The following is a 57671-nucleotide window of genomic DNA, read 5'->3' as shown; positions in this document are numbered from 1 at the left end:
ATAAACCTAAATTACCTCCGGTATAATTTGATACCAGAATAAATCCATCCTTAGTTGTTGAAATATGACATGGATGCGCTCCTCCCGAAGATCTACGATCTATAAATAATAATGTATCTTTTTTTATGGTGTAAGATTCAACCGAACCAACACCATCTATATCATTCTCATTAACTGCTACCAAGAATGAATTAGAAGTATCTTTAGTCAAATATGAAGGGTTACTTGTTTGGGCAACTAAACCATCTTTTTTTAAGGTACCATTTGATAAAAGTGAATATTGATAGATGCCTTTACTATCTTTATTAGTATAGGTGCCTACATAAAAAGAAGTGCTTTCTTCAGAGCCTTGATTTGTTGGTTTATGTGCTTCCTTTTTGTGGCAACTCACTACAAGTAAGATGCTTAAAATGATTAGAAATTGCTTCATAAATTGAGAATTCTAATTGGAGATTATATTTTCAATAGTCTCTAAAAGCTTAAAATCCTTATCAGTTACTCCATCGGCATCGTGCGTAGATAATCTAATCGATAACTTGTTATAAACATTACACCATTCGGGATGATGATTTTGACTTTCTGCTTCAAAGGCAATGCGATTCATAATTGAAAAGCAATCCTTAAAACTTTCAAATTCTAATGTGGTCTCTAGTCCATTATTTAAATATTCCCAATCTGGAAACTGCTGGAGTTTATCTTGTATTTGGCCTTCTGTAAGCTTATTCATAAATTTAGTTTTTATAAAAATACAAAAAGCGAAGCATTAATATTTAATACTTCGCTTGTAATATATAATTTAGAAAGTTAAGCTTTATAAAAAGGTAATTTTACAACAGAGGCAGGTACTGCATTTTTTCGAATTTGAATATTAATAGTACTACCAATATCGGCAAATACTCTAGGAACATAACCTAGGCCAATTCCTTTCCTTAAAGAAGGACTCATAGTACCCGAAGTAACTTCTCCTATTTTTTTACCATTTCCATCTACAATATCATATCCCTGACGAGGAATACCACGATCATTTAACTCAAAAGCAATAAGTTTTCTATCGGTTCCATGTTCTTTTTGTTTTTTGAATTCTTCATGATTGGTAAATTCTTTGGTGAATTTAGTGATCCACCCTAAACCAGCTTCTATCGGAGAAGTAGTGTCATTAATATCATTACCATACAAACAAAAGCCCATTTCAAGACGTAATGTGTCGCGAGCTGCTAAACCAATAGGTTTAATACCATAATCGACTCCTGCTTCAAAAACTTTATGCCATACTTTCTCAACGTCTTCATTTCGTACATAAATTTCAAATCCGCCAGATCCTGTATAACCAGTTGCCGATATCATAACATTTTCAACACCTGCAAAGTCGGCTACTTGTACAGTATAATACTTCATGTTTTCTAAGTCAACAGAAGTTAATGATTGCATGGCTTTTGCAGCTTTTGGACCCTGTATAGCGAGCAAAGAAAAGTTTTCTGAGACATCTTTCATTTCAGCTCCAACATCGTTTTTAGAAGATAACCAATCCCAATCTTTTTGAATATTAGAAGCATTAACTACAAGTACATATTTGTCTTCCTGAAGGCGATAAATTATCAAATCATCAACTATACCGCCGTCATCATTCGGCATGCAACTGTATTGTGCTTTACCATCAAATAATTTTGATGCATCATTTGAACATGTTTTTTGAATTAATGCCAACGAATTCGGCCCGGAGATAACAAATTCACCCATATGCGAAACATCAAAGACACCTACGCCATTTCTAACTGTTTCATGTTCAATATTTACACCTTCGTATTGTACAGGCATATTGTATCCTGCAAAAGGAACCATTTTAGCCCCTAATGATTCATGTACATGTGTTAATGCAGTATTTTTCATTTTAATTAAATCTAATTTAGGTTTGCTAAAGTATTGAAAATTCGGCTAAATGCTGAATGGAAATTAGTTTATTTAAGAGGGGTATTCTTGCAAAATCTGATAAACCAATTCTTTAGTTAATGGCTTACTATTTGCTTTTTCTTTAATTAGGCTAAAGGTATAAATAAAGTTGCATCCATTCTTATAGTTAGAACAGCCATAAGCAGTTTTGCCTTTAAGAATTGTTCCTTTTTTACATTTGGGGCAACTTGGTGTATCGGGTATTTCTTTAATTTTTTTCTTTTTCGGTTCAAGTTTTAAATTAAAATGGCTATCAAATTTAATAAGACCTTCCACTTTTTCACCTTCTACGTTAAAACCCTTCAAGTTGGTTGTGCATCCTTTTGCAATCAAACGCACCATTTGATTTTCTGAAATCTTTTTTTCTAAATAGATAAATGGAATTTTAAAATCACATCCATTTTTATAGTTACCACATCCAAAAGCAGTTAATCCCTTTAATAATTTCCCTTCTTTACATTTTGGACAATTTTGACCAACTACTGTTTTCTTTTTAGAACCCTTTTTTTTGGAAATCGTGCTTGTTTTTAGATTATTTGCAGGTGATATTCGTGCTTTTTTAGTGTTTGATCTTACCTCATATACCAATTGATCTACCATGCGTTTCATACTTTTTATAAAAGCACCGGCATTAAAATCGCCATGTTCAATTTCTTTTAATTTTTTCTCCCATCTGCCAGTCAATTCAGCAGATTTTAAAAGTTCATTATCTATTAGCTCAATAAGTTGAATTCCTGTTTCTGTTGGAACCACTAATTTTTTCTTGCGCTCAATGTACTTTCTTTTGAATAGTGTCTCTATAATACTTGCGCGTGTAGATGGCCTACCAATACCATTTTCCTTCATTAATTCGCGCATCTCATCATCATCAACTTGCTTACCTGCCGTTTCCATTGCGCGTAAAAGACTTGCCTCTGTATAATTACGAGGTGGTTTGGTTTCTTTCTCTAAAAAGGAAGGCTCATGTGGGCCCTTTTCACCTTTCTCAAAAGTTGGAAGTATACGATCTTCCGTCGTCTTTTTGCCATCATTATTATATTCAAATACAAGGCGCCAACCTTTTTCAAGTACTTCTTTACCCGTAGTTTTAAAAGTCACATCGGCTGCTTTACCAATAACTGAAGTATTAGAGACCGTACTATCTTTATAAAAAACCGCAATGAAACGTCTTACAATAATATCATAGACCTTTTGCTGATTGTATTGAAGTTTTGTTTGAATTCCGGTAGGAATTATAGCATGGTGATCGGTTACTTTTTTATCATTAAAAATTTTAGATGATTTCTTTATCTTTTCATCTAAGAGAGGTAGTACAAGTTCATTATAATCATTCAGCTTCTTAAGTATTCCTGGTATTTTAGGATATAAATCAGTCGGTAAAAATGTGGTATCTACTCTAGGATAAGTTACCACTTTCATTTCATAGAGTCTTTGAGCGATTTTTAATGTTTCTTCGGCTGAAAATCCGAATTTGGTATTGCAATAAACCTGAAGCCCTGTAAGATCAAATAGTTTTGGCGCGTACTCTTTACCTTTCTTTTTGGAAATAGATATAATCTCAAAGTCATCTTCTCTTACTTTATTGGCAAAAGCTAGCCCTTCTTCTTTTTTTAAAAAGCGTCCTTCTTCGCAATTAAACTGTGTATTTTTATAAGTAGTTTGTAATTCCCAATAGGGTTGGGGTTTGAAATTTTCAATTTCCTTATAACGTTCAACTAGCATCGCAAGAGTAGGAGTTTGCACTCTTCCCACAGATAGAACTTGCTTTGGCCCGCCAAATTTTAACGTATATAAACGTGTAGCATTTAAGCCTAATAGCCAATCACCTATAGCACGCGAGAAACCTGCATAGTATAAGTTATCATAAGATTCGGATGGTTTTAGGTTATTAAAACCTTCTTTAATAGCCTCTTCGGTTAATGAAGATATCCATAAGCGCTCAACTTTCCCTTTATAATTACTTTGATTAATAACCCATCTTTGAATGAGTTCACCTTCTTGTCCGGCATCACCACAATTTATGATCACATCAGCTTTATCAAATAAGTTTTTTACAATTTTAAATTGCTTTTGTATGCCTTTATCATCAGTAACCTTGGTTGAGAATTTATCGGGTAACATAGGTAAATTGTTCAAGTCCCAACTCTTCCAATGTGGTTTATAATCTTTAGGTTCTAAAAGGGTGCATAAATGCCCAAAAGTATAGGTTACCGCGTATCCATTGCCTTCAAAATACCCATCACGCTTAGTGGTTGCTCCTAATATAGAAGCAATCTCTCGAGCAACACTGGGTTTTTCGGCAATGCAGACCTTCATATAATAAAAATAAGTGCCCGAAATTAACCAAAACAACTAGAACAAATTCTTATTGTTAAGTTATTTTTTTTACAAAGTTTATTGAAGTGTGTCAAATGGTTGTTTAGCTATTTAAATATGCTTTTAAATCTTGATACGTTGAAATTTGAATAGCTATTTTTTCTTTATGCATTATAGCCGCAATCTGCTTTGGAATCTGCACATCAACCTTTAGTGTTTCTTCAACTATATCTAAGAATTTTACCGGATGCGCCGTTTCTAAAAACACACATAGTGAGTCTTCATTTTCTTTTTGATATTCTTTTGCTCCTAGGTATCCCACAGCTCCATGTGGGTCGGCAATATATTCTGATGTATTATAAATTTCCTTCATGGCGTTGCGTGTAGCGCTATCTGTAAAGGAAAATGAAGAAAAATGACCTTTTAATTTGTTAAAGTCATGATCAAATAATTGCTGAATTCTTATAAAATTACTAGGATTTCCTACATCCATTGCATTCGAAATAGTAGCCTTTGAAGGTTTCGGAATATAATTTCCTTCTTCAAGATATTTAGGTACGGTATCATTAACATTGGTCGATGCAATAAAATGCTTTATAGGTAAACCGAGCTTTTGTGCCATTATACCGGCGCAGATATTGCCAAAATTACCACTAGGTACAGAGAATACTACCTCTTTGTTTAAATGTTTAACCTGTTTATAAGCAAAGAAAAAATAGAACATTTGAGGCAACCATCTGGCAACATTAATGGAATTAGCTGATGTAAGCGTTCTCGTAATTTCATCGTCTAAAAAGGCAGTTTTCACCATGTCTTGACAGTCATCGAAAACGCCTTTTACTTCTAATGCTGTAATATTTTGACCTAATGTTGTTAGTTGCTTTTCTTGTATATCGCTCACCTTCCCACTAGGGTAAAGTATAACCACATCAACACCTTTAACGCCTAAAAAGCCATTGGCAACTGCACCTCCCGTGTCTCCAGAGGTTGCAACAAGAACCGTTACTTTCTGATCGCTATTTTTATTAAAATAACCCAAGCAACGTGCCATAAAACGAGCGCCTACATCTTTGAAAGCCATAGTGGGCCCATGAAACAATTCTAAAGTTGCAATCGTATCTTCAACTTTTACAACGGGAAAGTCAAAAGCTATGGTTTCGGCAATAATATTTTTTAATTCACTTTCGGGAATTTCATTACCAACAAACTGCTTGATCGCTTGGAAGGCAATTTCTTCATTTGAGTATTTATCTATATTAAGAATAAAATCCTCTGGTAATGGTGTAATTGATTCTGGGAAATATAGCCCTTTATCTGGAGCCAAGCCTTTAATAACAGCCTCTTTAAATGAAACTTTAGGCGATTGATTATGTAAACTATAGTATTGCATTATTGATGCGCTAAAATTTTTATTCCTTGTGTATTAACTTTTGATATGTGGATCTCAAAATCAACTTGTGTATTATGATATACGTTTTTCATAGCTTCTTTAACATTCAAAGCAGTTTCCATTCCTTTACTTAATGCAAAAATTGTTGGACCCGACCCTGAAATTCCAGCTCCTAATGCACTAGCTTTTAATGCACTTTCTTTGACATTATCGAAGTGAGGAATTAATTTCTTACGAACAGGTTCAATAATCACATCTTTTAGGGAATTGGCAATCAATTGATAATTGCTTGAATACAATCCACTAATTAAACCACCTACATTTGCCCATTGTGTAATGGCACTATTTAAAGGGATTTCTTTAGGGAGTACATTACGGGCATCTTCTGTTTTTATTTCTATTTGCGGATGTAAAGCGGTAATAAATAAATCATCGGGTACCGGTATTTTTATAATATCTAAAGGCTGATAGCTTCTTACAAGAACGAATCCTCCATATAACGCAGCCGAAACATTATCGGCAATTTGAGAACCGCAAGCAGCCTCTTCGCCTAGCATAGCAAATTTTGTTAACTCCAGTAATGTAAATGGTGTTCCTAATAATTTATTCAGTGCATATGCTGTACCAGAAGCACTAGCAGCACTACTGCCTAAACCACTTCCGGGTTTGAATTTTTTATAGATTTCAATTTCAACGCCGAAATTCACAGGATATTTCTCTAACATTGCCTGGGCTACGACACCTGCTACATTTTTATCAATATCAAAGGTGAGATTAGCCCCTTCAATTTTAGTGATTTTTATTTGCTGATCTTTTGTTTTTCGAAGAACCATCTCATCACCAATAGTATCTAATGCTAATCCCAAGGCATCAAAACCACAAGAAACATTAGCAACCGTAGCCGGTGAGAATATTTTAATTTCTTCCATAAGGTTAGTTATTAGCAACTTTAATTATATCAGCAAATAAACCAGAGGCAGTTACATCCGCCCCGGCTCCGGCTCCTTTAATAATCATAGGTTGTTCTGGATAACGTTCTGTATAAAACATTACAATATTATCCTTTCCTTCTAGATTATAAAATGGATGCCCGACATGAATTTCTTGTAGCCCTACATTTGCTTTTCCATCCTTTAAACTAGCTACATACTTCAACTGACATTCCTTTGACGTAGCTGATTTATATAATTCTTGAAAGTGAACTTCATCATTCATGAGCGATGTATAAAAGTTAGCAACGGAGTCAGTAGCTAAATTCCCCTTGGTTAAAAAAGAGGTATTGTCAATATCTTCAAGATTTATTTGATGACCGCTTTCTCTAGCTAATATCAATATTTTTCTGGCAACATCTACGCCACTAAGATCTATACGTGGATCAGGCTCCGTATAACCTTCTTCTTGAGCTTGTTTTACAACATCATGAAATGTAACCCCGTCATTAAAGTTATTAAAAACAAAATTTAAACTACCCGATAGTACGGCATGTATAGATTTAATTTTATCGCCAGAAGCAATAAGGTTATTTAAAGTATCTATAATTGGTAATCCGGCTCCAACGTTGGTTTCAAATAAAAGTGGTGCGTTGTATTTTTTAGATAGATATTTTAATTCATTGTATTTGTCAAGATCATCTGAACATGCAATTTTATTACAAGCTACAACGGCAATGCTGTTACTTAAATAGTTTTTATATAAACTAGCTACTTCGCCATTGGCTGTTATATCTACAAATACACTATTGCGTAAGTTTAATTCATTTACTTTTTCAGCATAGCCATTGAGGTTTGCCGGTTCTGCATCTATTAACTTTTCTTGCCAAGATGATAATGAAATACCTTCTTCGTCAAATAACATCTTTCTAGAATTTGCAAGTCCTATTACTCTTAAATTTAAATTTAATTGTGTTCTTAAATATTCTTGTTGATTTTTTATTTGCTCTATCAATTTGCTACCTACATTACCAACACCGGTAATAAAGATGTTAATTTGTTTTAGATTCCCTTCAAAAAATTGTTCATGCAGACTATTTAATGCCTTTTTAACATCCTTATGAGCAATTACAGCCGAAATGTTATTTTCTGAAGCCCCTTGAGCAATGGCTCTAACATTTACATTATTTTTTCCTAAAGTACTAAACATTTTACCGCTAACACCTTGGTGATTTTTCATATTATCTCCTACTATGGCAATGATTGCTAAACCGCGTTCAGTGATTAATGGTTTTATTTTCTCTCTTGAAATTTCAAATTCAAAAATATTGTCAATAGCACTCTTGGCTCTATTAGCATCGCTATCATCTATTGCTATACAAATGGTATGTTCTGATGAAGCTTGTGTGATTAATTTCACATTGATAGCGTTTAATGCCAAAGCCTCAAATAAGCGCTTAGATATTCCAGGCACACCAATCATACCTGACCCTTCAAGAGTAATTAGGGTAATATTCTCAATATGGCTGATTCCTTTTACAGGATTTGATTTTTTATCAACGTTATTTGATATTAATGTCCCTTTGTCGCTAGGTGAGAAGGTATTCTTTATTAGAATTGGAATCTTATTGATAATTGGATGAATCGTTGGTGGATAAATAACTTTAGCACCAAAGTGTGATAACTCCATCGCTTCTTGATATGAAATTGACTCAATCGCTTTGGCTTGTTTTACCAATCTGGGATTAGCTGTAAACATACCACTAACATCTGTCCATATCTCTAGACTATGTACTTTTAATGCATTTGCAAATATCGATGCCGTATAGTCTGAACCACCTCTTCCTAAAACGACCGTTTCTCCATTTTCATTGCCAGCTACAAAACCAGGCACAATAATTATATCGGCATTAGAATTTTCTACTGCTTTTTGAATGTTCTCATTGGTTTTATTGAAATTAACAATAGCATTGAAGTAATCGTTATTAGCTACAATAAGTTTTCTAGTATCAATTCTTTCAACATTTAAACCTCTTACTTTCATGGTTTCAGAGATAATAAAAGAAGAGATTAATTCACCAAAGCTTACGATTTTAGCTTCTGCCTTTGGCGTTAATTCTTGAATAAGCGAAAGCCCTTTATACAACTGCTCTAGCTTTTCTAATTCAGTAAGTAAGTACTTAAATATGGTATTTTTAATAGTTACATCATCAATAAGCTCATTAATAACGTCTAAATGCCTATTAACAATCTCAGTACTAACGTCTTTAAAGGTTTTATTGTTTTTTATAATATCATGAATGCCGTCTAATAGGGCATTGGTTACACCTGAAAAGGCAGAAACGACTATAATTTGCTTTTCCTTTTGATTATTTTTTACAATATTAATTACTGACGTTATACTTTTAGCAGAACCTACTGATGTTCCTCCGAACTTTAAGACTTTCATTTTTTTAGAATGAATTTATAAATAGTTAAAATTTATGTGATTTTTTAAAATATAGATATGAATTGTATGTAATAGAAAATTAACCCCGAAGGGTAATTCCAGTAGTAATAATCCCTGTTGAATAGGGAAAGGAGAAAACATAGTTATTATTACATTTTACAAATTGCATGAAGCAAATGTATAAAGTAATTTGAACTGAAGCTTATAGAATTGGATTTTTTTTAACGAGAACGCCTATTTTTATTGATATAGAAATTTTTATCTACTTCAATTATTGAATTTGCGTTATTCAAGGTGATTTTTTTCCATTCTTTTGAAGGGGTTATCCACTGCATTTTATTATCAACCATTAATTTAATCGGGATGGAAAAATCATCAACAACATTTGTCCATTTATAAGACATTTCTTTCCCATCGATTTTATAATCTAATTTCGGAATTTTTGTACTTCTTAAATATTGATCAAAAAAACCTTTTAAATTAAGTCCAACGCGCTCACTCAAATAATTCTCAATTTGCTGTGTATTTACTGTTTGATGATAAAAATCTGCATTTAGCCCTTTTAAAATGGTTCTCCACTTTTCGTCATCATTAACTATTTGCCGAAGGGTATGTAACATATTAGCACCTTTATAATACATATCTCCAGATCCAGAGTTATTTACATTATAGTAACCAATAATTGGTTTATCATTCTGTATGTTTCTTCGAGTACCAATTACGTACTCGTTACTAGCTTCCGTTCCAAAATGATAATCCAAAAAAAGATTTTCTGAATAGGCCGTGAAACTTTCATGTATCCACATATCGGCAATATCAATATTGGTAATATTATTAGCAAACCATTCATGACCTGTTTCGTGAATGATGATAAAGTCAAATTTTAATCCCCAGCCAGATCCACTTAGATCAAAGCCTCTATAACCATTTTGATAACCATTACCATAGGTAACTGAACTTTGATGCTCCATTCCTAAGTAAGGAACTTCCACTAATTTAAAGCTGTCTTCATAAAATGGATAGGGCCCAAACCAATGCTCAAATGCTTCAAGCGTTTTTGCTGCATCTTTAAATTGTTTCTTAGCTTTATCAAGATTATAAGAAAGTACAAAATAATCACAATCTAATTCACCCTTTTTACCTTTATATTTTTCCGAAAAGTGTACGTAATCTCCAATATTTATATTAACGCCATAATTATTGATTGGATTTACTACATTCCAGATAAAAGTTTTTGTATGGTCTTGATTTTTGGTTGTTTTTATTAGCCTACCATTACCAACGCTTGTTAAATGATCTGGAGCTGTAATACTAAGGGTTAAACCATCTTCTGGTTCGTCATACATATGATCTTTACATGGCCACCAAATACTAGCTCCACCGCCTTGACAAGACGTTGCTATAAAATCATTACCATTTTTATCTTTGGCCCAGGTAAGTCCATCATCCCATGGTGGATTCTTACTAACTTTCGGATTACCTTGATAGTCAATGGTTATTTCATTTATTGCCCCTTGTACTTGTTCTTTCTTTAAGGTAATATAATAGACGTTTCCTTCTCTCTTAAAATCTAAAGTTTTGTTTTCTTGTTTTACCGAAGTAATCTCCATTGGAGGTTGGAGGTCTATCTGCATCAATTGATTATTACTTAAAACTTTATAGCGAATGGTATTACTCCCTTGCAAGCTCTTTTTTTCAGGGTCAACCTTCATTTTTAAATCATAATGTAGTAGATCCCACCAAATACGTTCTTTGGTAATGGTACCACGTAAAGTATCTTGACGTGAAAAATTAGGGTTCTGAGAAAAACAAGTAGCCGAGGCTAAAACAACAAATACTAGGATAACTTTTTTCAAGAAAATTTTAATTTTATTAGGCTTGCTAATTTAATTAAAATCTACCAAAATTTGATTTTTCAAAAGATCATCGATGGTCTCTCTCTTTCTTATTAGATAATCATTACCGCTTCTTACCAAAACTTCGGCCGGACGGTATCTTGAATTATAATTTGATGCCATCGAAAAACAGTAAGCTCCTGCATTATGAAAAGCTAAAATATCGCCTTCAGATATTTCATTGATCTTTCTGTTTGCTCCTAAAGTATCAGTTTCGCAAATGTAACCTACTACACTGTAAAAGCGCTCTTTACCTGCAAGATTTGAAATGTTTTCTATTTTGTGATAGGCATCATAAAACATGGGTCGAATTAAATGATTCATACCACTATCAACACCTGCAAAAACAGTGGAGGTGGTTTGTTTTACAACATTAACGTTAACTAGAAACATGCCGGCTTCACTAACCAAGAATTTACCAGGCTCAAACATTAGTGTTAGTTCTTTTCCATAATTGGTGCAAAACTCATTAAATCGCTTTGATAATTTTTCTCCGAGCTCTTCGATATTAGTTTGATAATCTCCTTCTTTATAAGGGACTTTAAACCCACTACCAAAATCGATATAATCTAATCTTTTAAAGGATTGGGCTGCATTAAAAAGTATTTCAGTAGCTCTTAAAAATGCATCAATATCATATATGTCTGATCCGGTATGCATATGTATACCATTAATGTTCATGCTGGTATTTTCAACGACACGATGAATATGTGGCAGCTGATGGATTGAAATACCAAACTTAGAATCGATATGTCCTACAGAAATCTTAGAATTACCTCCGGCCATAATATGAGGATTAATACGTATACATACCGGAGTTTCCGGGTACTTTTGACCAAATTGTTCAAGAATAGATATGTTATCTATATTAATCTGCACGCCTAATTCTCTTGCTTGTTCAATCTCTTCAAGGGAAACACCATTTGGAGTGAAAATTATTTCTTGCGGCTCAAAACCAGCTTTTAAACCTAATTGAACCTCTTGAACTGAAACGGTATCTAATCCGGCATTAAACTCTTTAAATAGTTTTAAAATAGTAATATTGGATAAAGCTTTAACGGCATAATTAATTTTTAGATTGCTTACATTCGAAAATGCATTAGACATTCGTTGAAATTGCTCTTCAATCTTATCTGCATTATAAACATACAAAGGTGTATCGTATTTCTGTGCTAGCGTCAATAATAGTTCTCTATCCATTATGATTAAATTATAAGTTCCCAAAAGTACTTAAGAGTGTTTTATTGCTAAAACTTCTTAATAATACTAACATATCGCACGTATTTGTTTAATTTTTGGCTCTTTCTGCGGTTCTTTCTGCAATCTTGACGATAACTTGAGTTGCCTTTTCCATAGACTCAACAGGCACATATTCGTAACGGCCATGAAAGTTATGTCCTCCTGCAAAAATATTAGGGCAGGGTAGCCCCATATAAGAAAGTTGAGATCCGTCGGTTCCACCTCGAATGGCTTTAATTAATGGTTCTATGCCAAGTTCTTTCATAGCTTCTTCGGCAATATCTACTATATGCATTACGGGCTCTACCTTTTCTCGCATATTGTAATATTGATCTTTAATCTCAACTTTAATTAGCTTTTTGCCAAGCTTATTATTGATCATATCAGCAGTATTTTTAAAGTCCTTTTTTCGCTGTTCGAATAGCTGCATATCATGATCGCGAATAATATATTGTAGTTCGGTTTTTTCAACTAAACCAGTTATAGAGTATAAATGAAAAAAACCTTCATAACCCTCTGTTTCTTGAGGGATTTCATTTTTAGGAAGCGCTGCAATAAACTCATTGGCGATTAACATAGAGTTGATCATTTTACCTTTTGCATATCCGGGATGAACAATTTTTCCATCAATAATGACCTTAGCCCCGGCTGCGTTAAAATTTTCATATTCTAATTCCCCAACCTGACTGCCGTCCATGGTATATGCCCATTTGGCTCCAAACTTCTTAACATCAAATAAATGAGCTCCTTTCCCTACTTCTTCATCTGGCGTAAAGGCGATGCGTATTTTACCATGTTTAATTTCTGGATGGTTTATTAAATATTCCATGGCGCTTACAATTTCAGTTACACCTGCTTTATCATCTGCTCCAAGCAAGGTAGTACCATCGGTTGTTATTAAGGTTTGACCTTTATATAATAATAGATCTTCAAAATAATCAGGCGATAGTAGTATATTTTGTTCTTTATTTAGAATAATATCTTTACCATCATAGTTTTCATGAATCTGAGGTTTTACATTGGTGCCGGTATAGTCTGGACTCGTATCAATATGCGCAATGAATCCGATGGTTGGTACGTCAAAATCTACATTACTAGGTAATGTTGCCATAATGTAACAATTATCATCTAATGTGACCTCTTGCATTCCAATTGCTTTAAGGTCTTCAACAAGAATATGTGCGAGATCCCATTGTTTTTCTGTACTAGGAAACTCAGGATTGTTCGGATCTGATTGTGTGTCTATAGTGACATATTTAATAAATCTTTCTATAATACTGTTCATGAAATTAGATTTTTTCAAAAATAAATATTTCGCAATAAAAAAAGAGGTTGATAATTCAACCTCTTCTTATTTTTTTATAAGTTATAATTTATTCTTCTTTGGCAACTACAGCATAAGCTGACACGTAGAATCCATCTTCTGGTAGATCATCAATAAAATGATTATCAATTTCAATACCTATCTCTACCATATCATCACCTAAGTTTTTATGTACATACGGAAATTCGTTAGGATCAGTAGTTGCAACCCCTTCATCATTAAGAGGATACTTTTCACCGCCTATATATAAATAAGTTTCTTTTAGCTTATATTCAGTATCTGTGGTTATAAATTGGATTTTACCTCTATTCAAGTCTGGGTTATAATTTATTCTCACGTGACCGATATATTCACCTGAACTCCAATCACACCCTTCAACTTTAGCATAGAGCTGCAGCGTATGAATTCCGAATATTTTACCGTTTGTCCATCCCCAATTAGAATGGCCTTCATCTAAAAAGCAAAACGCATTTTCTGGTTTTGCATTGTTATAAGCAAAAGAACCAACGCAATCTTCATCAACAGGGTCATCATCACAATTATTTATACAAAAGTCGAACGATCTTACCCAGTCTTTGAAATAATAACCATATCGATACGAATAATAATATTTTTGGTTTAAATCAGAATGATAAGCAAAAGCAGAATAATAACGCCATTTTTCATAATCAAAAATCTTTGCATAGGCTACAATTTCAAAGCAATCGGAATTAATAGAAGACAATGGAATCACATAGGTAGCTTTCTTTTGTCCGCCAAAATAATATGGAAATGCCTTGTAATTAAATTTTCTTAGATTCGGATATCCATTTGAGTAAAAAGGGATATCGTTTTTGTCACCAATATACATATACAATTTTTTCATGTATTTGTACTTCTTGGCTTTTACGGTAACATAAAGATTTTCTCCGTCATTTGATACCTTAATAATACCAACTTTTTTCTTATTATTACCAACACGCAACGGCATAATCTTTGTTTCACCGCACTTAATCTCGTTAACATCTTTTTGTTTTAAACCAGATGGTTTTAATAAGGTGTAGTCTAAGATATGCTTTAAATTAGCATCTACCGGTACTTCTTCTTCAGTAACGTTTGGGTCAAGCGATCCGTCATTCTCAAAAAAATCAGGTTCAATAGCTGTTTTATCATTTTCAACTACAATTTCTTCTTCATTAAGGTTACAAGAAGCAATAAATAGTAACAATGAGGTAGCAAAAAAAATAGAAAAATATTTTTTCTTCATAGCAAGGGGAATTTAGTTAATAGCGTTACAAATATAATTAAAAAGGAAATATGTTCCCTAAGAAATAAGTAAAATGCTGTTTTTCAGTAATAAATGGTGTATTCTATCTAATAAACTCCAGTTTATCATAGATCGCAATTGACTCGCATAAACGTTCGTTAACTTTAAAATCACCAAACACCTTAGTGGTAAATGTAAAATATTCGTCAGGTTCTGTTTTTACATAGATCTGTAAAAAATGATATTCATGTTTACCCGTTTTCCCTTTTGATAAGTTCCAGTAAGCCGGTTTATCCTTAAATTTTGTAGAAGCAGACCTTATGTTACTTAATTGTTCTTTAATGGCTAATGTATCCTTTACTTTTTGATCAAAAGATGCATCCAAAGCTAGCTCACCTTGATGCCATGAAATATCAATTATATAAGCATCGGTTAAACTTTTAGTTGTGTCTGCGCTATAGAGTTGCGACTGAAATTCATCATAATAAAGTTCCGTTTTCCAATTTTTAGGAACTGTAGATCTAAATTTCTTTAAGATATCACGTATTTCTTTGGTTTCATATGGAATGGCACTTGTTTCACAGTTAAATTCACTCTTCAAGCTACTTTTTCCACAAGATAGCATACTAATAGTTACAAGTACAAATAAGAATATTCTATTCACAGATTTAAATTTTAATAATTAATTAGTCGTAAAATTGAGAACGTTTGATTAGAACGCTTTAATATGGATAAAGTTTTATTCTAAGATCAACTTTCCTATTTTTTTATCTCCTGCTAACCAAGCTAAGTTTTTATTTACGAATCGTATAGTATAAAAGCCTTCATTACTAACTTTTTTCCAGTTTAAGCCACCATCATTTGAAAATGATACCCCCGTTGACCCTACAGCGAATAGTTCCTTTCCATTCGTCTCCGGAACATATCGAACACAACTTTTATACCCAGGTTCTTTACCGTCAGCAACCAATTGCCATGTTTGTCCGCCATCACTTGTAATGGCTTTATTAGAAAATTTATCGGTTTTATTCTCCCAGTTTCCGCCAAATATAATTCCATTATTGGAATCGAAAAAATCAACGCTATATATCCCTGTCATTTTTCCTCCTTGAGTTATAGGAGTATCATAAACGTTCCAGGTTTTACCACCATCAGGTGAATGAAACACGCGCGCTTTTTTACCTCCTGTTACAATCCAAACATTATTTTCTACAATGGCAATATTACCATTACTAGCGGCAAAAGCAGCCTCGCCATCTTCAACCTTTGGTAAATTTTCGCAGGGTATTTTATGCCAAGTATTACCTCCATCATGAGTTAGAATAATTGATAGGCAATCATTGGTTGGGTCACCCATGGCGATTCCATTTTTTTCATTAAAGAAAGACATTGCATCATAAAACACTTTTTCATGTTCTTCTTTGTAAACTAATTGAGGTGTTCCGTTTTTCACTTTAAAAAGCAGTGCAGGATTCGCAACACTTAATACAAAAGTATCAGTTCCGTTTGTTGCAATTGCCCTGAAATGAGGTACAATCGTGTCGTAAGTTATTTGCTTGATCTTTGTACTACTTTCATTAATTGCTAATCCTAGATAGCCATCAGAAGTTGTAAAAAGCAAGGTAGAATCTGGTAAGGCCTCAATGGCTCTAATGCTTGAAGAATCTACTTTAATTGTTTGAATTGAAATGCCATCAAAATTTCTGGGTTTATACTCTTTTTTACACGAAAACAAAACTGCTATTACTAAAAAGAGTGTAGCTAGTGATTTAAAACTCATATGAAATTCTTAGATTTATCAAAAGTAATTCTTTTCAATAAATACATATAAAATTTTAAGTTATTTATGAAGGCATTGGTTATTTCGGGAGGAGGGAGTAAAGGAGCTTTTGCAGGTGACGTGGCTGAATATCTTATTGAAGAAAAAGAGAAGGAGTATGATCTTTTTTTAGGCACTTCAACTGGAAGCTTAATGGTTTCGCATTTGGCTTTAGGGAAAATCAATGAACTTAAAGCTATTTATACTACCGTTAATCAAAGAAAGATTTTTAGTAATAATCCATTTATAGTTAGAACAATACATGGTGAAAAAGTGGTTAGTGTTAACCACCTAAATACTTTGTGGAACTTTATTAATGGAAGAAGAACCTTTGGAGAAAGTAAAAACTTAAGACGTTTTATTAAAAAGTATATTACCGAAGCCTATTATGAAAGAATTAAAAACTCTGATAAAGATGTAATTGTAACTGTTTCAAATCTTACTACGAATCAAGTAGAATATAAATCTATTAATGATTACACATATGCTGATTTTTGTGATTGGATTTGGGGTTCATGTAATTATGTGCCGTTTATGAGCTTATTGAAGAAAAATAATTTTGAATACGCAGATGGAGGCTTTGGTTGTATTGTACCTATACAAGAAGCTATACTAAGAGGAGCTAAAGAGGTAGATGCTATTATTTTAGAAACAGAAATATCGCAGTTGAATAGACTTCCTTCAAAAAACCCCTTTGCACTGATGACAAGTGTTTTTGAATTTATGTTAGATCATGTTGAACGACATAATGTAAGTATTGGTAAGTTAGAGGCCAAGCATAAGAATGTGCAGCTAAACTTATATTATACACCTACAGTGCTTACTACCAATTCGTTAGTATTTAATAAAAAACTAATGAAGAAATGGTGGAATTATGGCTTTCAACATGCTAAAAAGCAACATTTAGAAATGAATAAATTAAAAAATTGATTTTTTATTTGGAAAACTAAAATTTAATTCTGAATCTTTGTGTATACAAAAAATAAACAATGAAATTTATTCAATTACGCCATCATCATTTTCATACTTGCACTCAAGCGAGCTGAAAATGTATTTGAATAAATTCTAATAATATATTTTAACCCGTTTGAGTAGATCAAACGGGTTTTCTTTTTCTATTCAAGGAAATAACACCTACGAAGATTTACTCAAACAAAAATTGAAGTTTAATTATAAAGATACTCACTTAAGTGAGCACAATAATGAGTAAATTAAAAATAGCCATTCAAAAATCGGGTCGACTTCGTGATGATTCTTTAAAAATTCTAAAAGATTGTGGAATTGCCATTGATAATGGAAAAGATCAGTTAAAAGCATCATCTAGCAATTTTCCATTAGAAGTATTTTATTTAAGAAATGGTGATATCCCACAATACCTAAAGGATGGTGTAATAGACGCTGCAATAATCGGCGAGAATGTATTAATCGAAAAAGGAGAGAATATCAATTTTGTGGAACGCCTTGGATTTTCGAATTGTAGAGTTTCACTTGCCATTTCTAAAGGAGAAGATTATTCTGGGCTCAATTATTTTAGTAATAAACGAATTGCTACCTCATACCCGAATACGGTAAAATCATTTTTTAAAGATAAAGGTGTAGACATTAATCTCCATATTATTAATGGATCAGTAGAAATTGCCCCTAATATTGGTTTGGCCGATGGTATATGCGATATTGTTTCAAGTGGTAGTACATTATTTAAAAATAATTTAAAAGAGGTTGAAGTCTTGTTAACTTCTGAAGCCGTATTAGCCGTTTCGCCTGTAATTGTAAAAAATTTAAAGACTATTTTAGATAAACTTCAGTTTAGAATTCAATCTGTTTTAAAAGGTCGGCAATCACGTTACGTTCTTTTAAATGCTCCAAATGATAAAATAGACGAGATTATTGATATACTTCCTGGTATGAGAAGTCCGACGGTTCTACCGTTGGCCGAAGAAGGCTGGAGTTCGGTACATTCAGTAATTAACAAAAATCAATTTTGGGAAATTATAGACGAGCTAAAAGGTGTAGGAGCAGAAGGCATATTAGTTTGCCCAATTGAAAAAATGGTTTTGTGATGAAAAAAATTATAAGCCCTGAAAGAAAAGAATGGCGTGAATTATTGAAAAGACCAACGCTTACTTTTGATGCCATTGAAGCTACCGTTGAGGAGGTTTTCTCTCAAGTACAATCAAGAGGGGATGAGGCCGTTAGAAAGTTTACCTTGTCATTTGACAAGGTTGAAATGAAGAAATTTTCTGTTTCAGTCGATGAAATGAAGAAAGCAGAATCATTAGTCCCTGATACATTGAAGTTTGCTATAAACCAGGCAAAAAAGAATATTACAAAATTTCATGAAGCACAAAAAACAGGAAAAGTTAAAGTAGAAACTGCCAAAGGCGTTAGTTGTTGGCAAGAGAAAAGGGCAATTGAAAAAGTAGGATTATATATTCCCGGAGGAACAGCTCCTTTATTTTCAACTGTATTGATGTTAGCTATACCTGCAAAAATAGCTGGATGTAAAGAAATTGTTTTATGTACACCACCTGATACAAACGGAAGTATTAATCCCGCAATAGTATATACTGCTGGTTTATGCGGGGTAACAAAGATCTTTAAAATTGGAGGTATTCAAGCAGTTGCAGCTATGACATTTGGTACTGAGTCGGTTCCAAAAGTATTTAAAATATTTGGTCCTGGAAATCAATATGTCACGCTTGCTAAACAAATGGCAACCAATTATAATATTGCTATTGATATGCCAGCCGGACCAAGTGAATTACTTGTGGTAGCAGATGATACTGCAAAACCAGATTTTGTAGCCTCCGATTTATTGAGTCAAGCCGAACATGGAAGTGATAGTCAGGTTATTTTGGTTTCAACTTCAGAAAACATGATTGATAAGGTTATGAAAGAAATAACAAAGCAGTTAGCAGTTTTACCCAGAAAAGAAATTGCAAAGGCAGCACTTGAAAATTCTAAAATGATAGTAGTTGATAATGACAAAACGGCCTTAGAATTAATTAATGAATATGGCCCAGAGCATTTTATTATTTGTGTAAAGAATGAAGAATTTTATACGGAAAACATAATGAACGCCGGCTCAGTTTTTATTGGCAACTATACGCCAGAAAGCGCAGGCGATTATGCTTCTGGAACCAATCATACGTTGCCTACCAATGGGTATGCCAAGCAATACAGTGGAGTAAATCTCGATAGCTTTTTAAAAGCTATTACATTTCAGAAAATATCAAAAGAAGGTATACAGACTATTGGAAAAACTATTGAAATAATGGCTGAAGCCGAAGGCTTGCAAGCACATAGAAATGCGGTGACAGTACGATTAAAAAACCTCGAGAATGGAGCAATTTGACTTAAATAAATTAGTGCGAAAGAATGTGCTACAGCTGAGCCCTTATTCTTCGGCTCGAGATGAGTTTAAGGAATTTAAAAGGCAGATGATTTTTCTAGATGCTAATGAAAATCCATTTGAAAATGGAGTAAATCGTTATCCAGATCCACAACAAACTACTTTAAAACAAGAGTTAGCTAGTTTAAAGAGGGTAAACTCAAACAATATTCTTTTAGGAAATGGAAGTGATGAAGTTTTAGATTTGATCTTTAGAGCATTTTGCTATCCTGAAAAAGATAACATAGTTACATTACCTCCAACTTATGGTATGTATAAAGTTTTGGCAGAGACAAATGCAGTTTATAATAAAGAAATTTTATTGACAGATGACTTTCAACCTAATGTAAATGAAATTTTGGAGAAAATCGATACTAATACCAAGCTTTTATTCTTGTGCTCTCCAAATAACCCAACAGCAAACTCTTTTGTGGCTTCTGATGTTGAAGAGTTGCTCGAAAAATTTAAAGGTATTGTAGTGATTGATGAAGCTTATATCGATTTTTCAAATGAAGAATCATGGATTTCGAAACTAGATAAATACCCGAACCTGATTGTAACGCAAACGCTATCGAAGGCATACGGTATGGCGGGTATTCGCTTAGGGATTTGTTTCGCATCAAAAGAAATTGTAGCAATTCTTAATAAAATAAAGCCACCTTACAATGTAAATGAATTAACACAAAGAGAAGCATTAAAAAGGATTTTAGATTACCAGTCTGTTGCTGTAGAGATTAAGGCTATATTAAAAGAGCGAAGATTTTTAATTGATAAGTTAAAAGAAGTAAAATTTGTGAAACAGGTTTATCCTACGGATGCAAATTTTATTCTTGTAAAAGTAGATGATGCGATAAAAAGATATAATCAATTAGTAGAAAACGGAATTGTAATCCGAAATCGCTCAACCCAACCATTATGTGAAAATACACTACGATTTACCGTAGGAACCAAAATTGAAAACGCACAACTAATAGATACATTGAATACCTTAAACAGATGAAAAAAGTATTATTTATAGATAGAGACGGTACAATCATTAAAGAAACTGCCGATGAGCAGATAGATTCATTCGAAAAACTGACTTTTTACCCAAAAGTATTTTCATATTTAAGTAAAATAGCAAAAGAGCTTGATTATGAAATTGTTATGATAACAAATCAAGATGGTTTAGGTACAGAAAGCTTTCCTGAAGATACATTTTGGCCAGTACATAATTTTATTTTAAAAACCTTTGCCGCGGAAGGAGTTGTTTTTAAAGAACAATTTATCGATAGGACATTTGCTAAAGACAATTCTCCAACAAGAAAACCTAATACTGGTTTATTAACTAAATATTTTTCAGAAAACTATGATTTGGTGAATTCCGTAGTAATTGGTGATCGGCTTACAGATATTGAATTAGCAAAAAATCTTGGCGCTAAAGGTATTTTTATCAATGACCAAACAAACCTTGGCGCAGATGAAATTACAATTAAAAGAGAAGAGTTAGATAGTTATATAGCATTAGAGAGTAATGACTGGCAAAAGATTTATGAATATCTAAAGCTTAATGATCGGAAAGCTGAAATCTATAGAAAAACAAACGAAACAGATATTACAATTAAACTAAATCTTGACGGTACCGGTAAAAGCAATATAAGTACGGGTATTGCTTTCTTTGATCATATGTTAGACCAGCTTGCAAGACATGGTCAGATGGATTTAGAAATTAATGTAAAAGGAGATCTAGAAGTAGATGAACACCATACTATAGAAGATACAGCTATTGCATTAGGTGAAGTCTTCAATAAAGCTCTAGCCGATAAATTAGGTATAGAACGATATGGATTTTGTTTACCCATGGATGACTGTTTGGCTCAGGTGAGTATTGATTTTGGTGGACGTAATTGGTTAGTTTGGGCAGCAGATTTTAAACGCGAAATGATTGGAAAAATGCCTACAGAAATGTTCTTACATTTTTTCAAATCATTTACCGATGGTGCTAAGGCGAACTTAAATATTAAAGCAGAAGGCACAAATGAACACCATAAAATCGAGGCTATTTTTAAAGCATTTGCAAAGGCAATTAAAGTAGCAGTAAAAAGAGATGTAGAAAAAATGATTTTACCAAGCACCAAAGGGGTATTATAAAAATGAAAATTGTAATTATTAATTACGGAGCAGGCAATATTCAGTCTCTTAAATTCGCAATAAAGAGACTGGGTTATGATGCCATATTAAGTGATAATGCTGACGAGATAATAAACGCAGATAAAGTAATCTTCCCTGGTGTTGGAGAAGCTAGCAGTGCTATGGAAAAACTCATAAGATCAGGTTTAGATAAGGTTATTCCTAATCTTAAGCAACCAGTTTTGGGAATTTGTTTAGGGATGCAGCTTATGTGTAACTATTCTGAGGAAGGAGACACTATCGGTTTAGGTATCTTCAATACAAACGTGGTAAAGTTTAACCACAATGTAAAAGTTCCACAGATTGGTTGGAATCAAATTGAAGAATTAAAAGGACCATTATTTAAAAAGATAAAAAATATGGACTATGTATATCTTGTACATAGTTATTATGCTCCCTTAACCAATGATACAATCGCTACTACAGTTTATGGAGAGCCCTATAGTACTGCCTTACAAAAAGATAATTTCTATGGAACACAGTTTCACCCAGAAAAAAGTAGCGCAACAGGTGAGCAACTGTTAAAAAATTTTTTGGCCTTATGAGAATTATACCAGCAATAGATATAATAGATGGTAAGTGTGTTCGGTTGACTAAAGGAGACTATACTACCAAAAAGGTATATAACGAAAACCCATTGGAAGTCGCGAAACAATATGAAGCGCATGGTATTGAATATTTGCATTTGGTAGATTTAGACGGCGCCAAGTCTAAGCACATCGTAAATTATAAAATTTTAGAACAAATTGTGATTAAAACAAAACTCAAGGTTGATTTTGGAGGAGGTTTAAAAACTGATGATGATCTTAGAATTGCTTTTGAAAGTGGGGCGTATCAAATTACAGGAGGTAGTATTGCTGTTAAAGATCCTACAACATTTAAATCATGGTTAGAGAAGTATGGCTCCAATCAAATTATTCTTGGTGCAGACGCTCATAATGAAAAAATAGCAATAGCCGGTTGGCAAGAGGAAAGTGATAAAGAATTAATTCCATTTATTTCAGAATATCAAAAGGACGGAGTCGAATATGTGATCTGTACTGATATTAGCAAAGATGGAATGCTCCAAGGCCCTTCGTTTGACCTTTATGATAGAATTTTGAAAGAGTGTCATTCTGAGCAAAAGGAAACATCACTGAAGCTTATTGCCTCAGGAGGCATTTCTTCATTTGATGAGTTGCCTAAATTGGCCGAAATTGGTTGTGAGGGAACTATCATTGGTAAAGCCATCTATGAACACAAAATAAGTTTAAATCAATTAGAAAATTATATACTCAATGCTAACTAAACGTATTGTTCCTTGTTTAGATATAAAAAACGGACGCACTGTTAAGGGTGTTAACTTTGTAGACCTTAGAGATGCTGGAGATCCTGTTGCATTGGCCGAAGCTTATTCTAAAGCTGGTGCTGATGAATTGGTGTTTTTAGATATTTCGGCAACAGAAGAACGAAGAAAGACATTGGCTGATTTGGTATTAAAGGTAGCCGAGAAAGTTAATATTCCTTTCACTGTAGGTGGAGGCATTTCGTCAGTTGAAGATGTAGATCGTTTGTTGCAAAATGGGGCAGATAAAATTTCAATTAATTCTTCGGCAGTTAAACATCCACAATTAATTAATGAGCTGGCAGGTAAATTTGGAAGTCAATGTATTACTGTTGCCATTGATGCCAAGCAGGTTAATGAATTATGGAAAGTTCACTTGGTGGGAGGCAAGGTTCCCACAGACATCGATTTATATCAATGGGCATATGAGGTACAAGACCGCGGTGCCGGAGAAATACTCTTTACCTCTATGGATCATGACGGAACAAAAAACGGATTTGCAAATAATGCCTTAGCTAAATTATCTCAAGAACTTACAATCCCTATTATCGCTTCGGGAGGAGCCGGCTCTATACAAGATTTTGTTAATACATTTAAAGTAGGTAAGGCAGATGCCGCTTTGGCGGCTAGCGTATTTCATTTTGGTGAAATAGAAATCAAAGATTTAAAAGAAGCGCTAAGAAAAAATAACATTCCGGTTAGATTATAGTCATTAAACTTCATTAAAATGACATTAAAAAATGAAAGCAAAACATATGGAAATAGACTTTAATAAAAATTCAGATGGGCTCGTTCCTGCTATAATACAAGACAATTTTACTAAAAATGTATTGATGTTAGGATATATGAATCAAGAGGCCTACACAAAAACTAAAGAAACTAAAAAAGTGACCTTTTTTAGTCGTTCCAAACAAAGACTTTGGACTAAGGGCGAAGAAAGTGGTAATTTTTTGAATTTAGTAGATGTAGCTATCGACTGTGATAATGATACTTTGTTAATTATGGTAGATCCAAATGGACCTGCATGCCATACAGGAAGTGATACTTGCTGGAATGAACAAAATAAAGCATCTTATGGATTCTTATCTCAATTAGAGTCTATCATAGAAGATAGGAAAAACAATCAAAATGATGAAAATTCGTATATAGCTTCTTTGTTTCGAGGAGGAATCAATAAAATTGCTCAAAAAGTAGGAGAGGAGGCTATAGAAACTGTTATTGAAGCAAAAGACACCAATGATAATTTGTTTTTAAATGAAGCTGCAGACTTGCTATTTCATTATTTAATTTTACTCCAGGCAAAAAATTATTCTCTGAATGATATTACACAAGTTTTACAAAAGAGACATTAACGTTTCTTTAAATGAGAGCTATTTATTTTGTAGTATTTTTATACTATGAGAAACAGTATTAAAAAAGGATTTAGATTTGAAACTTATGCTAAACCAGAACATTCACCTTTTGAAAAGCTGTTCGATATATTTAAAGAATTAATTGTACATACTTCTGGCGATGTAGATGAAGCTTTAGACTGGCTTCGTCAACTTGATGAAGAATATGAATTAACAACTCCAGATTATAGCATAGATGATTTTATAGAAGATCTTAAAAAGAAGGGCTTTTTAAGAGAAGAAATAAAACCTGAAGGTACAGGTAAAGGATTAAAAATAACTGCAAAAACAGAACGGGCTATTCGCCAACAAGCGCTAGAACAACTTTTTGGAAAATTAAAAAAGAGTCGCTCTGGAAATCATAGAACAAAGGCTATTGGAGTTGGTGATGAGCAAACCGGAGAATTCCGCAGCTATCAGTTTGGAGATACTTTAGATCGTATTTCAATGACAGAAAGTATCAAAAATGCTCAGATTAATCATGGCATTGGAGATTTTACCATTAATGAGCAAGATCTGGTTGTAGAAGAAACCAATTTCAAAGCTCAAATGAGCACGGTGCTCATGATAGATATTAGCCATAGTATGATTCTGTATGGCGAAGACCGTATTACACCAGCTAAAAAGGTAGCAATGGCACTAACAGAGCTCATTACAACACGTTATCCTAAAGATACAATAGACATTTTGGTATTTGGTAATGATGCTTGGCCAATATCAATTAAAGATTTGCCCTATTTGAAAGTTGGGCCTTATCACACCAATACAGTAGCAGGTTTGCAATTGGCAATGGACATTCTTCGTAGAAAACGTAATACCAACAAACAAATTTTTATGATTACTGATGGCAAACCAAGTTGTATGCGTTTACCAGACGGCACCTATTATAAAAACAGCGTCGGTCTTGACAAACATATAGTTGAGCGCTGCTATACTATGGCTGCGCAGGCTAGAAAATTACATATACCAATCACAACTTTTATGATTGCTCAAGACCCCTACTTAATGCAGTATGTGCAACATTTTTCCGCAGCCAACAGAGGTAAGGCATTTTATACCGGATTAAAAGGATTAGGTGAAATGGTTTTTGAAGACTATGAAAATAATAGAAAGAAAAATATTAAAGGATAATTACATTTATGGATTATAAAAGCATTAAAACCTTAGGAGCGCTTAAAAAAGCAGAATATAGATCAAAATCTATAAAAGATGAGCTAAGAGACAACCTAATTGCTAATATTAAATCAGGAAAGCAGGTGTTTGAAGGAGTTTGGGGATATGAAAATTCTGTAATACCAGAACTTGAAACCGCTATTTTATCACGACATAATATTAATCTGCTAGGATTACGAGGGCAGGCAAAAACAAGATTGGCCAGATTGATGGTTCGTCTTCTAGACGAATTTATACCGGTAATAGAAGGCTCAGAGATCAATGATGATCCACTCAATCCATTGTCACGTTATGCTATTGATTTAATCAATGAAAAAGGAGATGACACGCCTATTTCTTGGTTACATAGAGATAATCGTTTTTCTGAGAAACTGGCTACGCCAGATGTTACGGTTGCCGATTTAATTGGTGATGTTGACCCTATTAAGGCTGCAAACTTAAAATTAAGCTATGCAGATGATCGCGTTATACATTTTGGTATGATACCTAGAGCCAATCGCTCTATTTTTGTTATTAATGAGCTACCCGATCTGCAAGCACGAATACAGGTATCATTATTTAATATTTTACAAGAAGGAGATATTCAAATTCGTGGATTTAAATTAAGATTACCTTTAGACATTCAGTTCGTGTTTACAGCAAATCCAGAAGACTATACCAATAGAGGAAGTATAGTGACACCATTAAAAGATAGAATAGGCTCTCAAATTTTAACGCATTATCCTGAAGAAGTTGAAATTGCTCAACAAATTACAGAACAAGAGGCGAATATTAATAAAGAACAAGTCGATAAGGTTTATGTACCTGATTTAGCGAAAAAGTTGTTAGAACAAATTAGTTTCCAAGCCCGTAAAAGTGAATATATTGATAGTAAAAGCGGTGTAAGTGCAAGAATGAGTATTACCGGTTACGAAAATTTATTAAGTACAGCTGAGCGTAGAAGTATATTAAATAATGATGCGAGAACTACAGTACGTTTATCAGATTTTATAGGAGTTACACCTGCTATAATAGGTAAAGTAGAATTGGTCTATGAAGGCGAACAAGAAGGTTCAGTTTATGTTGCTAAAAAGTTGTTAGGAGAGAGTATAAAAGCTTTATTTTCAGACTATTTTCCAGATATACCTAAACTAGAGCGTAAAGATACCAGCACGCCCTATGATGGAGTTATAGAATGGTTTTTTGAAGAAGGAAGTTTTGAACTTATTGACACAATGAATGATACCGATTATAAGAATGCCTTACAAGCGATTCAACCACTATCTGAACTTGTAGATAAGTATCAAAGCAGTACTCCTAGCTCAGATAAAGACTTTATCAAAGAATTTGTTTTATGGGCACTTGTAGAATATAAAAAATTAGATAAGAGGCGATTTACGAAAGGGTATAAATTTAATGACCCCTATGGAAGTTATATACGAGGAATTCAAAATTAAAAAAGAGCTCAAAGTTGAGCTCTTCTGTTCTCTTTCTGATTAACTATTACCTCAACCAGCCTTTTGCAGCCGATTTTCTCGCTAGCCAAACTAAAAATACGGCTATGGCAATAATTATTATTGGCATTATAGTGCCTTGAAATTGATCAGATATTGATGGTCCATCTGTAGTAAACCACCAAATTTGTTGTAGAGCTGCTGCTAAAAATGAAATCCCTAAAACTGGAGAAGCCATTTTTTTTCTTAAAAGTAACAATACACAACCTAGTAAACCTGCAAAAACGGCAATTGCAAATAATGCAGTAACCCAACTTGGCCTAGATTCTAAAAGCGCGATTTGTTCGGGTGTTAGTTGCTTCATGGCAGATTCTACCTTAAAAGCTTGCTGTAGATAAGCGCTAACACCAGCTCCATTCCATAGGAGTGCAACAACGCTTACAATCCAAAACCATATAGGCGGTTTCAAAGAAGTTTGATCAGTCATAATATTTAATAATTAATTGGTTAATAGAGTATTATAATTTCTAATGTAATAAATTTAATGAGATTAACAAAATATTGATTCATAAGTGAATGAAGTTTTTTATCTTTAAAATCACTAAAAAGTAAATCGAATGGCCTTGCAAATTTCAAAAGATGTTTTAAGTTTTTTTAATGAATTAAATGCTAATAATAATCGTGATTGGTTTACGGAAAATAAGAAGAGATTTAAAGATTTAGAAGCCGATGTAAAGCAGTTTTATACTGCAATTCATGAAAACCTAAATAAACATGATGATATTGATAAGATGAAAATTTTTAGAATCTACCGCGATGTGCGCTTTTCTAAAGACAAAACTCCCTATAAAACACATTTTGGAGGTTCTTTTCATCGTGCAAAGCCACGTTTACGTGGCGGTTATTATTTGCATATTGCCCCTGGAGATTCTTTTTTAGCAACAGGTTTTTGGGAGCCAAATCCTGCTGATTTAATGCGAATTAGAAAAGAATTGGAATTAGACGCTGGTGAATTTAGAAAGATTATCGAAGCAAAAAAGTTTAAGAATGCTTGGGGTAGTTTGGTAGGAGATGAAGTAAAAACTGCACCTAAAGGCTTTAGTAAGGAACATCCAGATATTGATTTGATAAAGAAAAAGCAATTCATTTTTACCAAAAAGTATGCTGATAAAGAAGTTACTTCAGAAAACTTTTTAAAGGAAATTGATAAATCCTTTAAGGCAATACGCCCTTATTTTGACTATATGAGTGAGGTCTTAACTACTGATTTAAATGGAGTTTCTCTGATTGATTAATTTATTAGCCTATAGACTAATATTTAATGTTTATTAGCCTGTAGACTAATATTTAGCATTTATTAGCCTGTAGACTAATATTTTTAGTATATTTGATACATGAAAGCAGTTTTAACAGGTGATTTAATAGAATCAACAACGTATACATCTAACGAATTAGACGAGGTTTTAAACACTTTAAATAAAGAGTTTAAAAGCATTGAAAATCAAAGTGATGCTGAATTTAAAATATTTAGAGGAGATAGCTTTCAAGGCATTGTTATCAATCCTGAAGACGCACTAGATCACTTATTACAATTAAAAACCGCAATTAATAAGATTGATAATAACAATCAAAAAATATCCGGTCTAACCGATTTTAGAATAGCAATTGGTATTGGAACAGTAAATTTAAAACGCAATTCCATATTAGAATCTAATGGAGAAGCATTTCAGTTTTCGGGAAGAACATTAGATACGATGAAAGGCGACTATCCGCGTTTACTATTAAAAACTGCTAGTGAAGATTTAAACGATGAGTTTAATGTAAACTTTAGTTTACTTGATAGTGTAATGAGTAAGTGGAGTAGAGCTTCGGCTGAAGTTGTTTATTATCTGCTTAAAGGTTATAAAGAGAAAGAAATTGCTAGAGTTTTAGGAATTAATCAATCAGCTGTTAACCATCGAAAAAAAGCAGCTAACTGGGATTCTATCTCTTTACTTTTAAAACGCTACAAATCTGCAATAACTACTTTTATTACTCATGGAAACTAATATCGTATTATTATTACAGTTATTGCTTGCTCATGTACTTACCGATTTTGTGTTTCAGAGCAATAAAATGGTACAGCACAAAAAAAAGCACAAAGCTAAATCTTGGTATTTATATGCTCATAGTTTTGCAGCTGGATTATTAACTTATCTAATTATACAACAATGGTCACAACTTCTAGTGCCTATACTAATAGCTATAACCCATTATTTTATTGATTTGTGGAAGTTGAATCAGAAAAAAGACAATCTTAAATTTTTTTTAATTGATCAATTATTCCACATAGTTGTAATCACTATAGCTTGGTTATATCTAATTGATGGTTTCTATGAAATATTACCAGGCATTAAATCATTTTTAACATCAAAAGACACTTTAGCTATCCTAATAGGATATGTGATTGTTATTTTTCCTGTTGGATTTATAATTGGAAAAGCCACCGAAAAATGGCAAAAAGAGATTTCCGAAGAAACAGAACAAGAAAGCCTCAAAAAAGCAGGACGTTATATCGGGATTTTTGAACGAATTCTAGTACTTACTTTTATTTTATCAAGTAACTTTTCGGCTATAGGGTTTTTAATAGGTGCAAAATCTATCTTAAGATTTGGAGATGTAAAAGGCGCTCGTAAGCATACTGAATATGTATTAATTGGTACGTTAATGAGCTTTGCAATTTGTATTGCAGTAGGTCTACTAATTCGCTATTTCGTATTCAAATAGTTGAACTTGATCTTTCAATCGCTCTATTACAATATTCATCATTCGTTTATTAAGAGCCGAAGAGTTTTCAATATATTGTTCGTACTCTTCTAGGGTAAATTGCCCAATAACCATACCTTTTAGGGAGTTTCTAAATTTGGTATCTTTTTGAATGGCATTTTCTATATATACATAGCGCTGATCGAGTGTTAAATCGTAAAAACTGTATTTTCGCTTACGTATATAATTTTTGAACACCTCTATGAATAGGTCATTCTGTAGTTTGATAATCGGCCGTAGCGTTCTGTTTTGAAATTGCTCATCATTGGTCATAGCATCTGACACAATTGCTGATGGAATTTCAGGTCGAGACTTTAAAAGAAAATGAGATCGTGAATTCATAACTGATGAAGTTTACATTAAATGTACAGATTGTCTATATTTGTTATTAACATAAAAATTAATCTTATCAACAAATTATTAACTTTTTTTTCATGAAATTCGGAAGCATAGAAAACATTGAAAACGTTGAGCTTACACTACCAAAGGACCATCCTGAAACTGCAGTAGTGTTAACAAATCAAAAAAATGAAAACCCACTTGAGGTATTTATAGGTTGTGCTAAATGGAATAGGCAAGACTTAAAAGGGTTTTATCCTCGTGGTACAAAAGATGAACTACAATACTATGCTACTCAATTTAATAGTATCGAATTAAATGCAACATTTTATCGATTTTTTCCTGTTGAACAATTTGAAAAATGGTATGAAAAAACCCCAGAAGGGTTTAAGTTTTTTCCTAAATTAAATCAGGAAATAAGTCATTGGAAGCGTTTAAATGATATCTCACAATCTGTAGACAACTATTTATATGCGGCTTCAAACTTAAAAGAAAAATTAGGAACGATTTTTCTACAGATGCATACTAATTTTTCACCAAAAGATTTTGATCGTGTAACCGCATTTGCACAAGGTTGGCCTAAAGAAGTTCCACTAGCCATGGAATTTAGACATACCAATTGGTTTAATGATGAAAAAGTTGCCAATGAATTATACCATTTATTAGAAGAAAACAATATTGCTAATGTATTAGTTGATACTGCAGGTAGGAGAGATATTATGCATATGAGATTAACAAATAATGAGGCTTTTATTCGTTATGTTGGCGCTAATCATGAAAGCGATTATAAGCGCTTAGATGACTGGGTGGTTCGTTTAAAGGAGTGGGTAGATCTTGGTTTACAGAAAATTCATTTTTTTGTTCATCAAAATTTAGAAAAAGCCTCGCCCTTACTTTCTGCACATTTTATTAAAAAATTAAACATAGAACTTGGTACTGACTTAATGATTCCCCAAATGGGTAAAGAACCTCCTACATTGTTTTAATCAAAAAGTTTCAAGCATTTTAAACTTTTTAATAGTTGATGAGTCTTATAGCTGTTAAACATTAAAATTAAAATGATGAGAAAACTTCAAATTATTTCAAGCCTTTTATTGACACTTATTCTATTTTCTTCCTTTATAACCATCAATGCTGGTAAATGGGAAGTACTAGGTAAGCGAACTGTCAATATGAGAGCAGATCATGATCAGATAATAGTAATTGCTTCAGAAGGAACATTTAGAAAAGTGAAATTCAAGGTTTTAAAGGCACCCATATATGTAAATAATGTTAAAATTGTTTATGGTAATGGTAGTTCAGAAAACCATATTATAAAACGTCATTTTAAAAAAGGATTCTCTAGTAGAGTATTAGATCTAAAAGGACATAACAGAATCATTAAAAAGATTGTTTTCAATTACAAAACGGTTAACGTGGGCAAGGGTAGGGCTCATATTGTTGCCTTTGGGAAACATTAAATTACCTAAGGTTTACTTAAACCTTATTCATATATTTCAAAATCCGTAATGTTAGTAGATAGTACGGATTTTTTTTACTTGTAATTAGAGATATTTAGACCAAGAATTATATCTCGTCTTGCAGTTAAGTGTCCGTTTTCTTTTTTGAGCGTTACAATTCCATTTCCTCCTCTAGGGTTTTGTTTATTTTTGGTACGACTACTCAAATTCGGATCATCAGAAAATGTGATATCATCAATATAATATTCATTTTTATTAGGTTCTTTAACTGTTAAATGAATGTGCTGTTGTATCGTAGTATTTGGATATGAAGCAGGCCGTAATGTATAAAAAGTATAGCTACCAGTTTTATCTGTTTTAATCCATCCACGAATATGCCCATGCCTACGTTCCCACCCTTTAGAATCAGGCTTTTTAGGGTAGATGCCATTTTCATCGGTATGATAAGCATATAAAATTACATCCTTTGCAGGTGTTTTTCCATCATTTTGATAGATGGTGCCTGTAACTTTTATTTTTTGCTGTGTAGTTTTAAATCCTGGTAAAGTGTCTGTAGAATTCAATACCTTATTACCATATTCATAAATTGCCTCACATCCCTCACAATGTCCGCCTACATGTGTTGATTGCGAATTAACACAGCTAAAAAGAAAAAAAGCTAGAATACCATAGAAATAACGCATACCTTTAATATTGAAAAGATATCTTAAAGTTACTAATAGTTTTGATTGTAATAATAAGATAATGAGAAGTTTAGTAAATAATTAACATTCGTAACTATGAGATTTCATACACGGAAATGGGTGAAGCCAGAAGATTTAAACCCGAATGCAACTTTGTTTGGAGGACGACTTTTAGAATGGATAGATGAAGAAATTGCACTCTATACCGTTGTCCAGTTGGAGAACAACTTTATTGTTACCAAATATATGTCTGAAATTGATTTTAAGAGTTCTGCAAGACAAGGCGACATTATAGAAATTGGTATTGGCGTTGTTTCTTTTGGAAACACCTCGATAACACTCGAGTGTAAGGTTCGAAATATGATGACAAGAGAAACCATTATTAGTATAAATAAGATAATAATGGTTAATCTTGATGAAAATGGTAAACCGAAAGCTCATGGTAAGAAGAAAGTAGAATTTGTTAAAAATAGATTGGTTGACTAATAAAGTACCAAAAGATAAGGTATCTTTTAATTATTCGTTTAAAGTAGCGAAAGAACACCTTGATACATTAGATCATGTAAATAATGTTATTTACCTGCAATGGGTGCAAGAGGCATCTAAACGGCATTGGAACAGCCTAGCCAGTAAAATACTTAAAAAGAGTTGTGTCTGGATGGCATTGCGCCATGAAATTGATTATTTAAGCCAAGCATTTTTGGGTGATACTATTAGTATTTATACTTGGATAGAAGATACTTCAGGCGTTAAATCTACGCGAATCGTTCATATCTATTGTAAAGATCTATTAATTACCAAATGCAGAACTACTTGGGTATTCTTAGACGCTCAATCATTAAAACCAAAGCGGATTGATAAAACGGTATTAGCATTATTTTCGATATAAACTAAGATACTTAGTCAATCACCATTCGCTTGATTTCAACCTTATTTCGGGTCTTGAATTGCAAAAAATAAACTCCTGATGTTAAGTTAGAGATATCTAACTGTACTAGATTACCAATGCGTTGAATTTCCGGTGTTATTTCGTGGCCGTGTTCAGTAAAAAGTTTTACGTCAATACTTTTATTTCTCAATCGTATCGTAGCCGTTCTTGCAATACTTTGACCAAGTTCATCAATAGCCACTATTTCTTGATCATCACTATATTCTACAAAGACCTCGTTGTCTAAGTAATCGGGAAAGCCATCTGCATCCTGATCTTTAGCATCTTTTGGATTACCATCACCATCTATATCTGCTTCTTCTTGACTTGTAGGGATACCATCATTATCATCATCAGGATCCAAAAAATTATAATCGTCGTCTTCATCTGTATTTAATAAGATGAATTTCAGCTGATTACTATCTGGAGCCGTTTCAAGTGAATCATGTAGACCATTATTACCAAAACTTAAAAAACTTCCAATGATTCTACCATTTAAGTTTACTTCTAAACCTTTAATTCCAGCTTCATAAAAATCAAATATACCATCGCCATCTGAATCATAATCCAAATGATTTGGGATATTATCACCATCAAGATCAAAAAAGCTTTCTACGAGTTCGTCATTATCGCCAATGTCAAAGTTATTATCGTTATCGTCTAAATAAACAGGAGTTCCATCTCGATCATAATCAGAGTCAGGATTAATACCATGTGATTCATAAATATCTGGAATACCATCATTATCATCATCGAGATCATCTTTATCGAACCACCGATCATTGTCAAAATTTGAAGGAATTGGTACTATCGAAGTAATTTCAAACTCGTCATCATCAAAATATCTATCATCTAAATCATTTTCATCAAAGCTAGCATTGATATCACTATTCGGATCGTGACTATCTGAAGCCACAATCTCTGCACGATCGCCATAGTTACCACTTGCAAGAACTTTTGCCTTAAAATGTAAAAAAACATTTGCCCCTGCGGGTACTTCGAGATCATACCAACTAATTATGTTACCGGATACAGTTCCGTTATCACTTATAGAATCTAGAATACGATATCCGTTTCCTAAATCATTTATGATACCAACACCCGAAGCGTCATCGGGCCCTGCATTATTAATAACGATTGTAAATTTTATAGATGAACGAATGTAGGGAATTGTATTATCTGTTAGTATTTCTAGACTTAAATCAGATGTTTGCCCAAAAATAGAACTACTAACTGTAGCAACTAGTAAATAGATAAATAACTTCAACTTCATTCTCTAGCAATATATTACTTAACCTATCCTTTTGATTGTATTTGTTTAGCTACCTCTTGTGCTTCGTCTAAAGCTCGCAATAAATTACCACTCCATAATTGGGCTATTTGCTCCTCTGTATACCCACGTTTTACAAGTTCAAGAGTTACATTAAGTGTTTCAGAGGCATCAGTCCAGCCCTCAATTCCACCGCCACCATCAAAATCTGAGCTAATACCAACATGATCAATACCAATAAGGTTTACCATATAATCTATATGATCAACAAAATCGGAAATATTTGCAGCAGGAGGAATGTCTTTTATGCCTGCCAGTTTAGACTTAAGAATAGATTGCATACTTGAATATGCATTATAATACGCCTCTCTTTCAGCAGAAGTAAGCTTCATAACTGAATCTCTACTAATCCACTTTACACCTAACGAATCCATAATTTCTCTTTCATATTTTTCACTAAACTTTCTTCTTTTCTCTGCCTTTTCTTTATTTAGATATGCTTTAAAAGCAACAGTTTGTACAACGCCGCCATTTTCTTTAATTGCATTCAAAAGTTCATCATCAAGATTTCTACTATGATCGCATAACGCTCTTGCCGATGAATGTGATGCAATAACCGGCGCTTTTGAAAGTGCCAACATTTCTAGATTCGCTTTTTTCGATGGATGTGATAAATCAATAAGCATACCATATTTATTCATCTCAGCGATAACTTGTTTACCTAAATCACTTAAGCCGTCATGTAACCATACGTCGTCACCTTCACCTGTATTTGAATCACTTAATTGACTATGCCCGTTATGAGCTAAAGACATATATCTTCCACCAAGATCATAGAATTTTTTAACATTACTGATGTCTTCGCCGACAGGATAACCATTTTCGATACCGATCATGGCGATCTTCTTTCCACTTTTATGAATACGCCGCACATCGTCAGACGTTAAGGCCAATTCGATTTTATCTGAAGCATATTCTTTAACCAATCTATGAATGGCTTCAAATTTTGAAATAGCATTATCATACGCCTTTTTATAGCCATTTTCAGTCAATGAATCTTGCCCGGTATAAACAATAAACCAAGCGACATCTAAACCTCCATCTTCCATTTTAGGAAGATTAACTTGATTTTCAAGGCGTTGGGTGTAGTTAATAGAATCGGTGAAATTTTTCACATTGATATCACAATGTGTGTCTAAAGTAATAACCTTTGCATGTATTTCTTTTGCTTTGGTAATTAATTGATCTTCTGACAATGTTTTAGGTTCATTGCAAGCAATACTTAAGGCAAGTATTATAAAGGGGAAATATCTTTTCATTATTAGAGTAGGAATTAAATTATAAATATATCAATTATTTACTACTTAAATCTTAAATTGTATTCAAATTAAAAAGTAAAATTTAAGATCAATTTTATTTTAATTATTTAGACAACAAACAGATTAATAAACCTTAAAAATATAATTATGAAAATAGCTCAATTATATCCATTAGTTGCATTGCTACTGTTGTTTTTTGCTTGTAAAAAATCAGAGAATGTTAAAAGTGACTCAGATATTGAGGAGAAAGTAGTATTAAGTGAACCAATAGAGGAGATTCCAGATCAAAAATTAACATCAGAACAGCAAATTGCATCGGCCATTTTAGCAGCACCAGAAGAAGTTAGGGAAGGAGCGAAAGTGTACGGTTATGATGCCGAGGGTAATTTTATAATTTTAAAAGAAGGAACAAATGATATGATTTGCATCGCAGATGATCCAAATAGAGATGGTTTTGAGGTGGTGAGTTATCATAAAGACCTTGAACCGTATATGGCAAGAGGAAGAGCGCTAAAAGCAGAGGGAAAGGCTTTTCCAGAGCGAAGAGACATGAGAGAGAAAGAGGCAAGCGAAGGGAAACTTCAGATGCCTGAAAATCCATCAACATTACATATTTTATATGGTAAGAAAGGATGGTATGATACGAATAATCAAGAAGTGAAAAATGCGCAGTACCGTTATGTAGTTTATATACCATATGCAACGCAAGCGAGTACGGGTTTATCGTTAAAAGCTAATGCTCCAGGGCATCCATGGTTAATGTTTCCTGGTAAAGCAAATGCTCATATCATGATTACGCCTCCAGCGGCGTCTAAATAAGGAATAATTCTCTTAAAAAGTTAAATTATGAGTAACACGAGCCATCATGATGAACGTATTGCTAAAATGACATTTGCTTCTGTATATCCTCATTATATTACCAAGGTAGAGAAGAAAGGAAGAACAAAAGATGAATTACATCAAGTGATTGAATGGTTAACCGGTTTTAATGAAAATAAGCTGGAAGCACTTATACACGAAAAAGTAACTTTTGAATCTTTCTTTGAACAAGCTGTGTTAAACCCTAACGCTAAGTATATAAAGGGGGTAATCTGTGGGTATAGAGTAGAAGAGATTGAAAATACTTTAACACAACAAGTACGATATTTAGATAAGCTAGTTGATGAGCTAGCAAGAGGTAGAAAACTAGAGAAAATTTTTAGAACTTCATAGTTTAGTTTTTTATCTAAAAGTTTAATTTACATGTTGTTATTGCAAGGAGGTGTTTTTCCTATAGAAATTTGGGTGTTTTTCCTCTTTTAATAACAACTTGATTAAACTAATTTTATAGCTTATTGCGCTATTCAAGTACCTTCTTATATTGATAGAGAGGTAAATAATCAAACCTATTTTATCATGACTAAAGCTATATACTATCTATTCGTATTATTATTTATTCTTTCATCTTGTTATCTTGAAGATGAGTCCATTCAACCTAACTTAAAATCAAAAAAGGAAAAAATACTTATCTGTCACTATGATAATGAATCTAATAGTTGGCACACGATTAAAGTAAGTAAGAATGCCATGGGCGCTCATTTAAAGCATGGCGATAAATTAGGAGCATGTTTTGAAGAATTTGATGGATTGTTGGCATATTATCCTTTTTCAGGAAATACTCAAGATGAGAGTGGTAATGAATTTCATGCTACTCTAAATGGAGCATCGTTAACAACTGATAGAAATGGAAATTTGAATAGTGCTTTTAGTTTCGATGGGTTGGATGATTTTATCTCTGCACCGTTGAATATGAATACCTTATTTAATGTTGGAGACCCTATTACATTTTCATTATGGATTAATAGTAGCTTCGATAGCCCTTCGTATTTTGATTTTATACTTGGAGGAGTCCCCGGTGGTGGCCCCATATTTTTTGCTGCCGTAAGAGAAGGAGACGAAGGCAAGTTGAGAGTGAGATTATATGGAGGATCTCATGGTTTATCGGACTCGACGGTTTTAGATGGAAATTGGCATCATATTGTTTGGGGCCTAGACACTAATAATAATACTTTTTATTATGTGGATGGCGAAGCACAACTAAGTTTACCAACAGTTGGGTCGGTTACTGGCGAAACAGAGCTAATTTTTGGAGGGAGATTAGATGGGAGTTTACCTTTTACAGATTTCTATAATGGTAAAATTGATGACGTTAGAATCTTTAACCGAGGGTTGACAGAAAGTGAGATTATCATTTTATATAATGAATAATGAGTTTTTTGATTTTGATCTAAAAAAAAGCAGCTCGAAAGCTGCTTTTCAATAGATAATTTTTCTTTATAAGAGACTCTTGTAATGGTCTTTGTACGCATATAGCATTACAATATTTAAGACTATTAACACTAGACCTAATACCATACCTCCAGGATCTAATACTGCATGATATAACACGGCGTTTACAGAAACACTCATTAAAACGATCATCATTAAGGCAGCATATTTATTAAATAATAAAGCCAAACCGGCAACAATTTCTACAATAGCTACTAAGGCCATCGTTTTGGAAATGGTTAATCCCTGCCAATATACCATTGCTTCTTCTGGTGGTGGTGGTGGAGATACAAATTGAAAGAATTTGTTTAAGCCAAAGAATAATAGAAAAAGGGCGAATACAATTCTAATGACTAGTAGGACTTTTACGTTCATAAGGTTAAATTATTAAGTTAGTAATTGAGTAACAAGTTAGTAAATAAATTTAAAATCAAATATTTAGGGCTTTGAGATTTAAAGCATTAAACCATGTTACGATTCAAAGTGTACTCTCAATTCTAAATGAGTTATTAAAATTTATAAACTTTTTGGAGAAATTTTTATATGATGAATTAGTTTTACAAAAATTTCAAGAATGAAATATCAAAAGTTTATTTGTTTAAGTGCATTGATTGCATTTTTTGCTTTATCCGGATGTGTGGAGCGTGGAAAACCTGTTAAAAAAGAGGCAGCAGAAGGGCCTGTTAAACAACCGGGAAAAAAAATAGCTCATTATATATGTACTAATGGTCATAATGGTTCAGATACACAAGGGGTTTGTCCGGAGTGTAATACAGCGTATAAACACAATCAAGCATATCATGGCCTTGCGATTCCTCAAAACTCACTGAAAGACCCTTTTGAGCCAAATGCAACCAATACTACTACACCAGCACCGGCACAAAATGCCTACGGTGATTATCACTATATATGCCCTAGTGGGCACCCAGGAGGCGCAGGTAAAGCAGAGAACTGTAATGTGTGCAGCAAAAAGCTTATTCATAATCAACAATATCATAAATAAATAGTTCCCATTTAACGACTGTTAACAACTAAAAAATAACTTTTAAATTTCGTCTTGACTTAAACTGCAAAAGACTTATTTTTGCCTATCAAAATTTCGTTATAAAATGCCAACAACACAACAACTAGAAGATTTTTCAACGCAAGTAAGACGTGACATTTTAAGAATGGTGCATGCCGTAAACTCAGGGCATCCAGGTGGATCACTTGGTTGTACCGAATTTTTCACTGTCTTGTATCAAGAATTAATGAACTATAGTACTGATTTTGATATGGATGGTGTAGGAGAGGACCTATTCTTCTTATCAAACGGACACATATCACCCGTATATTATAGTGTATTAGCGCGTAGTGGTTATTTCCCTGTAGAAGAATTGGCAACTTTTAGAAAGATTGATTCTCGTTTGCAAGGTCACCCAACAACGCATGAGCATTTACCAGGAGTACGAATTGCCTCGGGTTCACTAGGACAAGGAATGTCGGTTGCTATTGGTGCAGCTCAGGCTAAAAAATTAAATAATGATAATGCATTAGTGTATAGTTTACACGGTGATGGTGAATTGCAAGAGGGGCAAGTTTGGGAAGCCATTATGTATGCAGCAGGTAAAAATGTTGATAATCTTATTGCTACTGTTGATTATAACGGGCAACAAATAGATGGTTCTACTGATGATGTACTGCCGTTGGGAAATCTAAAAGCAAAGTTTGAAGCATTCGGTTGGGATGTCTTAGAAATTGAGCAAGGAAATGATATCGCATCTGTAATTCAAGGAATGAAAGAAGCACAATCTAGAACCAGAAAAGGTAAGCCTGTTTGTGTATTACTGCATACCGTTATGGGTAATGGTGTAGATTTTATGATGCATACACACGCTTGGCACGGTAAAGCGCCAAATGATGAGCAATTAGCAACCGGGTTAGCACAGAATGTAGAAACATTAGGTGACTACTAATAAATATTTAGCGCATTAAAATTATCTTCAGTTTTTTTGATAGAAAGTTGGTAGCGATAGTTTGTAACGAACAGCTATCAGTCTAACAACAATCACAATAAGTGTTGTGATAATATAATTCAAATTTGTTGGGACGCTGAATTTATAAAGTAGTAAAAATGTAACTGCGCCTATTATACAGGCGCTTGCATAAATTTCTTTTCTAAACACTACCGGAATTTCATTACATAACATATCACGTATAACACCACCAAAAGTAGCCGTCATTGTTCCTAATGCTATCGAAATTATAGGATGTAAATCATGTTGTACTCCTAATTCTGTACCTACAATGGTGAAAATCCCCAACCCGATAGTATCAAAAAGAAAAAGTGATTTACTTAAATAACCGATCTTTTTTCTAATAATAATGGCAAATAACGTAGAAACACTAATTACATATGCATAATTTAGATCTTGCATCCATCCTACAGGGGTTCTGCCAATAAGAATATCTCGTAAGGTACCACCACCAACTGCGGTTACAAAGGCAATAATAAACACTCCAAATGGGTCTAACTTTTTATTGATGGCAACCAAAGTACCAGAAATAGCAAAGGCAGCTGTTCCTAAAATATCTAAAGTGTAAAAAATACTCATTGATCGATTAATTAGCGGCGGTGAATATATAAATATTCTTTTAAGTTATAATCAATGTAATTTTGGTCTTTATATAAAAACAGCATGTTTAACATAAAAAAAGCCGAACGTTACATTCGGCTTTCATAGTTTTATTTAGTTACTCGATGATTACTCATTATCGTTTACCGAATATTGTTGCTCGCTATTCATTAAAGCGAAAAACTTATCAATATTAGGTAAAATTACGATACGTGTTCTTCTATTTCTAGCTCTATTCTCTTTTGAGTCATTAGTAACTAATGGTTGAAAAGAACTTCTTCCAGAAGCGATTAGTTTTTCTGATGCTACATCAAACTTATCTTGTAAACGTCTTACTACAGAAGTTGCACGTAATACACTTAAATCCCAGTTATCTGCAACACGACCGTTATTGATAGTTCTTGAGTCTGTATGACCTTCTACCATTAAGTCTAAGCTTTCTTCAGAATTTACTAGGTCTGCTATTTTTTTCAAGATATTATCAGCTTTATTGCTGATTCTATAGCTTGCAGTGTTAAATAACAATTTGTCTGAAATTGAAATCATTACCACTGTTTCATCAATATTAATCGCTACATCATCTTCTTCATTTAAATCAGCACTCGCCATTGCATTCTTTAAATTGTAAGCAACAGCTAAGTTCATAGAATCTTTTAAAGTTTTAGCACCTTTTACGGTTTCAGGATCCATTTTAGCAAGTGTAGCTTTCATTTGATTTTTTGCCTCTGTAGAGATTACAAAGCCTTCAGATGCAGTTAACTTAGCATCACTTTCTTCTTTTAAGGCGTTAATTTTTGCGTTGTATGCCTTTACTCTCTTTTCGATTTCAGCAAACTTTTCCTCTAACTCTTCTTTAGCGATAGTTGTTTTATGCAACTCCCCTTTAAGATTATTTCTATCTTGCTCTAGAGCTACATACTTCTTTTTAGAAACACATGAAACAGTTAACACCGCCACGACCAATAAAATTGATAATTTTTTCATAGGTTAAAATTTGAATATATTTTTTTACAGATTTTGAGGCCGCAAGAAAAAACAACAATCTAAAGAGTTTCTAAAGTTTTATAAAAATAATGTTGAAATCTTTCGTTTGTTTGGTGAAATAGAAAGAAAGTGTTTTTTTAAATAATTGATTAACAATATCTTAATTATTGAAATATAGATAAAAACACAATTTTTATGGTGTTTATAATTTTAACAATAATTAAAACACAATTTAAAAATAGTAGCGATATTTTGGATTGTACAATTGAAATTACATGTTTACAAATTCATAGCCTGAAAGCTCAAACCCTCTAAGATCAATTTCCGTTTCATTTAATAAAATGCCATGCTCTACATAGGCTTTAAGATTTGCCAACCAAAATGTCCAACCATTACTACATCCATAAAAGATTTCAAGCTTACTTTTTTCATCAAGAGGAATGTTTGATTGTGTAAGTGAAAGGAGCACTGCGTTTTCTCTTTGTTCAAATGTAACTAAAAGGTCATTTTCACCTGCAAAAGAAAATTTAATGTATTCATTTTCTTTAATGTCTAAAACCTTACCATGTTCTTCGCCATCCCAATTATGCCATCGCCAAGTATAAGTATCACCGGCTTGTACGGTTTCATAAAGATCAATTTTAGTATCATTACGTAAGTAGTCGGCATTGCTTAAAAACCAAGTAGTAATACCTTTTTCTGTAGACCAAAGCTGAAATAACTTCGGGATTTCTGTTTTAATATGGATTCTCTTGGTAAAAGAATCCCAACTAAGATTTTTCATAATATATTCTCAAAAAGAGAGAGATTTGATTAAACATTATTAGTATACAGATTTCTGCTTACACAGAAATTACGAGGTCATTTCAATTTACTTTTTGCATGTTCAATACCAAGAGCTATCCAATAGGGCAGGTTACGTTCATCTTCAATTTCAACATAAATGAACTCTTTCATTGGTCTTTTGGTAAAATCCATAGGCCGAACATTATGTTTCTCTAACTCATTTTCCATTTTCTCAGCAATAACTCTTACCACAAGATCATCTTTAACGATTCCTACAGACATTTTGCCTTGATATAAAAAACAAACACCTCCGAACATTTTTTTTTCAACTATTGCATCTCCATAAGACACCAAGTGCTCCCTTAGTTTATCTGTTAATGCTTCATTATATGCCATAATTAAATAATTTCAGAAATATCTTCATTCCATAATTGCGGTTTTTCATCAATGAATTTTTTCATTAATGCTATACTATTTTGATCATTTAAAAGAGTCACCTCGACACCATTTTTCTCTAAAAAAGGAATATTTCCTTCAAAGTTTATGTTCTCACCAACAACTACTTTTTTAATTTTAAATTGCACAATGGTTCCTGCACACATCATACATGGGCTAAGTGTAGTATATAATGTCATTTTTGAATAATCGGCTTGTCTACCAGCATTTTGTAAACAATCCATCTCACCATGCAAAATCGGATTTAATTTTTGCACACGTTGATTATGGCCTGCACCTATAATTATATCATCTTTAACCAGAACAGAACCAATTGGAATACCACCTTCGGAATAACTTTTTTTTGCTTGGTCTAATGCATATTGATAATGCTCGGTAATACTCATAATTTACAATGATTTTACCCAAAGATAAGCCAAAAATTACAAGATTACTATTAAGGAAGTTCGGTAAAGCTTTTTTTACCTTTTATAAAATAGTGCCAAACAATATTTTTTGAATGATAATAATTTTCTACTTTATTTTTTTGTTCTTTTCGCTTTGAAAGATAATTTAAAAGCTGCCTATAAAAACTCATATGCGATCTGAATATCGCCCAAGAATGAGCAGGTTTGAATTCTAATATAAACTTTATGGCGGCCACCGCATCTAGTACCATTCGGACAAAAACTGTAAAGAATAATTTGTTGCTAGGAAGGTTTTTAACTAGAGTAAAAAGACTGTTTCTGAAGTTTAAGTAGGTTTTTTTTGGATTTTGATTACTCAACGTGGCACCACCAACATGAAAAACCCTAGCTTCACCCACATATTTAATGAAATAACCTTCGTTATGGATCCGCCAACAAAGATCAATTTCTTCTTGATGAGCAAAATACTCTTCATCAAATCCATTTAACTGATGAAAAACAGAAGAACGAATAAAAAAACAAGCACCAGAAGCCCAAAAGATATCTTGATTGCTATTATATTGTCCTTCATCAGTTTCCAATGTTGTAAAAATCCGTCCACGGCAGTAAGGATATCCTAAAGCATCAATATACCCGCCAGCGGCACCTGCATATTCAAACTTGACCTTATTTTTATAGTCAAGAATTTTAGGCTGTATCGCTGCTACCTGAGGGCTTTCTTTAAATTCTTTTATTATAGGTGTTAACCATCCTTCTGTAACTTCTATATCTGAGTTGACCAATGCGTAAATATCTGCGTCAATATATTGCAGGGCATCATTATAACCTTTTGCATAACCTCCGTTTACTTCATTTTTAACAATTTTCACCGTAGGAAAATGCTCTTTTACATACGCAATTGAATCATCATCAGAATCATTGTCAGCTACATAAACTTCGGCTTCTTTACTATATGCAATAACAGATGGCAGAAACTGCTCTAATAATTGTTTCCCATTCCAATTCAATATGACGATTGCTAATTTCAAGGCTTCGTATACTTTGGTAGTTCTTTTAAAAAATTATAACGTTTACTTTCATGATCAAGATTGCAAAAATAATGATCTAATCCGTTTGAAACCATTAAAAAAGACGCCTCTAACTGTAAATTATAACGAGCAATTTGATCAAAAGTTTCTTGTGTGATTTTCACGGATGGTGCTTTACATTCAATAATTATGTTAGGTTCTCCATTTGAATTAAACACCAAGATATCGAAACGCTTTTTTAAGGTGTGGAGTTTAAACTGCTTTTCTACTGCTATTAATGATATGGGATAGTTTTTATCTTTAATCAAATAATGAACAACATGTTGACGTACCCATTCTTCGGGTGTTAAAACCACATATTTTTTTCTAATAATATCAAAAATGAACGTCTTATTTTCGTTACTTTTGAGCTTAAATGGATATGCAGAAAAATTAAGCGCTTGCATGCTGCAAAAATGATATTTTTTTCTTAGTTGTGGATAAAATCAATCAAATAGTTTCAGATATACAAAAAGGTACAATAGCACCTGTCTATTTTTTAATGGGTGAAGAGCCCTATTATATTGATAAAATAGCTGATTATATTGAAGGTAATGTGTTGTCTGAAGAAGAGAAAGGCTTTAATCAAGTGGTTCTTTATGGAAGAGATATAAGCATTGACGATATTGTTTCTAATGCTAAGCGATTTCCAATGATGGCCGAACGTCAGGTGGTAATAGTAAAAGAAGCACAAGAGTTATCAAGAACTATCGAAAATCTATCGAACTATGTAGAGAACCCACAGCCATCTACGATTTTGGTACTTTGTTATAAATATAAAACACTCGATAAGCGAAAAAAACTATCGAAAATAATTGCGAAGAATGGTGTGTTGTTTGAGAGTAAAAAACTATATGAAAATCAGGTCGGAGATTGGATTCGACGTGTACTGGCAGGGAAAAAATATCAAATAGAGCCAAAAGCAACCTTAATGCTTGTCGAATTTTTAGGCACAGATTTAGCTAAAATAAATAATGAACTCGAAAAGTTATTACTTATTTTGGGTGAAGAAAAGTTAATAACACCTAAGCATATAGAAGAAAATATTGGGATTAGTAAAGATTTCAATAATTTTGAGTTACGTAAGGCAGTAGGAGAGAAGCAGATTTTAAAAGCAAATCAGATTATTACTTATTTTGCACAGAACCCTAAGAGCAATCCATTGGTAATGACTATTTCTTTATTAAATAGTTTTTTCACACAATTATTGATCTATCATGGTTTACGCGACAAATCTAAAGGAAGCGTAGCCAAGGCTTTAAGAGTCAATCCTTATTTTGTAAATGATTATCAAAAAGCTGCGAGTAATTATCCTATGCGAAAAGTATCGCAAGTAATTTCACTACTTCGTGAGGCCGATTTAAAAAGTAAAGGCGTTGGCGCTAATAAATTAGATCAAGGTGACATTTTAAAGGAACTTCTTTTTAAAATGATGCATTGATATAAAGTAAGGTTAACGTTTATTGGAAAAACTCTTCGGGAACCTTATTAAATTATAAACTATATTGTCATTAATTATAAGTTTTTTGCAAAGCATAGGCTATCAGAAATACCCTTTAACTCACCATATTTCTTAATTTTAACGTAACCATTTCTTTCATAAAGCCTGGTTGCTTCTGGTTGTTTGGAACCAGTGAATAGAAGACATTTGGTATTGCCTAATTCTTTAGACCAGTTTTCTAATTCAGACAAAATTATTTCTCCAATTCTTTGACCTCTTGCTTCAGGAATAACATACATTCTCTTTATCTCCATGGTATGTGTATCATATTTTGATATTGCTCCGCAACCAATCGTGCTACCATCATTAATTGCCAAAACAACATGTTTTAAAGCACTAATATTATTAAATTGAGCTAATGGATGCGTTTCCCCATCTCTTTTGGCAAGGTCGGTATTTAATAACTTTACTAGTTTGTTAAATTCTAGATTTTGAGAGTTGGTCCTTATTAGTTCTATCATCTTTTTAAGTCACTTACTTAGGATTTATTACAACCAATAATTTTACATTTTTGTAAATGTCTACCAAAAACGTTTTCATTTCCTTCAATTTCAAGAAAAAATCTTTTTAACTCTTCCAACTTCACCAGATTCAAGTCTTACTTTAATACCATAAGGATGATTAGAGGCATTGGTTAAAATACGTTGTACAATACCATCGGTCAATTCGCCAGTACGTTGATGATGTTTCTGGACAATAGCAACTCGTAAGCCTATTTTAATATTTTTTCTTTTAGTCCCTTCCATTAATTATAATTTCTTGCTCCAAAAATTGCACTTCCAACGCGTACCATTGTACTACCATTTTCAATTGCTAATGGATAGTCACCACTCATACCTATGGATAAGACAGTTAGTTGCGGTTGGTTATTTGTTAGTTGTTTAAAAAAAGTACTTAAATGAGAAAATTCTTCTTGAATCTGATTCTTATTTGATGTAAAACTAGCCATAGCCATTAAGCCCACAACATTTATATTTTTTAGTTCTTGTATCTCATCTGAATTAAGAATAGTCTTAATTTCTTCAAATGTTAAACCAAATTTAGTTTCTTCCTGAGCAATTCTAGCTTGCAACAAGCAATCAATAGTACGATCATGTTTTAGAGCTTGTTTATTAATCTCTTTTAAAGTTTTAAAACTATCTACACCATGAATTAAGCTAACAAATTGCGCCATGTACTTTACTTTATTTCTTTGCAAGTGGCCTATCATATGCCATTCAATATCTTTAGGTAAATCTTCATACTTAGCAACCATTTCTTGGATCTTATTCTCACCAAAAACTCTTTGGCCGGTATGGTAAGCTTCCAATATGGTTTCTACAGGTTTCGTTTTTGAAACTGCAACTAGCGTAACATGATCTGGTAAAGTAGATTTTATATGTTTTAAATTTTCAGCTATGCTCATAGGTTAACATTTGTTATTTCTTATTGCAACGAAATATGAAAGTACCATTGGATTAAATAATAAGGACATAATTAATAAAATTCATAGATCAATAAGCCACTTCGTAGTTTTGGTTCTATATAAGTACTTTTAGGTGGCATTTGCAAGTTTGCATCGGCTATTTCCTTAAGCTGATCAACGGTTGCTGGTACTAATCCAAATGCCACTTCAAATTTACCAGAATCTACTTTATGTTTTAGATTGAAGACATCATTTTTGCCATGAGAATACTTAATGCGTTTACTTTTTCTCAAGTTTTTAATCCCCAATATTGGCTTTAAAATGGTTCGATACAATATTTCGGTGTCAAGCTTACTGAGTGCATCCGTAAAATTATAAACAGACTTTCGTAAATACAATGAATAATACTCACCATCTAAATACATACTGAAATGATGCTTTTTAGAAGGCTTATAAATTTGTTGCCCTTTATTATCAATGCGAAACCACGCATCTAACTGAATTAGAAATTCTTCTTTTGTGAGTCCGTTTAAGTCCTTTATTAAACGATTGAACTCAGAAATTTTTAAATGTGATTCTGGAATCAAATAACTCATAAAGAGATTATAAGCTTCATCACCCGTGTGCTTATTATTTTCTTCCTTTAATTGTTTGGCTAAAAGGCAAGAAGATGAAGAGCGATGATGTCCATCGGCGATATAAAGTGCATCCATTTCTTCAAAAGCTTTTTTAATGATATTTACATCTGAAGCTTGATCAATTACCCATAAATAATGAATCTGTTTATCTGTTGTAGTAAATTCATATTCAGGGCGCTGTACCTCATATCTTTCTATAACATTTTTTATAGCATCATTATCGGGGTAGGTTAGTAGTACTGGTTCTGCATTAAAACCTACAGTTTTAAGATAGTTTTGAAATAGTTGCTCACGACGTTTTATTGTGCCTTCATGCTTTTTAATAATGTTAGCGTTATAATCTTCAACACTGGTTGCTGCTATGATTCCACAGAAAACCATATCATCCACTTTTTTCTTGTAGATATAAAATGCAGGTTCTTGATCTTTGGTAAAAATCTTATTCTCTTTGAATTCGATAAATCGATTGTGAACTAATTTAAAGCGTTCTTTACCTGATACTTCTTGGTGGTATTTATAACCAGGATTAATAATGTGTAGAAAGGTAAATGGGTTAAAATCTAGCTTAGCTCCTAATTCTGCAGGAGTATAAGCTTCATATGATTTAGAGGATACCAACGCTACCTTATCTCTTGTTGCACGTACAGCTCTAAAAGGTTTTACCGTAGCCATTGAAGATTACTTTTTATAAACAATTTTTTATTTACAAAAAGCTTCCTGTTTAACGAACAGGAAGCTTTGGATAACTTACCGGATGGCAAGGTAGAACTTATTTTAGAATTTCTATAATCTGATCAGCCAATTCTGAACCAATTCTGTCTTGAGCTTCACCTGTTGCAGCACCAATGTGCGGCGTTAATGAAATATCAGGGTTCATTAACAATTGAATCTCAGGAGTAGGTTCATTTTCGAACACATCTAATGCAGCTTTTGAAATTTTACCACTCTTTAGCGCCTCTACTAGAGCTACTTCGTCAATCACACCACCACGAGCCGCATTAATGATACCGGCACCTTCTTTCATTATATCAAATTCTGCGGTAGAGATAACATAATCTTTCTGAGCAGGAACATGAAGTGTTAGGAAGTCACATTGTTGTAGTACTTCTTCTTTTGAAATGGTATTGATATCAAAATTGATAGTTTGACCATCAAAAAAATCTAATTCAAGGTTGGCATTATCTATAAATGGATCAAAGGCTACTACTTTCATACCTACACCTAAGGCAACTTTGGCTGTAGCTTGACCTATACGGCCAAAACCTAATATGCCCAAGGTTTTTCCTTTTAATTCAACACCTTTGGCATATGCCTTTTTTAGATCTTTAAATTTGGAATCTCCTTCAAGGGGCATGTTTCTGTTCGAATCATGTAAAAAACGTACCATGCCAAACAAATGTGCAAAAACTAATTCTGCTACTGAATGTGAAGAAGCTGCAGGAGTATTGATTACATGAATGCCTTTGCTTTTTGCATAATCTACATCAATATTATCCATACCAACACCACCGCGCCCAATAATTTTTAATGATGAACATCCGTCAATAATATCTTTACGAACTTTGGTAGCACTGCGTACCAATAGTACACTTACCTCATTGTCATTAATATAGTTAACTAGTTGCTCCTGGGCGACTTTCGTTAAGATTACCTCAAATCCTGCCTCTTGTAATGCAGCAACACCAGTTGTTGCAATTCCGTCATTTGCTAATATTTTCATTTTATTTACTTATTAAAATTTTGCATTACGCTAACCAATACCTCAACACTTTCTAATGGTAACGCGTTATATATACTTGCTCTATAGCCTCCAACAGATCTATGGCCATTTAATCCATTAATACCGGCCGCCTGCCAAGCATTATCAAATTTTTCTTTTAATGATTCATCTTTTAAAATGAATGTAACATTCATGCTTGATCGATCTTCTTTAACCGCTACGCCTTCAAATAATGGATTGTTGTCAATTTCATCATATAAGAGTTTCGCTTTGGCATCATTTACCTTTTCAATTGCAGCTACACCACCAAGATCTTTTAGCCATTGTAAAGTAAGCATTGATACATATACGGCAAAAACAGAAGGTGTATTAAACATACTATCTTTGGAAATATGTACCTGATAATCTAACATCGAAGGGATTGTTCTGCCTGTTTTACCTAAAATTTCATCTTTAACAACTACTAAAGTTGTTCCAGCAGGCCCCATATTCTTTTGTGCACCGGCATAGATTAAATCAAACTGTGTGAAATCTAATACTCTTGAGAAAATATCGGAACTCATATCACAAACCATTAAACTTTCGGTTTGTGGAAATTTCTTGATTTGAGTACCAAAGATCGTATTATTACTTGTACAGTGAAAATAATCTACATCATCAGAAATTTCAAAATCTTTAGGAATATACTTGTAATTTTTGTCTTTAGAAGATCCAATTACTTCTATATCTCCTAACAATTTAGCTTCTTTGATAGATTTAGAACTCCAGGTACCGGTATCTAAGTACGCCGCTTTACCATTGGTTTTAAGTAAATTATACGGTGTCATTAAAAATTCTAGACTGGCACCACCTTGCAAAAACAATACCGAATAGCCTTTATTTTGAAGATTCAAAAGCTCAAGTACAAGACTGCGAGCAGTTTCCATAACATTTACAAAAGCCTTACTTCTATGTGATATCTCTATCAATGATAAGTTATCATTATTGAAGTTTAAAACCGCTTCAGAAGCTTTTCTTAAAACTTCTTGCGGCAGAATACATGGACCGGCACTAAAATTATGTTTTTTCACTGGATGTTTATGCTTAAAAATTGAAAGCACAAATTTGAAGAAAATCTTAGAAAAAACTGTTAGATAATTCTAAAAATTACCTAACAATTTTTGCGACATTGTTAAAAAATAAACAATTGATAATCTTTCAACTACAAATTTTTATTTTGGTTCCATAACTACACATGGTATGATCATTTCTTCTAATGAAATGCCCCCATGTTGATAAGTATTTTTATAATACTTAACAAAATGGTTGTAATTATTAGGATAGGCAAAGAAATAATCTTCTTTGGCGAACACAAAAGAGCTACTCATATGTATACTTGGTAAAAAGATATCTTTCGGATTTTTTACAGCATATACTTCTTTGTCTTCATAAGTAAGACTTCTACCCGTTTTATATCGAAGGTTTGAACTTATATTCTTATCACCAACAACTCTAGATGGGCGTTTGGTATTAATTGTTCCGTGATCGGTTGTTACAATTAATTTTAGGCCCATGCGTTGCGCTTTTTGAATAATCTCAAGCAATGGAGAGTTTTTAAACCAACTTAAGGTTAATGATCTGTAAGCTTTATCATCACTGGCCAGCTCTTTTATCATTTCCATTTCTGTTCTCGAGTGCGATAACATATCTACGAAGTTGTAAACAACTACGGTGAGGTCATTGTCTTTAACTCCGGCAAAATTATGAGCTAGCTCTTTACCATTAAACAAGCTTGTGATTTTATAAAATTCATGTTTTATGTCTAACCCCAAGCGTTTTATTTGAGCCGTTAAAAATTCATTTTCATACAAATTCTTACCTCCTTCGTCAATATCATTCTTCCAATACTCAGGATGTCGCTTTTCCATTTCAGAAGGCATTAAACCTGAGAAAATAGCATTACGCGCATATTGTGTTGCGGTAGGTAAAATACTGTAAAACGGAATTTCTTCCTCCTTTTTATAGTAGTTATTAATAACGGGCTCCAATATTCTTAATTGATCATACCTTAAATTATCAATTACAATCAATAACGTTCCTTGTTTTTTCGAAATTTCTGGAGCGATGATGTCTTTAAATAAAGTGTGTGATAAAATAGGCTTTTCTTCACCGTGAAACCATCCTTGGTAGTTTTTTTCTATAAACTTAAAAAACTGTGAATTGGCTTCGTTTTTTTGGCTTTCAAGAATCTCTATCATTCCAACATCATCAATAGATTCTAATTCAATTTCCCAATGAACTAATTTCTTATAAAGATCTGCCCACTCGTCAAAAGAGTTTACCATCGCCATGTCCATGGTAATCTTTCTAAATTCTTGTTGATAATTAGAAGTGGTTTTCTCAGATACCAAACGAGAGTTATCTAAGGTCTTTTTTAAGGACAATAATATTTGATTAGGATTTACCGGTTTTATCAAATAATCGGCAATTTTAGCACCGATGGCTTCCTCCATTATATATTCTTCCTCGCTTTTGGTAATCATTACTACAGGAAGGTTTGGCAATTTGGCTTTAATTCGAGAAAGTGTTTCTATACCAGATAAACCAGGCATGTTTTCATCTAAAAAAACAATATCATAATTACCCTCATCAATGTTCTCAACCGCTTCTGCACCGTTATTGCAAGTAGTAACGTTGTAATTCTTTTTCTCTAAAAATAGCATATGCGGTTTTAACAATTCAATCTCGTCGTCAACCCAAAGTATTTTCATTTCGCTCATGCTGTGTTTTTTAGTAATAAAAAATTAAACATCTATTTTTGTTGTATCATTTAAACTTGATTCTTTGAAAAAGCTTAAAATTTTTAACGACCCAATTTACGGATTTATTCCCATCCACAACACATTAATTTTTAATATTATTGAACATCCTTATTTTCAAAGATTAAGGCGAATTTCTCAAATGGGATTGTCTTATTTAGTGTATCCCGGCGTGCATCATACAAGGTTTGAACATGCTATTGGATGTTTGTTTTTAATGCAAAAAACAATTGATGTTCTTAAGTTTAAAAAAGTTAAAATTTCAAAGAAGGAAAGTGAAGCACTTCAAATAGCGATACTATTGCATGATATTGGTCATGGACCATTTTCGCACACCTTAGAACATAGTTTAGTAAAAGATATACACCATGAAGCCATTTCTTTAAAATTCATGGAAAAACTCAATAAAGAGTTTAATGGAGAATTATCACTTGCAATTAAAATGTTTAAAGGTGAATACGATCGCCCATTTTTCAATCAGTTAATTGCAAGTCAGCTAGATATAGATAGGCTCGATTATTTAAAGAGAGATAGTTTTTATAGCGGTGTAACCGAAGGAAATATTAATTCACAACGATTAATTACAATGTTAGATGTGGTTGATGATAATTTAGTTGTTGACAAAAAGGGAATTTATTCTGTTGAAAAATTTATTGTTGCCCGACGCCTCATGTATTGGATGGTTTATTTGCATAAAACAAGCCTAGCGGCCGAGAATATTTTAGTAAATATATTAAAGAGAGCAAAGTATATTGCTAAAACCGAAAAGGATATCGCCGTTAGCCATAATTTGAATTACTTTTTAAATAAAAACGTTACAAAATCTACATTTGATGATACGGCGTTAGACACTTTTTCATGGTTAGATGATTATGATATTGTTTGCTCTATAAAAACATGGATGAATCACTCAGACAAAGTACTTTCAAGTCTTTGTAAATCAATTATAAATAGGAAACTTCCTAAAGTAATTATAAAAGATAGTGATATAGCAGATTCAATAATAGAAACCAAATTAAAGAAGGTAGTTGAGAGCTATGATATATCACATGATGAGGCCTCCTATTTTGTTTTTAAAGGCACTATTAGCAATCAGGCATATAATAAAGAAAAGTACCCTATTTATATTAAACTAAAGAAAAACAATATAATAGATATTATTAATGTCTCAGATCATTTAAATCTCGAGGCACTAACAAAGCCGGTTACAAAAAATTACAGCTATTATCCGAAGTAATTAGCTCCAAGTTTGTAACGTTATTTTTTTTACTTTTGCAGGAATGAAATTTACAGCAAAACAAATCTCAGATATTTTAGAAGGTGAAGTTGATGGAAATCCTAATGAAGAAGTTTATAAGCTTTCTAAGATTGAAGAAGGAGACAAAGGGTCGTTAACGTTTTTGTCTAACCCAAAATACACTTCTTTTTTATACACTACCAATGCTTCAATTGCTATTGTGAATAAAAGTTTTATTCCTGAAAAGGAAATTAAAACAACACTTATTCGTGTAGAAGATTCTTATCAGGCTTTTTCTAAGTTGTTAGAATTCTATAATCAAGTAAAATTGAATAAGTCGGGTATTGAAGAACCTAATTTTATTAGTGATTCTGCTAGCTTAGGTGAGAATATTTATTTAGGGGCATTTACCTATATTGGTGATAACACTAAGATTGGTGATAATGTAAAGATTTATCCGAATGTATTTATTGGCGATAACGTTACCATTGGCGATAATACCTTGATTTTTGCCGGAGCTAAAATTTATTCAGAATCGATCATCGGTAATAACTGTACGGTACACTCGGGCGTTATTATTGGTTGTGATGGGTTTGGTTTTGTGCCAGACGAGAATGGTGTATATAATAAAGTACCGCAAACTGGAAATGTAATTATTCATGATAACGTTGACATTGGTTCTGGTACGACCATTGACAGAGCGACGTTGGGGTCTACTGTTATTAAAAAGGGTGTAAAACTAGATAATCAAATTCAAATTGCACATAACGTAGAGATTGGTGAAAATACCGTAATAGCGGCTCAAGCCGGTATTGCCGGGTCTACTAAAATTGGTAAGAATTGCCAGATCGGTGGTCAGGTAGGCATTGTTGGCCATATTACTATTGGTGATAATGTTAGAATTCAGGCACAATCAGGTATCGGACGAAGCTTAAAAGATAATGAAACCGTACAAGGAAGTCCGGCATTGCCATATTCAGATTATAACAAATCATACGTGCACTTTAAAAATCTGCAAAAATTGGCAGATAGAGTGAATCTATTAGAGAAAACATTAAAAGAGCAAACAAAGATTTAATGAGTACGAAGCAAAAAACCATTGAAAAAGAAATATCACTCTCCGGAGTAGGTTTGCATACTGGGAAACAGGTGAAATTAACGTTTAAACCTGCACCAGAAAATCACGGTTTTGCATTTATAAGATCGGATTTAGAAGGGAGTCCGATTATTGAGGCTAAAGCTGATTATGTTACAGATACGCAACGTGGAACAAACCTGGAGAAAAACGGAGTTAAAATTCATACTTCCGAACATGTATTAGCAGCCGTTATTGGAAGTGGTATAGATAACATTATTATGGAGTTAGATGCTCCAGAACCGCCAATTATGGATGGTTCATCTAAGTTTTTTATTGAGGCATTAGAAAATGCTGGTATAAGAGAACAAGATGCCGAAATAGAAGAGTATATTATAAAAGATATTGTTTCATATAAAGATGAAACTACTGGTAGTGAAATAATCTTAATGCCTTCTGATGAATATCAAGTTACCACAATGGTTGACTTTGGCACAAAGGTATTAGGCACTCAAAATGCAACGCTAGAGCATATATCTGATTTTAAAGAAGAAATATCGGCAGCACGTACCTTTAGCTTTTTACATGAAATTGAGATGCTATTAGACAATGATCTTATAAAAGGAGGCGATTTAAATAATGCCATTGTTTATGTAGATAAGCCTTTGTCTGAAGATACGATGAAAAAGCTTCGAGTGGCATTTAAAAAGGAGAACGTACAGGTAAAACCTAATGGTATTTTAGATAACTTAACGTTACATTGGCCAAATGAAGCCGCAAGACATAAATTACTTGATGTTATAGGAGATTTAGCATTGGTTGGTACTCGATTTCGAGGAAAAGTAATTGCTAACAAGCCTGGTCATGGTGTGAATACACAGTTTGCCAAGAAATTGGCAAAGATGATCAAAATAGAAAAACGAAATAAAGTGCCGAAATACGATCTTGATGCACCACCATTGATGGATATTAATAAGATCATGAAAATGCTTCCGCATAGACCTCCATTCTTGTTAGTTGATAGAATTATAGAACTATCTGATAAGCATGTGGTAGGAATGAAGAATGTAACTATGAATGAACCATTCTTCGTTGGACATTTCCCAGGAGCACCCGTTATGCCGGGCGTATTACAAATTGAAGCAATGGCGCAAGCAGGCGGGATACTGGTTTTGAGTACTGTACCCGATCCTGAAAACTACTTAACTTATTTTATAAAAATTGATAAGGTTCGCTTTAAACAACAAGTAACACCCGGTGATACTTTAATATTTAAATTAGAATTATTATCACCAATACGTAGAGGAATTTGTCACATGCAAGGCTATGCTTATGCGAATGGTAAATTGGTAAGTGAAGCTGAACTAATGGCACAAATTTCTAAAAGAACCGAATAAAATGAATCAACCTTTAGCATATGTTCACCCGGGAGCTAAGATCGCTCGTAATGTGGTGATTGAACCTTTTGCAACTATTCATAGTAATGTAACCATAGGATCTGGTACTTGGATTGGTTCTAATGTTACCATTATGGAAGGTGCCCGAATTGGTAAAAACTGTAGAATTTTTCCGGGAGCAGTTATTTCTGCAATCCCGCAAGATTTAAAGTACGATGATGAAGATACTACAGTAGAAATAGGCGATAACGTTACCATTAGAGAATGTGTTACGATCAATCGTGGTACCAATGATCGTTTAAAAACGGTTATTGGTGATAATTGCCTTATAATGGCTTATTGCCATGTTGCACATGATTGTATTGTAGGTGATAACTGTATTTTTTCTAATAATTCAACGCTCGCTGGCCATGTAACAGTTGGTGATAATGTAGTATTAGCTGGGATGGTTGCAGTTCATCAATTTGCTTCGGTTGGTAATCATGCTTTTGTTACCGGTGGTTCTTTAGTACGTAAAGATGTTCCGCCTTATGTTAAAGCCGCTCGTGAACCTTTATCGTATGTAGGTATAAACTCAGTTGGATTAAGAAGAAGAGGCTTTAATGCTGAGAAAATTAGAGAAATCCAGAATATTTATAGAATTCTCTATCAAAAAAATTATAATAATTCACAGGCGGTTACTATTATCGAAGCTGAAATGGAAGCTACACCAGAGCGGGATGAAATTTTAGAGTTTATCAAAGGTTCTCAGCGTGGTATTATGAAAGGATATTTTAAATCAAATTAATTGTATGGCATCTACATCAGATATTAAAAAAGGATTATGCATTGTTTATAATAATGACACCTATAAAATCATCGAATTTTTACATGTAAAGCCTGGCAAAGGGCCTGCTTTTGTAAGAACAAAATTGAAAAGTTTAACTACCGGAAAAGTGGTAGATAATACGTTTTCTGCGGGTCATAAAATAGAAGAAGTACGTGTTGAAACACGCAAATATCAATATTTATATAATGATGGCGATATGTATCATTTTAT

Annotated in this window: 62 protein-coding genes (2 of these 62 only partly in view); 29 read left to right on the top strand and 33 right to left on the bottom strand. The window is 33.1% G+C overall.

What is annotated here, in order from left to right:
• From AC1EUU_RS03820 to AC1EUU_RS03760, 13 genes are all read right to left on the bottom strand, one after another.
• Positions 1-430: the beginning of a lactonase family protein gene (locus tag AC1EUU_RS03820; RefSeq protein ID WP_480200048.1), read on the bottom strand. The gene continues 695 nt to the left of window position 1, outside the view; only the first 430 of its 1125 coding nucleotides appear in the window; the start codon lies at positions 428-430; the stop codon falls past the left edge of the window.
• A 12-nt stretch (positions 431-442) separates the two neighbouring features.
• Positions 443-727, bottom strand: coding sequence for a 4a-hydroxytetrahydrobiopterin dehydratase (locus AC1EUU_RS03815; RefSeq protein ID WP_480200047.1), 285 nt, complete (start codon positions 725-727; stop codon positions 443-445).
• 77 nt (positions 728-804) lie between these two features.
• A complete protein-coding gene (gcvT, locus tag AC1EUU_RS03810; protein WP_480200046.1) occupies positions 805-1887 on the bottom strand; it encodes a glycine cleavage system aminomethyltransferase GcvT in 1083 nt (360 codons plus the stop codon).
• Positions 1888-1959: 72 nt separating this feature from the next.
• The gene (locus AC1EUU_RS03805; RefSeq protein ID WP_480200045.1) at positions 1960-4263 is read right to left on the bottom strand and encodes a type IA DNA topoisomerase; all 2304 of its coding nucleotides are present in this window, start codon (positions 4261-4263) and stop codon (positions 1960-1962) included.
• 103 nt (positions 4264-4366) lie between these two features.
• Entirely contained in the window at positions 4367-5653 is a 1287-nt protein-coding gene (gene thrC / locus AC1EUU_RS03800; protein WP_480200044.1) for a threonine synthase, read from the bottom strand.
• A complete protein-coding gene (locus AC1EUU_RS03795) occupies positions 5653-6582 on the bottom strand; it encodes a homoserine kinase (RefSeq protein WP_480200043.1) in 930 nt (309 codons plus the stop codon). The genes thrC and AC1EUU_RS03795 overlap by 1 nt, the downstream gene beginning before the upstream one ends.
• Positions 6583-6586: 4 nt before the next feature.
• Positions 6587-9031 (bottom strand): bifunctional aspartate kinase/homoserine dehydrogenase I, encoded by a 2445-nt coding sequence (thrA, locus tag AC1EUU_RS03790; RefSeq protein WP_480200042.1) that lies wholly within the window; start codon positions 9029-9031, stop codon positions 6587-6589.
• A gap of 221 nt (positions 9032-9252) precedes the next feature.
• Positions 9253-10887: a M1 family metallopeptidase gene (locus AC1EUU_RS03785; RefSeq protein WP_480200041.1), complete on the bottom strand. Its 1635-nt coding sequence runs from the start codon at positions 10885-10887 to the stop codon at positions 9253-9255.
• A gap of 30 nt (positions 10888-10917) precedes the next feature.
• Positions 10918-12126 (bottom strand): diaminopimelate decarboxylase, encoded by a 1209-nt coding sequence (gene lysA / locus AC1EUU_RS03780; protein WP_480200040.1) that lies wholly within the window; start codon positions 12124-12126, stop codon positions 10918-10920.
• 88 nt (positions 12127-12214) lie between these two features.
• Complete coding sequence (gene pepT, locus AC1EUU_RS03775) at positions 12215-13450, bottom strand: peptidase T (RefSeq protein WP_480200039.1); 1236 nt, start codon at positions 13448-13450, stop codon at positions 12215-12217.
• Between the two features lie 88 nt (positions 13451-13538).
• The gene (locus AC1EUU_RS03770; protein WP_480200038.1) at positions 13539-14735 is read right to left on the bottom strand and encodes a hypothetical protein; all 1197 of its coding nucleotides are present in this window, start codon (positions 14733-14735) and stop codon (positions 13539-13541) included.
• Between the two features lie 103 nt (positions 14736-14838).
• Positions 14839-15399 carry a hypothetical protein gene (locus AC1EUU_RS03765; protein WP_480200037.1) on the bottom strand — a complete coding sequence of 187 codons (561 nt, stop codon included), beginning with the start codon at positions 15397-15399 and terminating at the stop codon, positions 14839-14841.
• A 75-nt stretch (positions 15400-15474) separates the two neighbouring features.
• Positions 15475-16515, bottom strand: a complete 1041-nt coding sequence (locus tag AC1EUU_RS03760; protein WP_480200036.1) for a WD40/YVTN/BNR-like repeat-containing protein — start codon at positions 16513-16515, stop codon at positions 15475-15477.
• A 66-nt stretch (positions 16516-16581) separates the two neighbouring features.
• On the opposite strand from AC1EUU_RS03760, the gene AC1EUU_RS03755 reads away from it, so the two are divergent.
• The 11 genes from AC1EUU_RS03755 to AC1EUU_RS03705 all read left to right on the top strand — a co-directional run bounded on the left by AC1EUU_RS03755 (position 16582) and on the right by AC1EUU_RS03705 (position 27438).
• Positions 16582-17484 (top strand): patatin-like phospholipase family protein, encoded by a 903-nt coding sequence (locus tag AC1EUU_RS03755; protein ID WP_480200035.1) that lies wholly within the window; start codon positions 16582-16584, stop codon positions 17482-17484.
• 272 nt (positions 17485-17756) lie between these two features.
• On the top strand, positions 17757-18614 hold the full coding sequence (hisG, locus tag AC1EUU_RS03750) for an ATP phosphoribosyltransferase (protein ID WP_480200034.1): 858 nt from the start codon (positions 17757-17759) through the stop codon (positions 18612-18614).
• The gene (hisD, locus tag AC1EUU_RS03745) at positions 18614-19909 is read left to right on the top strand and encodes a histidinol dehydrogenase (protein ID WP_480200033.1); all 1296 of its coding nucleotides are present in this window, start codon (positions 18614-18616) and stop codon (positions 19907-19909) included. The genes hisG and hisD overlap by 1 nt, the downstream gene beginning before the upstream one ends.
• Positions 19896-20945 (top strand): histidinol-phosphate transaminase, encoded by a 1050-nt coding sequence (hisC, locus tag AC1EUU_RS03740; RefSeq protein ID WP_480200032.1) that lies wholly within the window; start codon positions 19896-19898, stop codon positions 20943-20945. The genes hisD and hisC overlap by 14 nt, the downstream gene beginning before the upstream one ends.
• Entirely contained in the window at positions 20942-22075 is a 1134-nt protein-coding gene (gene hisB / locus AC1EUU_RS03735; protein WP_480200031.1) for a bifunctional histidinol-phosphatase/imidazoleglycerol-phosphate dehydratase HisB, read from the top strand. Before hisC ends, hisB begins: the two co-directional genes overlap by 4 nt.
• Positions 22076-22077: 2 nt before the next feature.
• Positions 22078-22659 (top strand): imidazole glycerol phosphate synthase subunit HisH, encoded by a 582-nt coding sequence (gene hisH, locus AC1EUU_RS03730; RefSeq protein ID WP_480200030.1) that lies wholly within the window; start codon positions 22078-22080, stop codon positions 22657-22659.
• Entirely contained in the window at positions 22656-23402 is a 747-nt protein-coding gene (gene hisA, locus AC1EUU_RS03725; RefSeq protein ID WP_480200029.1) for a 1-(5-phosphoribosyl)-5-[(5-phosphoribosylamino)methylideneamino]imidazole-4-carboxamide isomerase, read from the top strand. Before hisH ends, hisA begins: the two co-directional genes overlap by 4 nt.
• Positions 23392-24147: an imidazole glycerol phosphate synthase subunit HisF gene (gene hisF / locus AC1EUU_RS03720; protein ID WP_480200028.1), complete on the top strand. Its 756-nt coding sequence runs from the start codon at positions 23392-23394 to the stop codon at positions 24145-24147. Before hisA ends, hisF begins: the two co-directional genes overlap by 11 nt.
• Before the next feature lie 46 nt (positions 24148-24193).
• Complete coding sequence (gene hisIE / locus AC1EUU_RS03715; protein ID WP_480200761.1) at positions 24194-24790, top strand: bifunctional phosphoribosyl-AMP cyclohydrolase/phosphoribosyl-ATP diphosphatase HisIE; 597 nt, start codon at positions 24194-24196, stop codon at positions 24788-24790.
• Positions 24791-24835: 45 nt separating this feature from the next.
• Positions 24836-25960 carry a vWA domain-containing protein gene (locus tag AC1EUU_RS03710; protein WP_480200027.1) on the top strand — a complete coding sequence of 375 codons (1125 nt, stop codon included), beginning with the start codon at positions 24836-24838 and terminating at the stop codon, positions 25958-25960.
• Between the two features lie 8 nt (positions 25961-25968).
• Entirely contained in the window at positions 25969-27438 is a 1470-nt protein-coding gene (locus AC1EUU_RS03705) for a MoxR family ATPase (RefSeq protein ID WP_480200026.1), read from the top strand.
• Positions 27439-27484: 46 nt separating this feature from the next.
• Here the strand turns inward: AC1EUU_RS03705 and AC1EUU_RS03700 are convergent, their stop codons facing one another.
• Positions 27485-27922 carry a hypothetical protein gene (locus tag AC1EUU_RS03700; protein WP_480200025.1) on the bottom strand — a complete coding sequence of 146 codons (438 nt, stop codon included), beginning with the start codon at positions 27920-27922 and terminating at the stop codon, positions 27485-27487.
• A 130-nt stretch (positions 27923-28052) separates the two neighbouring features.
• Between AC1EUU_RS03700 and AC1EUU_RS03695 the strand changes: the two genes are divergently transcribed.
• From AC1EUU_RS03695 to AC1EUU_RS03685, 3 genes are all read left to right on the top strand, one after another.
• A complete protein-coding gene (locus AC1EUU_RS03695; RefSeq protein WP_480200024.1) occupies positions 28053-28730 on the top strand; it encodes a DUF2461 domain-containing protein in 678 nt (225 codons plus the stop codon).
• Positions 28731-28829: 99 nt separating this feature from the next.
• A complete protein-coding gene (locus tag AC1EUU_RS03690; protein ID WP_480200023.1) occupies positions 28830-29483 on the top strand; it encodes a SatD family protein in 654 nt (217 codons plus the stop codon).
• On the top strand, positions 29473-30201 hold the full coding sequence (locus AC1EUU_RS03685) for a DUF3307 domain-containing protein (protein ID WP_480200022.1): 729 nt from the start codon (positions 29473-29475) through the stop codon (positions 30199-30201). Before AC1EUU_RS03690 ends, AC1EUU_RS03685 begins: the two co-directional genes overlap by 11 nt.
• Here AC1EUU_RS03685 and AC1EUU_RS03680 read toward each other — a convergent pair.
• A complete protein-coding gene (locus AC1EUU_RS03680; protein WP_480200021.1) occupies positions 30175-30582 on the bottom strand; it encodes a glyoxalase in 408 nt (135 codons plus the stop codon). The genes AC1EUU_RS03685 and AC1EUU_RS03680 overlap by 27 nt on opposite strands.
• Positions 30583-30674: 92 nt before the next feature.
• Here AC1EUU_RS03680 and AC1EUU_RS03675 point away from each other — a divergent pair, with 92 nt between their 5' ends.
• Positions 30675-31565 carry a DUF72 domain-containing protein gene (locus AC1EUU_RS03675; protein WP_480200020.1) on the top strand — a complete coding sequence of 297 codons (891 nt, stop codon included), beginning with the start codon at positions 30675-30677 and terminating at the stop codon, positions 31563-31565.
• 75 nt (positions 31566-31640) lie between these two features.
• Positions 31641-32039: a hypothetical protein gene (locus AC1EUU_RS03670; protein WP_480200019.1), complete on the top strand. Its 399-nt coding sequence runs from the start codon at positions 31641-31643 to the stop codon at positions 32037-32039.
• 74 nt (positions 32040-32113) lie between these two features.
• Here AC1EUU_RS03670 and AC1EUU_RS03665 read toward each other — a convergent pair whose 3' ends face one another.
• Positions 32114-32722: a dioxygenase family protein gene (locus tag AC1EUU_RS03665; protein ID WP_480200018.1), complete on the bottom strand. Its 609-nt coding sequence runs from the start codon at positions 32720-32722 to the stop codon at positions 32114-32116.
• A gap of 96 nt (positions 32723-32818) precedes the next feature.
• On the opposite strand from AC1EUU_RS03665, the gene AC1EUU_RS03660 reads away from it, so the two are divergent.
• Together AC1EUU_RS03660 and AC1EUU_RS03655 are read left to right on the top strand one after the other, a co-directional pair.
• Positions 32819-33208, top strand: a complete 390-nt coding sequence (locus AC1EUU_RS03660; protein ID WP_480200017.1) for an acyl-CoA thioesterase — start codon at positions 32819-32821, stop codon at positions 33206-33208.
• The gene (locus AC1EUU_RS03655) at positions 33201-33611 is read left to right on the top strand and encodes an acyl-CoA thioesterase (protein ID WP_480200016.1); all 411 of its coding nucleotides are present in this window, start codon (positions 33201-33203) and stop codon (positions 33609-33611) included. Before AC1EUU_RS03660 ends, AC1EUU_RS03655 begins: the two co-directional genes overlap by 8 nt.
• Positions 33612-33621: 10 nt before the next feature.
• Here the strand turns inward: AC1EUU_RS03655 and AC1EUU_RS03650 are convergent, their stop codons facing one another.
• Entirely contained in the window at positions 33622-34923 is a 1302-nt protein-coding gene (locus AC1EUU_RS03650; protein ID WP_480200015.1) for a T9SS type A sorting domain-containing protein, read from the bottom strand.
• A 23-nt stretch (positions 34924-34946) separates the two neighbouring features.
• Positions 34947-36239 (bottom strand): dipeptidase, encoded by a 1293-nt coding sequence (locus tag AC1EUU_RS03645; RefSeq protein ID WP_480200014.1) that lies wholly within the window; start codon positions 36237-36239, stop codon positions 34947-34949.
• Positions 36240-36386: 147 nt separating this feature from the next.
• Between AC1EUU_RS03645 and AC1EUU_RS03640 the strand changes: the two genes are divergently transcribed.
• The 3 genes from AC1EUU_RS03640 to AC1EUU_RS03630 all read left to right on the top strand — a co-directional run bounded on the left by AC1EUU_RS03640 (position 36387) and on the right by AC1EUU_RS03630 (position 38486).
• Complete coding sequence (locus tag AC1EUU_RS03640) at positions 36387-37058, top strand: hypothetical protein (protein ID WP_480200013.1); 672 nt, start codon at positions 36387-36389, stop codon at positions 37056-37058.
• A gap of 27 nt (positions 37059-37085) precedes the next feature.
• Positions 37086-37451: a DUF2200 domain-containing protein gene (locus AC1EUU_RS03635; protein WP_480200012.1), complete on the top strand. Its 366-nt coding sequence runs from the start codon at positions 37086-37088 to the stop codon at positions 37449-37451.
• A 183-nt stretch (positions 37452-37634) separates the two neighbouring features.
• Positions 37635-38486 carry a LamG domain-containing protein gene (locus tag AC1EUU_RS03630; RefSeq protein ID WP_480200011.1) on the top strand — a complete coding sequence of 284 codons (852 nt, stop codon included), beginning with the start codon at positions 37635-37637 and terminating at the stop codon, positions 38484-38486.
• 66 nt (positions 38487-38552) lie between these two features.
• Here the strand turns inward: AC1EUU_RS03630 and AC1EUU_RS03625 are convergent, their stop codons facing one another.
• Positions 38553-38921 carry a DoxX family membrane protein gene (locus AC1EUU_RS03625; protein ID WP_480200010.1) on the bottom strand — a complete coding sequence of 123 codons (369 nt, stop codon included), beginning with the start codon at positions 38919-38921 and terminating at the stop codon, positions 38553-38555.
• 199 nt (positions 38922-39120) lie between these two features.
• Between AC1EUU_RS03625 and AC1EUU_RS03620 the strand changes: the two genes are divergently transcribed.
• Both AC1EUU_RS03620 and AC1EUU_RS03615 read left to right on the top strand, forming a co-directional pair.
• The gene (locus AC1EUU_RS03620; RefSeq protein ID WP_480200009.1) at positions 39121-39549 is read left to right on the top strand and encodes a hypothetical protein; all 429 of its coding nucleotides are present in this window, start codon (positions 39121-39123) and stop codon (positions 39547-39549) included.
• Positions 39550-39655: 106 nt separating this feature from the next.
• Positions 39656-40501 carry a transketolase gene (locus AC1EUU_RS03615; RefSeq protein ID WP_480200008.1) on the top strand — a complete coding sequence of 282 codons (846 nt, stop codon included), beginning with the start codon at positions 39656-39658 and terminating at the stop codon, positions 40499-40501.
• Positions 40502-40528: 27 nt separating this feature from the next.
• On the opposite strand, the gene AC1EUU_RS03610 is transcribed toward AC1EUU_RS03615, so the two are convergent.
• The 7 genes from AC1EUU_RS03610 to AC1EUU_RS03580 form a co-directional block, all read right to left on the bottom strand.
• Positions 40529-41134, bottom strand: a complete 606-nt coding sequence (locus AC1EUU_RS03610) for a trimeric intracellular cation channel family protein (RefSeq protein ID WP_480200760.1) — start codon at positions 41132-41134, stop codon at positions 40529-40531.
• Between the two features lie 156 nt (positions 41135-41290).
• Complete coding sequence (locus AC1EUU_RS03605; RefSeq protein ID WP_480200007.1) at positions 41291-42145, bottom strand: OmpA/MotB family protein; 855 nt, start codon at positions 42143-42145, stop codon at positions 41291-41293.
• A 271-nt stretch (positions 42146-42416) separates the two neighbouring features.
• Positions 42417-42929: an SRPBCC family protein gene (locus AC1EUU_RS03600; protein WP_480200006.1), complete on the bottom strand. Its 513-nt coding sequence runs from the start codon at positions 42927-42929 to the stop codon at positions 42417-42419.
• A gap of 77 nt (positions 42930-43006) precedes the next feature.
• Positions 43007-43327, bottom strand: coding sequence for a TfoX/Sxy family protein (locus AC1EUU_RS03595; protein WP_480200005.1), 321 nt, complete (start codon positions 43325-43327; stop codon positions 43007-43009).
• Between the two features lie 2 nt (positions 43328-43329).
• Positions 43330-43773, bottom strand: coding sequence for a nucleoside deaminase (locus AC1EUU_RS03590; RefSeq protein WP_480200004.1), 444 nt, complete (start codon positions 43771-43773; stop codon positions 43330-43332).
• 50 nt (positions 43774-43823) lie between these two features.
• Positions 43824-44822: a glycosyltransferase family 2 protein gene (locus AC1EUU_RS03585; RefSeq protein WP_480200003.1), complete on the bottom strand. Its 999-nt coding sequence runs from the start codon at positions 44820-44822 to the stop codon at positions 43824-43826.
• Entirely contained in the window at positions 44819-45268 is a 450-nt protein-coding gene (locus AC1EUU_RS03580) for a type I restriction enzyme HsdR N-terminal domain-containing protein (protein ID WP_480200002.1), read from the bottom strand. Before AC1EUU_RS03580 ends, AC1EUU_RS03585 begins: the two co-directional genes overlap by 4 nt.
• Positions 45269-45297: 29 nt before the next feature.
• Between AC1EUU_RS03580 and holA the strand changes: the two genes are divergently transcribed.
• Positions 45298-46302 carry a DNA polymerase III subunit delta gene (holA, locus tag AC1EUU_RS03575; RefSeq protein WP_480200001.1) on the top strand — a complete coding sequence of 335 codons (1005 nt, stop codon included), beginning with the start codon at positions 45298-45300 and terminating at the stop codon, positions 46300-46302.
• A gap of 74 nt (positions 46303-46376) precedes the next feature.
• Here holA and AC1EUU_RS03570 read toward each other — a convergent pair whose 3' ends face one another.
• The 7 genes from AC1EUU_RS03570 to porX all read right to left on the bottom strand — a co-directional run bounded on the left by AC1EUU_RS03570 (position 46377) and on the right by porX (position 52884).
• Complete coding sequence (locus AC1EUU_RS03570) at positions 46377-46823, bottom strand: GNAT family N-acetyltransferase (protein ID WP_480200000.1); 447 nt, start codon at positions 46821-46823, stop codon at positions 46377-46379.
• 90 nt (positions 46824-46913) lie between these two features.
• The gene (locus AC1EUU_RS03565) at positions 46914-47108 is read right to left on the bottom strand and encodes a YwbE family protein (protein WP_480199999.1); all 195 of its coding nucleotides are present in this window, start codon (positions 47106-47108) and stop codon (positions 46914-46916) included.
• Complete coding sequence (locus tag AC1EUU_RS03560) at positions 47108-47767, bottom strand: YggS family pyridoxal phosphate-dependent enzyme (protein ID WP_480199998.1); 660 nt, start codon at positions 47765-47767, stop codon at positions 47108-47110. The genes AC1EUU_RS03565 and AC1EUU_RS03560 overlap by 1 nt, the downstream gene beginning before the upstream one ends.
• Positions 47768-47838: 71 nt before the next feature.
• Positions 47839-49077: a DUF1015 domain-containing protein gene (locus tag AC1EUU_RS03555; RefSeq protein ID WP_480199997.1), complete on the bottom strand. Its 1239-nt coding sequence runs from the start codon at positions 49075-49077 to the stop codon at positions 47839-47841.
• 97 nt (positions 49078-49174) lie between these two features.
• Positions 49175-50125 carry a D-2-hydroxyacid dehydrogenase gene (locus AC1EUU_RS03550; protein WP_480199996.1) on the bottom strand — a complete coding sequence of 317 codons (951 nt, stop codon included), beginning with the start codon at positions 50123-50125 and terminating at the stop codon, positions 49175-49177.
• Between the two features lie 5 nt (positions 50126-50130).
• Positions 50131-51195, bottom strand: coding sequence for a 3-phosphoserine/phosphohydroxythreonine transaminase (gene serC, locus AC1EUU_RS03545; RefSeq protein ID WP_480199995.1), 1065 nt, complete (start codon positions 51193-51195; stop codon positions 50131-50133).
• Positions 51196-51336: 141 nt separating this feature from the next.
• Positions 51337-52884, bottom strand: a complete 1548-nt coding sequence (gene porX / locus AC1EUU_RS03540) for a T9SS response regulator signal transducer PorX (RefSeq protein ID WP_480199994.1) — start codon at positions 52882-52884, stop codon at positions 51337-51339.
• 64 nt (positions 52885-52948) lie between these two features.
• Here porX and AC1EUU_RS03535 point away from each other — a divergent pair, with 64 nt between their 5' ends.
• The 5 genes in view from AC1EUU_RS03535 to efp are tightly spaced (at most 43 nt apart) and all read left to right on the top strand, a layout consistent with a single transcriptional unit that may run on beyond the window.
• Entirely contained in the window at positions 52949-54160 is a 1212-nt protein-coding gene (locus AC1EUU_RS03535) for an HD domain-containing protein (protein ID WP_480199993.1), read from the top strand.
• A gap of 43 nt (positions 54161-54203) precedes the next feature.
• Complete coding sequence (gene lpxD / locus AC1EUU_RS03530) at positions 54204-55238, top strand: UDP-3-O-(3-hydroxymyristoyl)glucosamine N-acyltransferase (protein WP_480199992.1); 1035 nt, start codon at positions 54204-54206, stop codon at positions 55236-55238.
• Positions 55238-56632, top strand: coding sequence for a bifunctional UDP-3-O-[3-hydroxymyristoyl] N-acetylglucosamine deacetylase/3-hydroxyacyl-ACP dehydratase (locus AC1EUU_RS03525; protein WP_480199991.1), 1395 nt, complete (start codon positions 55238-55240; stop codon positions 56630-56632). The genes lpxD and AC1EUU_RS03525 overlap by 1 nt, the downstream gene beginning before the upstream one ends.
• Before the next feature lies 1 nt (position 56633).
• A complete protein-coding gene (lpxA, locus tag AC1EUU_RS03520) occupies positions 56634-57419 on the top strand; it encodes an acyl-ACP--UDP-N-acetylglucosamine O-acyltransferase (protein ID WP_480199990.1) in 786 nt (261 codons plus the stop codon).
• Between the two features lie 4 nt (positions 57420-57423).
• Positions 57424-57671: the 5' end (the start) of an elongation factor P gene (efp, locus tag AC1EUU_RS03515; protein ID WP_480199989.1), read on the top strand. It continues 319 nt past the right edge of the window; only the first 248 of its 567 coding nucleotides appear in the window; the start codon lies at positions 57424-57426; its stop codon lies off the right edge, out of view.

The sequence above is a fragment of the Maritimimonas sp. 2205BS37-2 genome, from assembly GCF_056591755.1.
This window is presented reverse-complemented; position numbering and strand designations above follow the sequence as displayed.

Bases quoted from the DNA above. Each gene is read 5' to 3' on its own strand.
- AC1EUU_RS03815 (WP_480200047.1), bottom strand. From the start codon at position 727: ATGAATAAGCTTACAGAAGGCCAAATACAAGATAAACTCCAGCAGTTT.
- gcvT (WP_480200046.1), bottom strand. From the start codon at position 1,887: ATGAAAAATACTGCATTAACACATGTACATGAATCATTAGGGGCTAAA.
- AC1EUU_RS03805 (WP_480200045.1), bottom strand. From the start codon at position 4,263: ATGAAGGTCTGCATTGCCGAAAAACCCAGTGTTGCTCGAGAGATTGCT.
- thrC (WP_480200044.1), bottom strand. From the start codon at position 5,653: ATGCAATACTATAGTTTACATAATCAATCGCCTAAAGTTTCATTTAAA.
- AC1EUU_RS03795 (WP_480200043.1), bottom strand. From the start codon at position 6,582: ATGGAAGAAATTAAAATATTCTCACCGGCTACGGTTGCTAATGTTTCT.
- thrA (WP_480200042.1), bottom strand. From the start codon at position 9,031: ATGAAAGTCTTAAAGTTCGGAGGAACATCAGTAGGTTCTGCTAAAAGT.
- lysA (WP_480200040.1), bottom strand. From the start codon at position 12,126: ATGGATAGAGAACTATTATTGACGCTAGCACAGAAATACGATACACCT.
- pepT (WP_480200039.1), bottom strand. From the start codon at position 13,450: ATGAACAGTATTATAGAAAGATTTATTAAATATGTCACTATAGACACA.
- AC1EUU_RS03770 (WP_480200038.1), bottom strand. From the start codon at position 14,735: ATGAAGAAAAAATATTTTTCTATTTTTTTTGCTACCTCATTGTTACTA.
- AC1EUU_RS03760 (WP_480200036.1), bottom strand. From the start codon at position 16,515: ATGAGTTTTAAATCACTAGCTACACTCTTTTTAGTAATAGCAGTTTTG.
- AC1EUU_RS03755 (WP_480200035.1), top strand. From the start codon at position 16,582: ATGAAGGCATTGGTTATTTCGGGAGGAGGGAGTAAAGGAGCTTTTGCA.
- hisG (WP_480200034.1), top strand. From the start codon at position 17,757: ATGAGTAAATTAAAAATAGCCATTCAAAAATCGGGTCGACTTCGTGAT.
- hisD (WP_480200033.1), top strand. From the start codon at position 18,614: ATGAAAAAAATTATAAGCCCTGAAAGAAAAGAATGGCGTGAATTATTG.
- hisC (WP_480200032.1), top strand. From the start codon at position 19,896: ATGGAGCAATTTGACTTAAATAAATTAGTGCGAAAGAATGTGCTACAG.
- hisB (WP_480200031.1), top strand. From the start codon at position 20,942: ATGAAAAAAGTATTATTTATAGATAGAGACGGTACAATCATTAAAGAA.
- hisH (WP_480200030.1), top strand. From the start codon at position 22,078: ATGAAAATTGTAATTATTAATTACGGAGCAGGCAATATTCAGTCTCTT.
- hisA (WP_480200029.1), top strand. From the start codon at position 22,656: ATGAGAATTATACCAGCAATAGATATAATAGATGGTAAGTGTGTTCGG.
- hisF (WP_480200028.1), top strand. From the start codon at position 23,392: ATGCTAACTAAACGTATTGTTCCTTGTTTAGATATAAAAAACGGACGC.
- hisIE (WP_480200761.1), top strand. From the start codon at position 24,194: ATGGAAATAGACTTTAATAAAAATTCAGATGGGCTCGTTCCTGCTATA.
- AC1EUU_RS03710 (WP_480200027.1), top strand. From the start codon at position 24,836: ATGAGAAACAGTATTAAAAAAGGATTTAGATTTGAAACTTATGCTAAA.
- AC1EUU_RS03705 (WP_480200026.1), top strand. From the start codon at position 25,969: ATGGATTATAAAAGCATTAAAACCTTAGGAGCGCTTAAAAAAGCAGAA.
- AC1EUU_RS03700 (WP_480200025.1), bottom strand. From the start codon at position 27,922: ATGACTGATCAAACTTCTTTGAAACCGCCTATATGGTTTTGGATTGTA.
- AC1EUU_RS03695 (WP_480200024.1), top strand. From the start codon at position 28,053: ATGGCCTTGCAAATTTCAAAAGATGTTTTAAGTTTTTTTAATGAATTA.
- AC1EUU_RS03690 (WP_480200023.1), top strand. From the start codon at position 28,830: ATGAAAGCAGTTTTAACAGGTGATTTAATAGAATCAACAACGTATACA.
- AC1EUU_RS03685 (WP_480200022.1), top strand. From the start codon at position 29,473: ATGGAAACTAATATCGTATTATTATTACAGTTATTGCTTGCTCATGTA.
- AC1EUU_RS03680 (WP_480200021.1), bottom strand. From the start codon at position 30,582: ATGAATTCACGATCTCATTTTCTTTTAAAGTCTCGACCTGAAATTCCA.
- AC1EUU_RS03675 (WP_480200020.1), top strand. From the start codon at position 30,675: ATGAAATTCGGAAGCATAGAAAACATTGAAAACGTTGAGCTTACACTA.
- AC1EUU_RS03670 (WP_480200019.1), top strand. From the start codon at position 31,641: ATGAGAAAACTTCAAATTATTTCAAGCCTTTTATTGACACTTATTCTA.
- AC1EUU_RS03665 (WP_480200018.1), bottom strand. From the start codon at position 32,722: ATGCGTTATTTCTATGGTATTCTAGCTTTTTTTCTTTTTAGCTGTGTT.
- AC1EUU_RS03660 (WP_480200017.1), top strand. From the start codon at position 32,819: ATGAGATTTCATACACGGAAATGGGTGAAGCCAGAAGATTTAAACCCG.
- AC1EUU_RS03650 (WP_480200015.1), bottom strand. From the start codon at position 34,923: ATGAAGTTGAAGTTATTTATCTATTTACTAGTTGCTACAGTTAGTAGT.
- AC1EUU_RS03645 (WP_480200014.1), bottom strand. From the start codon at position 36,239: ATGAAAAGATATTTCCCCTTTATAATACTTGCCTTAAGTATTGCTTGC.
- AC1EUU_RS03640 (WP_480200013.1), top strand. From the start codon at position 36,387: ATGAAAATAGCTCAATTATATCCATTAGTTGCATTGCTACTGTTGTTT.
- AC1EUU_RS03635 (WP_480200012.1), top strand. From the start codon at position 37,086: ATGAGTAACACGAGCCATCATGATGAACGTATTGCTAAAATGACATTT.
- AC1EUU_RS03630 (WP_480200011.1), top strand. From the start codon at position 37,635: ATGACTAAAGCTATATACTATCTATTCGTATTATTATTTATTCTTTCA.
- AC1EUU_RS03625 (WP_480200010.1), bottom strand. From the start codon at position 38,921: ATGAACGTAAAAGTCCTACTAGTCATTAGAATTGTATTCGCCCTTTTT.
- AC1EUU_RS03620 (WP_480200009.1), top strand. From the start codon at position 39,121: ATGAAATATCAAAAGTTTATTTGTTTAAGTGCATTGATTGCATTTTTT.
- AC1EUU_RS03615 (WP_480200008.1), top strand. From the start codon at position 39,656: ATGCCAACAACACAACAACTAGAAGATTTTTCAACGCAAGTAAGACGT.
- AC1EUU_RS03605 (WP_480200007.1), bottom strand. From the start codon at position 42,145: ATGAAAAAATTATCAATTTTATTGGTCGTGGCGGTGTTAACTGTTTCA.
- AC1EUU_RS03600 (WP_480200006.1), bottom strand. From the start codon at position 42,929: ATGAAAAATCTTAGTTGGGATTCTTTTACCAAGAGAATCCATATTAAA.
- AC1EUU_RS03595 (WP_480200005.1), bottom strand. From the start codon at position 43,327: ATGGCATATAATGAAGCATTAACAGATAAACTAAGGGAGCACTTGGTG.
- AC1EUU_RS03590 (WP_480200004.1), bottom strand. From the start codon at position 43,773: ATGAGTATTACCGAGCATTATCAATATGCATTAGACCAAGCAAAAAAA.
- AC1EUU_RS03580 (WP_480200002.1), bottom strand. From the start codon at position 45,268: ATGCAAGCGCTTAATTTTTCTGCATATCCATTTAAGCTCAAAAGTAAC.
- AC1EUU_RS03570 (WP_480200000.1), bottom strand. From the start codon at position 46,823: ATGATAGAACTAATAAGGACCAACTCTCAAAATCTAGAATTTAACAAA.
- AC1EUU_RS03565 (WP_480199999.1), bottom strand. From the start codon at position 47,108: ATGGAAGGGACTAAAAGAAAAAATATTAAAATAGGCTTACGAGTTGCT.
- AC1EUU_RS03560 (WP_480199998.1), bottom strand. From the start codon at position 47,767: ATGAGCATAGCTGAAAATTTAAAACATATAAAATCTACTTTACCAGAT.
- AC1EUU_RS03555 (WP_480199997.1), bottom strand. From the start codon at position 49,077: ATGGCTACGGTAAAACCTTTTAGAGCTGTACGTGCAACAAGAGATAAG.
- AC1EUU_RS03550 (WP_480199996.1), bottom strand. From the start codon at position 50,125: ATGAAAATATTAGCAAATGACGGAATTGCAACAACTGGTGTTGCTGCA.
- porX (WP_480199994.1), bottom strand. From the start codon at position 52,884: ATGAGCGAAATGAAAATACTTTGGGTTGACGACGAGATTGAATTGTTA.
- lpxD (WP_480199992.1), top strand. From the start codon at position 54,204: ATGAAATTTACAGCAAAACAAATCTCAGATATTTTAGAAGGTGAAGTT.
- AC1EUU_RS03525 (WP_480199991.1), top strand. From the start codon at position 55,238: ATGAGTACGAAGCAAAAAACCATTGAAAAAGAAATATCACTCTCCGGA.
- lpxA (WP_480199990.1), top strand. From the start codon at position 56,634: ATGAATCAACCTTTAGCATATGTTCACCCGGGAGCTAAGATCGCTCGT.